This window comes from Arthrobacter sp. GQ119 (assembly GCF_059759125.1).
In genome coordinates this window covers 1-46,022 of the sequence record NZ_JCAXEA010000033.1, presented here as the reverse complement: position 1 = coordinate 46,022, position 46,022 = coordinate 1, and the positions used below count along the sequence as shown (strand labels likewise).

Annotated in this window: 43 protein-coding genes and 2 pseudogenes; 12 read left to right on the top strand and 33 right to left on the bottom strand. The window is 64.7% G+C overall.

All coding sequences use genetic code 11. The features are described 5' to 3' along the window. From AC6CH3_RS22025 to AC6CH3_RS22010, 4 genes and pseudogenes are all read left to right on the top strand, one after another. Positions 1 to 205, top strand: a pseudogene (locus AC6CH3_RS22025) (FAD-dependent oxidoreductase); the annotation flags it as partial. A gap of 84 nt (positions 206 to 289) precedes the next feature. Then, positions 290 to 1,846: an aldehyde dehydrogenase family protein gene (locus AC6CH3_RS22020; RefSeq protein ID WP_498134452.1), complete on the top strand. Its 1,557-nt coding sequence runs from the start codon at positions 290 to 292 to the stop codon at positions 1,844 to 1,846. Continuing rightward, on the top strand, positions 1,843 to 2,844 hold the full coding sequence (locus AC6CH3_RS22015) for a D-2-hydroxyacid dehydrogenase (RefSeq protein WP_498134451.1): 1,002 nt from the start codon (positions 1,843 to 1,845) through the stop codon (positions 2,842 to 2,844). The genes AC6CH3_RS22020 and AC6CH3_RS22015 overlap by 4 nt, the downstream gene beginning before the upstream one ends. Before the next feature lie 12 nt (positions 2,845 to 2,856). Further along, a complete protein-coding gene (locus tag AC6CH3_RS22010; RefSeq protein WP_498134454.1) occupies positions 2,857 to 4,368 on the top strand; it encodes a CoA-acylating methylmalonate-semialdehyde dehydrogenase in 1,512 nt (503 codons plus the stop codon). Between the two features lie 76 nt (positions 4,369 to 4,444). Here the strand turns inward: AC6CH3_RS22010 and AC6CH3_RS22005 are convergent, their stop codons facing one another. The 11 genes from AC6CH3_RS22005 to AC6CH3_RS21955 all read right to left on the bottom strand — a co-directional run bounded on the left by AC6CH3_RS22005 (position 4,445) and on the right by AC6CH3_RS21955 (position 17,394). Next, positions 4,445 to 5,803 (bottom strand): glycoside hydrolase family 32 protein, encoded by a 1,359-nt coding sequence (locus AC6CH3_RS22005; protein ID WP_498134450.1) that lies wholly within the window; start codon positions 5,801 to 5,803, stop codon positions 4,445 to 4,447. Between the two features lie 34 nt (positions 5,804 to 5,837). Next, entirely contained in the window at positions 5,838 to 7,202 is a 1,365-nt protein-coding gene (locus tag AC6CH3_RS22000) for a glycoside hydrolase family 172 protein (protein ID WP_498134449.1), read from the bottom strand. Between the two features lie 32 nt (positions 7,203 to 7,234). Beyond that, the gene (locus tag AC6CH3_RS21995; RefSeq protein ID WP_498134448.1) at positions 7,235 to 8,122 is read right to left on the bottom strand and encodes a carbohydrate ABC transporter permease; all 888 of its coding nucleotides are present in this window, start codon (positions 8,120 to 8,122) and stop codon (positions 7,235 to 7,237) included. Then, positions 8,115 to 9,071 carry a carbohydrate ABC transporter permease gene (locus AC6CH3_RS21990; RefSeq protein ID WP_498134447.1) on the bottom strand — a complete coding sequence of 319 codons (957 nt, stop codon included), beginning with the start codon at positions 9,069 to 9,071 and terminating at the stop codon, positions 8,115 to 8,117. Before AC6CH3_RS21990 ends, AC6CH3_RS21995 begins: the two co-directional genes overlap by 8 nt. After that, the gene (locus tag AC6CH3_RS21985) at positions 9,068 to 10,372 is read right to left on the bottom strand and encodes an ABC transporter substrate-binding protein (RefSeq protein ID WP_498134446.1); all 1,305 of its coding nucleotides are present in this window, start codon (positions 10,370 to 10,372) and stop codon (positions 9,068 to 9,070) included. Before AC6CH3_RS21985 ends, AC6CH3_RS21990 begins: the two co-directional genes overlap by 4 nt. A gap of 63 nt (positions 10,373 to 10,435) precedes the next feature. Beyond that, entirely contained in the window at positions 10,436 to 11,446 is a 1,011-nt protein-coding gene (locus tag AC6CH3_RS21980) for a LacI family DNA-binding transcriptional regulator (RefSeq protein ID WP_498134445.1), read from the bottom strand. Between the two features lie 185 nt (positions 11,447 to 11,631). Next, the gene (locus AC6CH3_RS21975; protein ID WP_498134444.1) at positions 11,632 to 12,711 is read right to left on the bottom strand and encodes a LacI family DNA-binding transcriptional regulator; all 1,080 of its coding nucleotides are present in this window, start codon (positions 12,709 to 12,711) and stop codon (positions 11,632 to 11,634) included. Positions 12,712 to 12,749: 38 nt separating this feature from the next. Next, positions 12,750 to 13,655, bottom strand: coding sequence for a carbohydrate ABC transporter permease (locus AC6CH3_RS21970; RefSeq protein WP_498134443.1), 906 nt, complete (start codon positions 13,653 to 13,655; stop codon positions 12,750 to 12,752). Next, positions 13,652 to 14,533, bottom strand: a complete 882-nt coding sequence (locus AC6CH3_RS21965; RefSeq protein ID WP_498134442.1) for a carbohydrate ABC transporter permease — start codon at positions 14,531 to 14,533, stop codon at positions 13,652 to 13,654. Before AC6CH3_RS21965 ends, AC6CH3_RS21970 begins: the two co-directional genes overlap by 4 nt. Before the next feature lie 43 nt (positions 14,534 to 14,576). Beyond that, positions 14,577 to 15,911 (bottom strand): ABC transporter substrate-binding protein, encoded by a 1,335-nt coding sequence (locus AC6CH3_RS21960; protein ID WP_498134441.1) that lies wholly within the window; start codon positions 15,909 to 15,911, stop codon positions 14,577 to 14,579. A gap of 46 nt (positions 15,912 to 15,957) precedes the next feature. Further along, a complete protein-coding gene (locus tag AC6CH3_RS21955; RefSeq protein WP_498134440.1) occupies positions 15,958 to 17,394 on the bottom strand; it encodes a glycoside hydrolase in 1,437 nt (478 codons plus the stop codon). A 53-nt stretch (positions 17,395 to 17,447) separates the two neighbouring features. Between AC6CH3_RS21955 and AC6CH3_RS21950 the strand changes: the two genes are divergently transcribed. Together AC6CH3_RS21950 and AC6CH3_RS21945 are read left to right on the top strand one after the other, a co-directional pair. Next, on the top strand, positions 17,448 to 17,606 hold the full coding sequence (locus AC6CH3_RS21950) for a hypothetical protein (RefSeq protein WP_498134439.1): 159 nt from the start codon (positions 17,448 to 17,450) through the stop codon (positions 17,604 to 17,606). 190 nt (positions 17,607 to 17,796) lie between these two features. After that, positions 17,797 to 19,353 (top strand): glycoside hydrolase family 32 protein, encoded by a 1,557-nt coding sequence (locus AC6CH3_RS21945; protein WP_498134438.1) that lies wholly within the window; start codon positions 17,797 to 17,799, stop codon positions 19,351 to 19,353. Positions 19,354 to 19,376: 23 nt separating this feature from the next. Here the strand turns inward: AC6CH3_RS21945 and AC6CH3_RS21940 are convergent, their stop codons facing one another. Together AC6CH3_RS21940 and AC6CH3_RS21935 are read right to left on the bottom strand one after the other, a co-directional pair. Next, positions 19,377 to 20,381 (bottom strand): LacI family DNA-binding transcriptional regulator, encoded by a 1,005-nt coding sequence (locus AC6CH3_RS21940; RefSeq protein ID WP_498134437.1) that lies wholly within the window; start codon positions 20,379 to 20,381, stop codon positions 19,377 to 19,379. 293 nt (positions 20,382 to 20,674) lie between these two features. Beyond that, entirely contained in the window at positions 20,675 to 20,878 is a 204-nt protein-coding gene (locus AC6CH3_RS21935; RefSeq protein WP_498134436.1) for a hypothetical protein, read from the bottom strand. A 229-nt stretch (positions 20,879 to 21,107) separates the two neighbouring features. On the opposite strand from AC6CH3_RS21935, the gene AC6CH3_RS21930 reads away from it, so the two are divergent. After that, positions 21,108 to 22,760, top strand: a complete 1,653-nt coding sequence (locus AC6CH3_RS21930) for an SLC13 family permease (RefSeq protein ID WP_498134435.1) — start codon at positions 21,108 to 21,110, stop codon at positions 22,758 to 22,760. Between the two features lie 118 nt (positions 22,761 to 22,878). Further along, positions 22,879 to 24,243 (top strand): MFS transporter, encoded by a 1,365-nt coding sequence (locus AC6CH3_RS21925; protein WP_498134434.1) that lies wholly within the window; start codon positions 22,879 to 22,881, stop codon positions 24,241 to 24,243. Positions 24,244 to 24,343: 100 nt separating this feature from the next. Here AC6CH3_RS21925 and AC6CH3_RS21920 read toward each other — a convergent pair whose 3' ends face one another. From AC6CH3_RS21920 to AC6CH3_RS21900, 5 genes are all read right to left on the bottom strand, one after another. Next, on the bottom strand, positions 24,344 to 25,645 hold the full coding sequence (locus tag AC6CH3_RS21920; protein WP_498134433.1) for a hemolysin family protein: 1,302 nt from the start codon (positions 25,643 to 25,645) through the stop codon (positions 24,344 to 24,346). Positions 25,646 to 25,820: 175 nt separating this feature from the next. Then, entirely contained in the window at positions 25,821 to 26,318 is a 498-nt protein-coding gene (locus tag AC6CH3_RS21915; protein ID WP_498134432.1) for an ester cyclase, read from the bottom strand. Between the two features lie 276 nt (positions 26,319 to 26,594). Further along, a complete protein-coding gene (locus tag AC6CH3_RS21910) occupies positions 26,595 to 27,005 on the bottom strand; it encodes a nuclear transport factor 2 family protein (protein WP_498134431.1) in 411 nt (136 codons plus the stop codon). A 365-nt stretch (positions 27,006 to 27,370) separates the two neighbouring features. Beyond that, the gene (locus AC6CH3_RS21905) at positions 27,371 to 28,003 is read right to left on the bottom strand and encodes a class F sortase (protein ID WP_498134430.1); all 633 of its coding nucleotides are present in this window, start codon (positions 28,001 to 28,003) and stop codon (positions 27,371 to 27,373) included. Between the two features lie 27 nt (positions 28,004 to 28,030). Beyond that, positions 28,031 to 28,444: an excalibur calcium-binding domain-containing protein gene (locus tag AC6CH3_RS21900; protein ID WP_498134429.1), complete on the bottom strand. Its 414-nt coding sequence runs from the start codon at positions 28,442 to 28,444 to the stop codon at positions 28,031 to 28,033. Between the two features lie 230 nt (positions 28,445 to 28,674). On the opposite strand from AC6CH3_RS21900, the pseudogene AC6CH3_RS21895 reads away from it, so the two are divergent. Beyond that, positions 28,675 to 29,074: pseudogene (locus tag AC6CH3_RS21895) on the top strand (MFS transporter); the annotation flags it as partial. Positions 29,075 to 29,468: 394 nt separating this feature from the next. Beyond that, positions 29,469 to 30,299, top strand: coding sequence for a hypothetical protein (locus AC6CH3_RS21890; RefSeq protein ID WP_498134428.1), 831 nt, complete (start codon positions 29,469 to 29,471; stop codon positions 30,297 to 30,299). Positions 30,300 to 30,562: 263 nt separating this feature from the next. Here the strand turns inward: AC6CH3_RS21890 and AC6CH3_RS21885 are convergent, their stop codons facing one another. From AC6CH3_RS21885 to AC6CH3_RS21825, 13 genes are all read right to left on the bottom strand, one after another. After that, positions 30,563 to 30,886 carry a hypothetical protein gene (locus AC6CH3_RS21885; protein WP_498134427.1) on the bottom strand — a complete coding sequence of 108 codons (324 nt, stop codon included), beginning with the start codon at positions 30,884 to 30,886 and terminating at the stop codon, positions 30,563 to 30,565. A gap of 7 nt (positions 30,887 to 30,893) precedes the next feature. Beyond that, the gene (locus tag AC6CH3_RS21880; protein WP_498134426.1) at positions 30,894 to 31,259 is read right to left on the bottom strand and encodes a VOC family protein; all 366 of its coding nucleotides are present in this window, start codon (positions 31,257 to 31,259) and stop codon (positions 30,894 to 30,896) included. A 62-nt stretch (positions 31,260 to 31,321) separates the two neighbouring features. Then, positions 31,322 to 32,095 carry a hypothetical protein gene (locus AC6CH3_RS21875; protein WP_498134425.1) on the bottom strand — a complete coding sequence of 258 codons (774 nt, stop codon included), beginning with the start codon at positions 32,093 to 32,095 and terminating at the stop codon, positions 31,322 to 31,324. Next, a complete protein-coding gene (locus tag AC6CH3_RS21870) occupies positions 32,085 to 32,642 on the bottom strand; it encodes an RNA polymerase sigma factor (protein WP_498134424.1) in 558 nt (185 codons plus the stop codon). The genes AC6CH3_RS21875 and AC6CH3_RS21870 overlap by 11 nt, the downstream gene beginning before the upstream one ends. A 101-nt stretch (positions 32,643 to 32,743) precedes the next feature. Beyond that, positions 32,744 to 33,484, bottom strand: a complete 741-nt coding sequence (locus tag AC6CH3_RS21865) for a hypothetical protein (protein ID WP_498134423.1) — start codon at positions 33,482 to 33,484, stop codon at positions 32,744 to 32,746. A gap of 168 nt (positions 33,485 to 33,652) precedes the next feature. After that, the gene (locus tag AC6CH3_RS21860; RefSeq protein WP_498134422.1) at positions 33,653 to 35,344 is read right to left on the bottom strand and encodes an alpha-amylase family glycosyl hydrolase; all 1,692 of its coding nucleotides are present in this window, start codon (positions 35,342 to 35,344) and stop codon (positions 33,653 to 33,655) included. Continuing rightward, positions 35,341 to 36,201 (bottom strand): carbohydrate ABC transporter permease, encoded by an 861-nt coding sequence (locus tag AC6CH3_RS21855; RefSeq protein ID WP_498134421.1) that lies wholly within the window; start codon positions 36,199 to 36,201, stop codon positions 35,341 to 35,343. Before AC6CH3_RS21855 ends, AC6CH3_RS21860 begins: the two co-directional genes overlap by 4 nt. Then, positions 36,198 to 37,223, bottom strand: coding sequence for a carbohydrate ABC transporter permease (locus AC6CH3_RS21850; protein WP_498134420.1), 1,026 nt, complete (start codon positions 37,221 to 37,223; stop codon positions 36,198 to 36,200). Before AC6CH3_RS21850 ends, AC6CH3_RS21855 begins: the two co-directional genes overlap by 4 nt. Further along, entirely contained in the window at positions 37,220 to 38,539 is a 1,320-nt protein-coding gene (locus AC6CH3_RS21845; protein ID WP_498134419.1) for an ABC transporter substrate-binding protein, read from the bottom strand. The genes AC6CH3_RS21850 and AC6CH3_RS21845 overlap by 4 nt, the downstream gene beginning before the upstream one ends. Before the next feature lie 163 nt (positions 38,540 to 38,702). Next, positions 38,703 to 39,683, bottom strand: a complete 981-nt coding sequence (locus AC6CH3_RS21840; RefSeq protein WP_498134418.1) for a LacI family DNA-binding transcriptional regulator — start codon at positions 39,681 to 39,683, stop codon at positions 38,703 to 38,705. A gap of 188 nt (positions 39,684 to 39,871) precedes the next feature. Next, positions 39,872 to 40,441 carry a hypothetical protein gene (locus AC6CH3_RS21835; RefSeq protein WP_498134417.1) on the bottom strand — a complete coding sequence of 190 codons (570 nt, stop codon included), beginning with the start codon at positions 40,439 to 40,441 and terminating at the stop codon, positions 39,872 to 39,874. Between the two features lie 121 nt (positions 40,442 to 40,562). Then, positions 40,563 to 41,837, bottom strand: coding sequence for an MFS transporter (locus AC6CH3_RS21830; RefSeq protein WP_498134416.1), 1,275 nt, complete (start codon positions 41,835 to 41,837; stop codon positions 40,563 to 40,565). After that, positions 41,834 to 42,211 (bottom strand): MarR family winged helix-turn-helix transcriptional regulator, encoded by a 378-nt coding sequence (locus AC6CH3_RS21825; RefSeq protein ID WP_498134453.1) that lies wholly within the window; start codon positions 42,209 to 42,211, stop codon positions 41,834 to 41,836. The genes AC6CH3_RS21830 and AC6CH3_RS21825 overlap by 4 nt, the downstream gene beginning before the upstream one ends. Positions 42,212 to 42,586: 375 nt before the next feature. On the opposite strand from AC6CH3_RS21825, the gene AC6CH3_RS21820 reads away from it, so the two are divergent. Both AC6CH3_RS21820 and AC6CH3_RS21815 read left to right on the top strand, forming a co-directional pair. After that, entirely contained in the window at positions 42,587 to 44,161 is a 1,575-nt protein-coding gene (locus AC6CH3_RS21820; protein ID WP_498134415.1) for a sodium-dependent transporter, read from the top strand. Further along, complete coding sequence (locus AC6CH3_RS21815; RefSeq protein WP_498134414.1) at positions 44,158 to 44,295, top strand: methionine/alanine import family NSS transporter small subunit; 138 nt, start codon at positions 44,158 to 44,160, stop codon at positions 44,293 to 44,295. Before AC6CH3_RS21820 ends, AC6CH3_RS21815 begins: the two co-directional genes overlap by 4 nt. A 377-nt stretch (positions 44,296 to 44,672) precedes the next feature. On the opposite strand, the gene AC6CH3_RS21810 is transcribed toward AC6CH3_RS21815, so the two are convergent. Together AC6CH3_RS21810 and AC6CH3_RS21805 are read right to left on the bottom strand one after the other, a co-directional pair. Continuing rightward, on the bottom strand, positions 44,673 to 45,701 hold the full coding sequence (locus AC6CH3_RS21810) for a helix-turn-helix domain-containing protein (RefSeq protein WP_498134413.1): 1,029 nt from the start codon (positions 45,699 to 45,701) through the stop codon (positions 44,673 to 44,675). Positions 45,702 to 45,823: 122 nt separating this feature from the next. Further along, positions 45,824 to 46,022 (bottom strand): hypothetical protein (locus tag AC6CH3_RS21805; RefSeq protein ID WP_498134412.1); only part of this gene is annotated, 199 nt, incomplete at its 5' end.

Sequence of the window (46,022 nt, the reverse complement as noted above, 5' to 3'; positions counted from 1 at the left end):
CCTCTTCTACTCCCTGTGCTACAGCGGACACGGCGTCCAGATGGCAGCCCACATGGGCAAGCGCATGACCCACTACATGGCCGGCGACAAGACCGCCAACGTATGGGAAGACCTCAAAAACCCGCCCGTCCCCGGCCACTTCGGCCCGCCCTGGTTCCTGCCCTTCATCGGCGCAGCCGCCAAGATCATCGACCGAGTCAAGTAACACCACCCTGAAAAGCCGGGCAGCCGATTCAATCGACTGCCCGGCTTCAGATTACCCAGATACATCACCTAGGCAAGGGATCACATGCTGCCATTTATACGCCTCGATGACGCGCGCCCGGAAACCGGGGACAGCCGGTCAGTAGTTGCCAATCTCCCCGGAGGTGCCTTCTTTGAAGGGCAGTGGCAGAGCGATGAGATGACGCTGGAAGTCCGGGACCCCCAGGACGGTTTCCTGGTGGGGCGGGTCTGCACCTCCACGGCCGGGGACGTGGAGCGTGCCATCGCGCATATCCACCGTCACCTGCAGGTAGAGGACTGGCCTGTGCGGTCCCGCCGCCAGGCCCTGGAGAGAGCTGTGCTGCTTCTGGGCGAGCAGTCCGCCCGCTTTGCCGGCATTATCGCCGCTGAGAGCAGCAAGACCATCTCCGAAGCCGAGCGCGAGGTGAACCGCTGCATTGAAACCCTTCGGCTGTCCGCCGCGGCGTCCGAGGAACTGGCGGGGGAGACCCTGGGGTTCGAGGACAGCCTGGCCGGCGGCGGCAAGATCGGCTGGTACAGCCGGAAGCCGGTTGGGATCATCGCGGCCATCACGCCGTTCAATGATCCGCTGAACCTGGTGGCACACAAGCTGGGCCCGGCGCTGATCGGGGGCAACGGCGTCGTGCTTAAGCCTTCCGGACGCACGCCGCTGAGCGGGCTGGCGCTGGTGGAGCTGCTGCTGGAAGCGGGTGTCCCGTCGGGACGCATTGCTGCGATCGTCTCCGGACCGGGTGTCTCTGAAGCAATTGTCACCGATGAGCGGGTGGACCTGATCTCCTTCACGGGCGGCCCCGCCACGGCCGACCGTATCGCCGCCGCGGCGGGGGCGAAGAAGATCCTGTCCGAGCTGGGCGGGAACAACGCCACGATTGTCTGCGCGGACGCGGACCCCGAGGCAGCGGCGACGGCGATCGTGGCCGGAGCCTTTGGTGTGGCAGGCCAGAACTGCCTCTCGGTGCAGCGCGTGTACGTTCACGCCTCGCTCTTCGAACAGGTAGTGGAGCAGGTCGCCCGCGAGACCAAGGCGCTCACGACAGGACCCAAGCTTGACCGGAGCACCGATATTGGGCCGCTGATTTCCGAGGCAGAGGCCCGTCGGGTCGAGGAATGGGTACAGGAAGCCACAGCGGCCGGTGCCACCCTGCACGCCGGCGGCCAGCGGCGGGGGGCATACTACGAGCCCACCGTACTGACGGACGTGCCCTCGGAATGCCGGGTCATCCGCGACGAGGTGTTCGGGCCCGTGGTCAGCATCCTGCCGTTCGACGATGTCCAGGATGCCATCGTCGCGGCGAACAACACCGAGTACGGACTGCAGGCCGGCGTCTTCACCCAGTCCATCGACCAGGCGCTGGCCATCGCGGACAAGCTGCACGTGGGCGCCGTGGTCATCAACGAGACCAGCGACGTCCGCATCGACTCCATGCCCTTCGGCGGGTTCAAGAAGTCCGGGGTAGGCCGCGAGGGCGTCCGGCATGCCGTCCGGGAGATGACCGAACCGAAAAACACCATCATCAACGTTGGAGAGCCGGCACCTAGGCAGAAGATCGTTGGGCTGGGGGAGAACACACAAACACCCACATCCGGGATTTCTGCATGAGCGATGCAGTGCACGGCCGGCGGCCGGTTGTCGCGGCTCTGTATCGGGAGGCTTTGCCGCCGCGCCTGGCAGAGGTTGAGGAGCTCGCGGAGGTCCGGCTGACCAAGGCCGATGGCCTGGCGAAGGCCATGAACGGCGCGGACGTGCTGTATCAGTGGGACTCGTTCTCTCCGGCGCTCAGGGAGAACTGGGACGCTGCCTCTACCCTGAAATGGGTCCATGTTACGGCGGCCGGTGTAAGCCAGCTGCTGTTCGACGAACTGGTCCAAAGCGACGTTGTCTATACAAATTCCCGCGGGGTGCTCAGCCGCGGCATCGCGGAGTTCACGCTGGGCTTTGTGCTGGACATGGCCAAGGACGCGCAGGGTTCCTTCCGGCTGCAGCAGCAACAGCGCTGGCAGCACCGTGTCACGCGCAAGATCCAGGGCCAGAGCGCCCTGGTCGTCGGCACCGGTTCGATCGGGCGGGAAATCGCACGCCTCTTCCGGGCCGTCGGGATGGATGTGGACGGCGCCGGCCGGACCAGCCGGCCGGGGGATGCCGACTTTGGCCGGATGCACTCCTCCCGGGAACTCGCCGGAATCGTCCATGACTACGACTACGTCGTCCTGGCAGCACCGCTGACCTCAGATACCAGAGGACTGGTTGATGCGGAAGTGCTCGCCGCCATGAGGCCGTCAGCCCGGCTGATAAACGTAGGGCGCGGGGAACTCGTCCACACAGATGCCCTCATCGAGGCGCTGGCGTCGGGCTCCATCGCAGGTGCCGCCCTTGACGTCGTGCACCCGGAGCCGCTGCCGGAGGGGCATGCGCTGTGGGGGACGGAGAACGTCATCATCACCCCGCACATGAGCGGTGACACCGAGGACTATCTCGATGATCTCGCCAAGCTCTTCGTGGACAACCTGAAGCGGTACTGCAACGGCGAACCACTGGAAAACGTCGTGGACAAGTCCCTGGGCTTTGTACCGACTGCTGAGCCCTCCCTCACTTTCTAAGGAACTGCCGTGATCCTGTCAACAGCGACACTGACCCTGATCAACCACTTCATCAACGGACGTGAGTCCGCCGGTACGGGTGACAGTACGCGACCGGTGTACAACCCGGCCACCGGCCAGGTGTCGGGCGAGCTCCGCATTGCCAACCAGGCAGACCTGGACACGGCCGTCGCCGCGGCGAAGAAGGCCGCGGAGACGTGGGGCGACATTTCCCTGGCGAAGCGCACGGCGGTGTTGTTCAAGTTCCGCGAACTGGTGGCATTGCATGTTGACGAACTCGCTGAGCTGATCACGGCCGAGCACGGCAAGGTCCTTTCCGATGCGAAGGGCGAGATCGCCCGGGGCCTGGAGGTGGTCGAGTTCGCCTGCGGTATCCCGCAGCTGCTCAAGGGCGACTTTTCGGACCAGGTTTCCACGGGTATCGACGTGTTCTCCTTCCGGGAGCCGCTGGGGGTGGTGGCGGGTATTACACCGTTCAACTTCCCCGTCATGGTGCCGTTGTGGATGGCGCCGATGGCGATCGCCACCGGTAATGCCTTCATCCTTAAGCCCTCCGAGCGCGACCCCTCCGCCTCCATGCTGCTGGCCAGGCTGTGGAAGACCGCGGGCCTGCCCGACGGCGTGTTCCAGGTCCTGCACGGCGGCAAGGAAACCGTCGACGGACTGCTGACCCACCCGGACGTGGACGGCATCTCCTTCGTCGGCTCCACCCCGATCGCCAAGTACGTCCAGGAAACCGCCACGAAGCACGGCAAGCGCGTCCAGGCCCTGGGCGGGGCGAAGAACCACGCCATCGTGCTGCCCGACGCCGACCTGGACAACGCCGCGGACCACCTCGCCGCCGCCGCCTTCGGCTCCGCCGGCGAACGCTGCATGGCCATCTCCGTCGCCGTCGCCGTCGGGGACGCCGCCGAGCTGCTGGTCAAGAAAGTCCAGGAGCGTGCCCAGGCCGTGAAGGTCGACAACGGCACCGCCCCCGGCGCCGAAATGGGACCGGTCATCACCCCGGCCTCCAGGGAACGCATCGTCAAGATCGTCAGCGAAGCCGAAGCCGCCGGCGCCGCGATGGTGGTGGACGGCCGCGACCTCGTGGTCCCCGGCCACGAAGACGGCTTCTGGGTCGGCCCCACCGTGATCGACCACGTCAAGACCGAGATGACCGCCTACACCGAGGAGATTTTCGGACCCGTCCTCGTCGTCGTCCGTGTGGACGACCTGGACGAGGGCATCAGGCTGATCAACTCCAACCCCTACGGCAACGGAACGGCGATCTTCACCTCCTCCGGCGCCTCCGCGCGGAAGTTCCAGCGCTCCGTCACCGTCGGAATGATCGGCATCAACGTCCCGCTGCCCGTCCCGGTGGCCTACCACTCCTTCGGCGGCTGGAAGGCCTCCCTCTTCGGCGACAAGCACATCTACGGCCCCGAAGGCGTCTCCTTCTACACCCGCGGCAAGGTCGTCACCTCCCGCTGGCCCGAACCCGCCCAGGCCTCCGGCGCCTCCTACAACTTCCCCTCCAACTAGCCGCAGCTGGTTGAGCTTGTTCCGCTGCTGCCCGCAGCCTCCATGAAGGGAGGTTCACGGCGGCAGGGGTTCGGGGCTATCCGCGGAGGTACGGCAGGGACGTGGCAGCAAGATGCAGGTCCGCCGCCCGAGGCGCCGGCCTCGTCACCGTGCGCAGCAGGGGCGTGCCGGAGGCACCGCTCACGGTCAGCGTCACCGGCGAGTGCATGACGGGCAGCGGGACCGCCATGATTCCTTGCCGGCCGGAGAGTTCCAGCACCCCGGCGTCGATGATCACCCGGAGTTCGGCCCCCGCGTCCGCCGGCAGAAACGCGTCGGCGAAATCGGTGTTTCCGGGGGCCGTCACGCGGATGCCTTCCCCGTCGTGCCGCACGGTGGCCAGGGGGCCGTCCAGGGTGGCGAGGCGGAGGGCCGTCCCGGCGGCGACGGTGCACCGCAGGTCCGCACCGCCGTCGAGCACGGTCTCGCAAACCGTGGCGCCCATCTGCTCCAGGTGCCCCGGCTGGGAGTACCGCGCGAGGTCGGCGTGCGGGGTGGCCACCAGGGTGTCGCCGTCGAGGGTCAGGGTGTGCGGAATGCTCAGGGCACTGGCCCACCGCCCCTCGCGGCTGATCACGCCGCGGATCCAGAAAATCAGCGACGGGGTGCCGTCCTTGTCCCGGAAGAACGACGGCGCGTAGTAGCTCTTGCCGAAGCTGAGCTGGCCCCAGGAACGCGCGGTGAACTTCCCGTCGGAGTAGGTTCCCACGCCGTAGGCCACATAGTGCAGCACGTCGTCCTCCCAGACGGAGGTGACCAGGACGTGGGAGCCGCCGATCTCAAACAGCTGGGGGCACTCCCACATGGTGCCGGTCCAAACAGGCTCCGTCTCCGTGCCGGTGCGCTGCGCGGCGATGCCGTCCAGTGTCCACCGCGAAAGGTCCGGGGAGCTGTAGGAAATGGCGGCGGCGGTGCCGCCCTCCAGCCCGGCGCCCACGAACATCCGCCAGTGCACGCCGTCGCGGAAAACGAACGGGTCGCGGTAGGCCACCACGCCAAGATCCGGCGCGGTCATCAGCTTCGCACCCTTGGTCCACGTGGTCCAGGAGGCGTCGTCCGGAGTTGCAGTGCGGACGGTGCCGACGCCGATGTCCGGTTCGGTGACCGACGTGTAGAACATGGTCGCGGCACGATCCTCACCGGTGACAATGGAACCCGACCAGACGCCATCGTCCCCGTCCCCGGGAGCCACGGCGACGCCCTGCTCGGTCCAGGCGATCATGTCCGGGGACGTGGCGTGGCCCCAGTGGCAGTTGGAGGCCCACGTGGTGCGGTCCGGAACGTACTGGTAGAAGAGGTGGTACTGGCCGTCCTTCCAGGTCACTCCAAGGGGATCGTTGATCCACCCTTCGGCGGCTGTGAAGTGGAAGGCGGGCCGCGGTTCCTGCGTGTTCATGCTGATCCTTTTCTGCTTTTCGGTGATTGTGGGGTCACTGGGCCAGGACGCTGTTGGCAGCCAGGAAGCGTTGCCGGACTTCCCGCGCCTGCTCGGCGTTGGCCTTCTCCCATGCGTCAATTTCTGCCCTGCGCCCGTTCCGGACTGCGTCCCGCGTTTCGGTGAACTGCTTCATCCGTGCAGCGGAGGCGTCGCGGGCGGCCTGCTGGGCCGGCGTCAGGTCCGGGAGCGGGACTTCCTCCACCTGCTCACGCGGCCGCAGCGGCAGGCGCTCCTCCGCGGGGCCGATGTCCAGGACGGGGGAGGGGAGGGTCTGGTACCAGTAGGCAGTGGAGGACCAGTCATCGGAGAGGTGGTTGGCATGGCCGTGCTCGAACGTGACCTTGATGCGCTTCTGGAACCGGATGGGATCCGTCATGTGGAAGCGGTAGCTGTGGTGGAAGCCCGGCACGTTTTCCTCGTGGACCATGGTGCCGTTCATGAGGAAGGCGTTGTGCTGCATGCCCCAGGCGTGGCCGAAGTAATCCTCCATGCCGGTGCCGTGCAGGCTGGGCGGCCATGTATCGTCGTCGATGAAGATCATGTCGTCACCCTCGCCCCACCAGGAGCCCTGGAAGTGGCGGACGGCCAGGTTGCACCCCACGTAGTGCCCCTGGCCCTCGGTTTCCAGGACCACGTAATTGTCCTCGCCGGTGAGGTTGGGGATGGCCACCTCGATGCTGTTGGTCTGCAGGTCCGGGCCCCATCCGGCATTGGGCTTCTGCCTGCGCCAGTGGGCGTGGAAGTAGGCGGTGTCCTCGGGCAGGGGCTCGGTGTAGAGCTCGTAGTCGATGTAGAAGTACTGCAGGTAGGGGATGTCGTTCTGGTTTTCGACGACGATCCTCGCCCGCGAGTTGAAGGGCATCTCGAAGTAGCTGTTGAAGGCCGCGCTGCCGCCGAAGGTGTTCACTTCACCCTCCTTGGCCGAGACGGAAAGCGGGAGGGAATCGTAGGAGCCGGACAGCGAGTTCAGCAGGCCGAAAAAGTCACCCAGGGGCGCGATGACGCTCGGCGTCTCCTGGTCATCCCAGTACATTTTGAGGACGATCTTGCGGTAGTAGTCCGGGTCCACCACTTCCCAGCTGACGCCCAGGGCGTTGTGGATTTCGAGCATGGGTACGCCCACGAGTTCCGGGGAGATCTGGCCGGGGCCGGGCTGGATCCGGCAGGACTGGGTCATCCAGATGTGGGTGATGGCGCCCGGCCCCTCGATGTCCGCCAGGACGCGTTCCTCGCCGGGCATGACGATCCAGTTGTCGCGGTTGCGGCCGGTCTGGTCCCAGCTGGAGGCACGGGCCGTGCGGGCGGTGGAGAGCTTGGTCAGGCTTGAGAGCAGGCCGGAGCGGGGCGATGAGGCCATGGAGGTGGTGCCTTTCGTAAGAGAGGTGGTGGTTAGCCCTTGACGGCTGATTGGGTGAGGCTGGCGATGATCCACCGCTGGGCCACGAGGAAGACGATGAGCGCCGGGGCGATGGCGATGGTGGTTGCGGCCATCACCTGGGCCACGTTCCCGGCACCATAGGGGCCGAGCATCAGGACCAGGCCCAGCGGCAGGGTGGCGGTGTCCGTGCTGTTGAGGAAGATCGACGGCGCGAAGTATGCGTTCCAGCTGCCCAGGAAGGTGATGACGCCCAGGGTGCTCACGGCGTTCTTGGCCAGCGGCAGCGCGATCAGCCGGTACGTCTGCCAGGCGGTGGCGCCGTCCATGCGGGCGGCGTCGATGATTTCCTGCGGCAGCCCCAGGAAGAACTGCCGCAGCAGGAAGACGCCCAGTGCTCCGGTGATGCCGGGCAGGATCAGGCTGAGGGGGTTATCCAGCAGGCCGAACGTCCGCATCAGCAGGAACAGCGGAATGATGGTCACCTGCGCCGGAACCATCAGCGAGGACAGCAGGCCCACAAAGATCGAGTTGCGGCCGGGAAATTCCAGCTTGGCGAAGGCGTAGCCGGCCATCGGCGCCGTGATGATCATGCCGATGCTGACGGCGATGGCGATGAGGGCGCTGTTGAGCATGTTCCGCAGGATGGGCACCGGCCCGTTGACCGCCGCGGCGTAGTTGGACCAGTCCCATTCGGTGGGCAGCCACTGCGGCGGCAGGTCGTAGGCGTGGCTGGCGTCGCGGAGCGACGTGGTGAACATCCAGAGGAAGGGTGCGATCATTCCCACCGCCCCGATGACCAGCAGCGCAACTGAAATGGACTTCCCGACGCCGGGCCGCCGTCGTACGGCTTTTCCGTTGCTTTTGCGGGAGGGGAGGACCGGGACGTTGAGGTTACTCATTGTTCACCCATGACTTCCTGAGGCGGAACTGCACCAGCGTCACCAGCATGATGATGAGGAACAGGGTGACCGCGATGGCTGAGGCGTAGCCCATATCGAACTTGTTGAAGGCCACTTCGGCGATGTACATCACCACGCTGCGGCTGGCGTCACCCGGGCCTCCCCGGGTGAGCACGATGATCGATTCGTAGATCTGGAAGGCGCCGATGATGGTGATGGTGATGTTGAAGAAGGTGGCTTGGCTGATCATCGGCAGGACGATCCGGCGGAAGACCTGCCACTCGTTGGCACCGTCCATGCGGGCAGCCTCCACCATGTCCTTGGGGACTTCCTGCAGCGCCGCCACGAAGATCAGCATCGCGAACCCCACGTTCCGCCAGGTATCCACGATGATCACGGATGCTTTGGAGAACTCCGAGCTGTTGAGCCAGTCGATCCGTTCCCCGCCCATCGCGGTGAGGTAGTAGTTCAGGATGCCGGTGTCCTTTTGGAACAGTGCCTGCCAGATGATGGACACGTAGACCAGGGCCACCAGGTACGGAAAGAAGTACGCCGAGCGGAAGACATACGTCAGGGGCCGAGGGAGCCGCTGGTTGATCAGGACTGCGAACAGGAGCGCGAAACCGTTGATGAGGACGACGGCGGCGCCTACGTAGAGGACCGTGTTGCCGTACGTTGTGGCCAGGCGTTCGTCCCGGAACATGCGGATGTAGTTGTCGAGGCCGACGAACTTGGGTGCCGTGAGGATGTTGTATTTGGTGAGGCTCAGGTAGAGGGCCGCCAGCAGGGGTCCCAGGACGAAAACCAGGAACCCGATGACGGTGGGTGCCGTGAACGCGTATCCCGTGAGGGCTTCCCGACGGCGGGCCGCGCTGCGGTGCCCGGGGCGGCCCCCGCGCGCCGTTGGGGGCGCAGCGGGCAGCTGGGTTGTGGGGGCGGTCAATGTCATTGCTGCAGTGCCTCCTCAACGTCCTTTTGGGCCTTCTCCAGTGAGGAGCCGATGTCCTGGCCGGACATGATCTCGTCCATGGCCCGCATGAACGCCGGATCCAGCACGTTGTAGGCCCGGGGGGCGGCTACGGGCTTGGCGTAGGAGAGGGAGTTGTAGAACTCTGCCGCGTGCTTGGGGGAGGCCAGGAACTCCGGTGATGAAGCGGCAGTCTTGGTGGACGGAACGGCGGCGCCGGCGTCGGCCCATTTTTTCTGCGTCTGCTGGTCGGTGAGCATCTTGATGAATTCCCAGGACAGTTCCGGGTTCTTGGAGGTCTTGGAGACGGCGAACGCTCCGGCGCCGAAGACCGTGGACTTGGTGGTTCCCTTCGGCCACGGGAGGATGTCGTAGTCTTCGAAGCCTGCCTTTTCGAAGCCGCCGGTGACGAAGTGCCCGGCGCCGGTCATGGCTGCCTTGCCGGCGGGGAAGAGCTGGTACGGGTCAGATCCCTTGGGCTGCGGCGACACTCCGTGCTCGGTGACAAGGTCGCGTACCCAGCCCACCGTTTCCTTGACCTTCCCGTCTGTCAGTTGGGCGGTTTGGAGGTCCTCGCTCATCATCGACGTGCCGTTGGAGTACAGCCACGGGGTGATGCCGAAGGAGTAGTACGGCATGGCGAAGCCGTAGACCTTGTTGGCGCCTGAACCGGTGGTCAGCTTCTTGGCGATCGCCAGGAAGTCGTCCCAGGTCCAGTCATCGCTGGGCCGCTCGATGCCTGCCGCCTCGAACATCTTGGTGTTGTAGTAAATCACCATGGTGTTGAACGTGTTGGGCATCAGGTAGGTGGAGCCGTCCTTGCTGAACCCTTCGAGCAGCTTCGGATCGATGTCCTTGCGCAGGGACGCCGCTTCGGGGTCGTTCTTGAGGAAGCCGTCCAGGGGAGTGAACAGCTCGTTGGCCAGGCCCAGCTCCACGCCTTCGGTGGCGATGTTGATGACGTCCGGGGCCTGCCCGGCGGCGGCCTGCGTGACGAGCTTGTTGACGTATTCGGTCCAGGTGGTGATGGGTGTGAAGTTGTTGTTCACCGTCACGTTCGGGTACTTCTCCTTGAAGCGTTCGGCGACGCCGTCATACACGGCTTTGTCTCCCGGGTCGCCCCAGTTCGAAACGGAGATGGTGGCGGTGATGTCCTTCGCGGGGGCGGAGTAGGGTCCGTCTGCCGCCGGTGCCGCGGAATCCGTGGCGCTTCCGCAGGCGGTAAGGGCCAGCAGGGCCGCGGCTGCCGCCGAGGCGATGGTGGTCCGGACTGCTTTTCTCATGTGATGCTCCTTTGCATGCGGCGCGGGGTGCGCTGATGGAATGCGATGGGGTATGTAGAGCAGTTACTGGTGGAGGTGTTGTTCGGTGGAGCGGCGGAACTCGATCTCGGATTCGAGCCGCAGGATCCTGGTGGGGGCGGAGGGGTCCTCGAGGCGCCGCATGAGTAAACCCACGGCGTTCTCACCGAGCTGGAATGCCGGTTGGCGTACGGTGGTGATCTGGGGTTGGAACAGGTCCGGGTAGGTAAATCCGTCGAACGTGGCGAAGGCCATGGTCCCGGGCACCTGCAGCCCTTGGTGCTGGACTGCACGGAGGGCTCCCGCCGCCAACACGGTGCTGCAGGCCAGGATCGCCGTCGGACCCGCGCCGGAGCCGACAAGCAGCGGCCGGACCCGGTCGAACGTCGCCGCCGCTGTCACCGTGCCTTCGCACAGCAGGCTGGCCGGTACCTCCAGGCCCCGCTTCGACATGGCGGCACGGAAACCGTCATGGCGCTCGCGGAGCGATGAGACCCGCAGATCGCCCGAGATGAGCATGATCCGTTCGTGGCCGCGGTCCGTGAGGTGGTCAACCAGGGCTGCCATGGCGGCCTGGTTGTTCACCCCCACCTGGTCCACGTCCAGGTCCGAGAGCCGGTCCAGCAGCACCAGGGGCTTCTTTTCGTTCCGGATCCGCTCAAGCAGCCCGGCCTGTGAGCCGGCTGCCCGCGCGATGATCAGGCCGTCCACGCGGCGGTCCAGAAGTGCCTCCACGGCGGCGCGCTCCCTGGCGGGATCTTCCGCCGAGTTCGCCAGCAGCAGGGACAGGCCGAGTTGTGCGGCGGCCTCCTCCACGCCGTGCACCATGTCCGCAAAGGCCGGCTCCCCGGCGTCCGAGACAACGAGGCCGATGGAGTCTGTCCTGGCGCGGCGCATGGAACGGGCCAGCACGTCCCGCCGATAGCCCGTGGCCTGCACCGCGCTCATGACGCGGGCCTTGGTATCGGGTTTAACGTGCCGGGTTTCGTTGAGGACGTGCGACACGGTCGACGTCGAAACGCCGGCAAGCGATGCGACGTCCACAATGGTTGCCATTGCGCCTCCTTCCAGAAAAACGTTTGCGCGAACGTTTCGATAGTAGGGGCAAACGTTTCGATGTGCAATGGGTCACAGAAGGAGACGTGAGATTTTTCAGCTCAGGGTGGTTTGCGGCTGACCCCGGACGCGAAGCGGCGCGCCCCCACTCAGGGGGACGCGCCGCCGTCGGGCGTGCTTAGAACCTATGCGGATGAGTGAACTGCAACAGAAGCGCGCTCGATTGCGGGGCATGCGATCTTCACGGCGGAGTCATTCGGTGCGCCGTCCAGGCCCAGCAGCATGCGCACTCCTGCCGCACCGAGTTCGTAGTGGGGCAGGGAAACCGTGGACAGCGGCGGGCGAAGGTGAGCGGCGATGACTTCCTGGTTGTCGAAACCCACGACGGCAATGTCGTTCGGGATGGAGAGCCCATTTTCCCGCAGGCCGTCGTAAAGTCCCATGGCCATACGGTCGTTGTAGCAGTACACGGCTGTGACGCGGCGCTTGAGCAGTTCGTCGGTAGCCCCGTATCCGCCTTCCTGATCCGGATAGGCTTCCATCACCAGGTCGGAGTCGAATGGAATTCCGGCAGCCTCCAGGGCATCTTTGTAGCCCTGTAGCCGTCCGTCCTTGGCAGGCGCGGGGATGGTGGCATTGATGAAAGCGATCCGCCGGTGGCCGCCGCGAAGCAGGATTTCCGTGGCGGAGTGCCCACCCTGTACTTCGTCGGGTACGACAGCGCGGGCCGCCCCGGGCTTGGGAGAGAAGCAGTTGACGAGGACAAAGTCCGCTTCGCGCAAGGTGTCCGGGATGTCGGTTGGCCGATGGAACCAGGTGGAATAGAGGATTCCGCGCACCTTGTATTCGAGCATCATGGCGATGGCGTCCTTTTCAAGCTCGCGGTTGCCTTCGGTGTTGGCGATAAGAAGGGCGTACCCGTGTTTCCAGGCTTCGTCCTGGGCGCCGTGGATGATCTGGCCGGCGAAGGGGGTGGTGGCGACGCCGTCTGCGACCAGCCCGATGAACCGTGAGGTGCCGCTGACCAGGGTCTTGGCCAATGCGTTGGGGCGGTAACCGAGCTGCCGGATCGCGTCGTTGACTCGTTGCCGCGTCTCATCCGCAATGCGGGCATTCTTCTTCTTGTTGATGACCAGCGAGACCGTGGCGGTGGACACGCCGGCTGCTTCAGCAACCTCGCGGAGGGTGACTGGATGTGCGGGGCCCGTTCTGACAGGAACGTCGGGGGTGGCCGCTTTGCCTGAATTTTTCTCCTGCGAAATCATGTGCCCTCCATCAGGAGTATATCCGTCTGCCGTGGCCGTCATCCCTTCGTCGCCCCGCTTTCCAGGCCTTGGATCATTGCTTTGTTCAGCACGAGGAACACCAGCAGCAGGGGCGTGATGGTGACGCAGACGGCCGCGAACGTGGCTGTCCAGTCTGTCTTGCCCATCGCGCCGATATAGTTCTGCAGGCCCAGCGGAATGGTCTTCAGTTCCTCGGAGAGGACGAAGGTGTTGGCGAAAATGAAGTCGTTCCAGATGAAGATGCTGTTGACCAGCACGACTGTCACGACGGTATTCACCGAAAGAGGGAGGGTGATAAGTCCGAAGATGCGGTACGGACCTGCTCCATCAAGAGAGGCGGCCTCGTACGTTTCCCGCGGGATGTACTCAAAGAACGAGGAGAAAAGGTAGATCGACATCGGAAGGGCGAAGCCGGCCAGAGGGATGATCATCGATGGGTACGTGTCGAGCAGGTTGATGGTCGAGTAGTCGATGAAGAGCGGCACAAGCGCGATCTGCACGGGCACGATGATGCCGATCAGGAAAAGGCTGCGGACGAATTTGCTGAAGCGGAAGCCGAGGACCTGCAGGGCGTAGGCGGCCATCATGCCCAGGAGCACAATCAGGAGGTTGGCGCCCATCGTGACGATGAAGCTGTTGAGGATGTTCAGTCCGAGGTTGCCCGTTTCGAAGGCGCGGGCGTAGTTATCGAACGTGATCGCCTTGGGGAGCGCGAAAGGGTCGCCGGTCGCGAAGTCATGTTCGGTGCGCAGGCTCGTGATGAAGAGCCAGGCCAGAGGGTAGACCTGCACGATGACGATGAGGGCGATGATCACCTTTGACAGCGTGCTGTGGAGGCTGGGCGCCCGCCGCCTGCGGAGTGGCGGCGGGCTGTCTGGTGGGGCCGCAAGGGGCCTTGTAACAGGAGCTGCTTGCGCGGTCATGCGTCCGCCTTTCGTTTGAGCATGAAGAGGATGAGTCCGACGGCGACCAGGCACTCGACGACGATGAAGACGGCGATGGTGCTGGCGTATCCGAAGTCGGTGCTCGTGAAGGCCGTCTTGTACATGTAGGTGGTCAGGAGCTCCGAGGACTGTCCGGGCCCGCCGTTCGTCATGAGGTACGGGATGTCGAATCCGCGCAGGCCGTAAGTGGTTGCCATGATCGTGGTGGTGATCCAGACGGGCATGATGTGGGGGAAACGGATCTTGGTGAACAGTTGCCACCGCGAGGCGCCGTCGAGGCGGGCGGCTTCCTCAAGTTCCTGCGGGACGGACAGCAGCGCCGCGTAGATGATGAGCATGTAAAGGCCGGTGAACCGCCAGCCTTCCGGGGCCGATACTGCGGCGAGGACGCTGTTGATGTCCGAGAGCCAGGGGCGTTCAAGTGCGCCGAGGCCGATCCAGTGCAGGAGCTGGTTGAGAAGGCCCACCGGTTCGATCGAGTAGATGCGCACGAAGAGGAACGCGATAGCCACGGTGGAGATCACCGCCGGCAGGAGGTAGAGGGTTTTGATGAGCTCGCGGCCGCGTCGCATTGAGGTGAGGAGGCTGGCGACGAGCAGGGCGCCGCCGAGCTGCAGTACCAGGCAGATGGCGAGATATCCGAGGGCGTTGAAGAAGGAGCGCCAGAAGATGTCGTCTGCCGTGAGCATCCGCACGTAGTTGGCGAGCCCCACGAACTCCATGTCGCTGATGCCGTTCCAGGAAAAGAAGCTAAGAAACAGCGACTGCATGATGGGGAACAGCACTGCGACGCCGTACAGCAGCAGGGGTGGGAGCAGGAAGACCAGGACAGAGAGTCGTGACCTGTTGGGGAGCATGGCTGGGCCTTTCGGGTGGGGGCCGTAGCCCCCACCGCTGTGATTACTTGAAGAACTTCGGGGCGTTCTGTCCGATGGTGCTGTCCATCGTGCGGGTGAACTGTTCGGGCGTGATGTTGCCCTGGACCAGGAGCACGAGCTCCTGCTGCAGCCTGCCGTTGGTGGTCGGGTCGAGCTGCGTGTCCCACGGCATGGCCTGCTTGTCCCCGAGGTCGTTGGCCTTCTCCAGGGCCTTCTTGTACAAGGGCGTGGCGTTGGCCGGTACGGCCGTCTCGACGTTGGTGGTCGGCGACAGGGCACCGGTGGCCGCGTATTCGGACGGATACTTCGTCAGGGCGAACTTCAGGAAGTCACTCACGAGCGGGTCGTAGGCCTTGGAGTTGACGGCCATGCCGATCCCGGACGGGGAGACGAACTCATTGGCCGCCGTGACGGATCCTGCAGTCGTGGGAAGGGTGAAGAAGTCGATGTCCCCACGCACTTCAGGATTCAGCTTGTCCGTCGCCAGGCTTGGCAGTTCCCAGGTACCGATGTTGTACATCGCTGCCTGTCCGGAGGTGAACTGGTTCTGGGCATCGGAGTAGCCCTGGGATGAGAAGCCGTCCTGGAAGCACTTCGCCTTGCCGAGCGACGCCAGCCATTCGACTGCCTTCTGCCCTGCAGGGTCAGAGAACTTCGCTTCGCCCTTCTTGAGCTTCTGAATGAAGTCCGGCCCGGCTTCACGGAAGGGCTGGTAGGCGATATACCGCTCCAGGGGCCATTGGTCCTGGCCGTCGATGGCAATAGGTGTGATGCCGACAGCGCGCAGGGCGGTGCACATGGCGGGGATGTCATCGAGGGACTTCGGCACGGAGACCCCGGCCTTCTGCAGCAGGGCCTTGTTGTACCAGACGAACTCCAGCTCGAACTGGAACGGAATCATATTCAGGGACCCGTCGTCGAACCGTTGATAGTCCAGCGCGCTGGGCCGGTAGTCGTCGTAGACGTCCAGGGACTTCAGCAGCTTTTCGACGTCGACCATTTTCCCTTGTTTGGCCAGCTGTTGGGCGAAAGGCGTGGCATCGGTGTCGAAGAGCTCGGGGAGTTTGTTGGCTGCGGCCAGCGTCTCAAGCTTTTGGATGTATGAGGGCCGGTCGGGGGTGGTGATGAGGTTCAGCGCGAAGCCCGGGTGGTCTTTGGCGTACTCGTCGGCGAGCTTCTTCATGATGTTGATGACGGCCCCGTCAGCCGGCCGGGAAAGCAGCCACGAGATTTCACGGGCTTTGATCTCCCCGGTGGGGCTGACGTTGGAAGGGTCGCTGGACCCTCCGCCGCCGCAGGCTGTCAATGCCAAGGCTGCGACGGCGGCGACGGCGGCAGCACGGATCAGTTTTTTCATTACGGCAATCTCCCTTGATTGGAACAGAGGTTGGGGTGGGCGATATTCAGGTGTCGGTGCGCTTACGTATCTCAAGTTCGGTGACGGTGGCGGATCCTTCGCCGGTGAAAAGGCCGATCCGTCCCGCGGGCAGGTCGTAGACCCGGGTGCTGAGAGCCACCTGCCGGTCGACGACGGCGACGCACAGGTCGCCGTCGACGATGACCTCCAGGGTGTGCTCGCCCGGAGCGAGGTGGCACGGGCGCTCCAGCTCGATGTCGAACGGAACGTCCCCGGACACGTGCCATTGAGCCTCTCCTGTGATGGCCCGCGGCCAGCGGTCGAAGACGAGCCGGCCACGTTTCGGTTCCAAGCGCAGAATGTAGGACTGGTCCCCGTCCTGGCTGGAGCGCAGCAACAGCCCGCATTCGCTGGTGTGAGGGGCGATGTCCAGCACTGCCTTGGCGTAGAACTGGCTGGGCAGTTCTTCGTCGGATATGACAGCGGCATACCCGTCCGGTACGTCCAGCCGTGTCGGCAGGTCGCTGGTCAGGGATATCGGGATGTCTTCCCAGAAGCTGCCCACAAGCTCATCGGCGAAAGAAAATCCCAGAGTTCCGTCCGGATTTTGGCGGGCTTCCAGAACGGCCATCGTGCCGGCCCACTGCCAAGGTCCCTGATCGGTGTCGTCTTCCTTGCTGGCGATCCAGCCGAAGAAGAAGCGGCGCCCCTCGCGCTCTGCTGTCTTGGAGGCGTAGAACGCGCGGCCGTCGATGCTGTCCAGGTTCGGCACGATCCACGGCCCGTCGGGGCTCTTGGCCATGCGGTACCGGGTAGTGAACGATTCCGAGAACTCGGAGTACACCATGTACCACCAGTCGCCCCAAGCGAACACGTCGGGGCATTCATGCGTAATGTAGCGGCGCGGATCCCAGAAGGGTTCGGCGTGCTGCCAGGTCATCAGGTCACCGGACACGCACTGGGCGATGACACCCCGGCGCCGTTCCGGCCCGTCGGAATGCCGTGCCGCCAACAGCATCCGCCACTGGTCCTTGCTTTCATCCCGGAACACGAAGGGATCCCGCCAGTCCCCGGACTCATACCCCTCCGGAGCGCCAAACGTGAGTTCCGGGTGCTTCACCCACGTCTGCATGCCATCAGTGCTCGAGGCGTGCATGACCAGCTGCAGGGGCAGACCGTCAGGGCCGAGATTCCGGGGGTTCTGGCCTGTGTAGAACAGGTGGTGAATGCCGGTATCGTCGACGACGATACTGCCCGTGTAGGCATTAAAGTCGAGATCGGTTTCGCTGCCGTGATGCAAGGAAACGCCGTGGTCCTCAAACTGCGTGAGGTCCTTGGTGGTGACGAGGTTCCATGAGGTCCCGGGTTTCGGATCCGAGCGGTCTTCGTGAAGGTAGAAGAGCCAGAACTCTCCATCCTTCTCGAAGGGGATAAGGTCCCCAACCCATCCGTCGTTGGGCTGGAAGAAGACTGAGCGTTTCATCTGCGCTGATGTCCATTCTGCTAAAGCGTTTGATCACTAGGAAGGTAGCGTTAATGCGCTGGGTGATCAAGCGTTTTAGCAAATTTTCTCTTTTGCTTCCGGTGCTCTCAGCTCGGCAAGACCGTGAGTGCACCGTGCCGTTCCGGGAAAGTGAAAAACTGGTGATTAAACGCTTGACCACGGCCTCCGAATCCGACTATCGTCCTGCGTAACCGGTGAGTCCCACGCCCGACGACACTGAGCGGCGGCATTTTCAGGGACACCCGGCCGACGTTTCTCACCCCCCGAAGAGCGTGCAGTGTTGCTGCCCGGGATCTTCCCGTGTCCCACCCCGATGCGCCTCCGCTACCACCACGTTCAGCTGGCTATGGCGCCCGCCGAACCTTGAGAGGAAACCAATTTATGAGGCACGAAACCTCACGACGCTCTGTCCTGCAGGGTGCAGGCGTCGGGGCCCTTACCCTTTTCGCCAGCAGCGCCGTACCGGCAGCGCACGCCCAGTCATCCCTGCGGGCGGTCTATCATATGACTCCGCCCTCGGGCTGGCTGTGCGACCCGCAGCGCCCCGTACATACCAACGGCGCTTATCAGCTCTACTACCTGCACTCCGGGCAGAATAACGGCCCGGGCGGATGGGATCACGCCACGACCAGTGATGGCGTGTCGTTCACCCACCAGGGCGTGGTGATGCCCTTGCAGCCCGATTTCCCGGTGTGGTCGGGATCGGTCGTCGTCGACGCCGCCAACACCGCTGGCTTCGGGGCCGGGGCGGTGATCGCACTTGCGACACAGCCAACCGACGGGATCCGCAAGTATCAGGAGCAGTACCTCTACTGGTCAACCGACGGCGGCTACACCTTCACCGCCCTCCCCGACCCGGTGATCGCCAACACCGACGGCCGCACCGCCACGACACCAGCCGAGATCGAAAACGCAGAGTGGTTCCGCGATCCCAAAATCCACTGGGACGAGGTACGCAGCGAATGGGTGTGCGTGATCGGACGGGCACGCTACGCGGCCTTTTACACCTCGCCGAACCTGCGGAATTGGCAGTGGAAATCCAACTTCGATTACCCGAACCATGCGCTCGGCGGGATCGAGTGCCCCGATCTGTTCGAGATGACCGCCGGCGACGGCACTCGGCATTGGGTGCTCGGCGCGAGCATGGATGCCTACAGCATCGGCCTGCCGATGACCTATGCGTATTGGACTGGCGCCTGGAACGGCACGGCGTTTATCGCCGACAACCTCACACCGCAGTGGCTCGACTGGGGCTGGGACTGGTACGCAGCTGTCACGTGGCCATCGGTCGAGGCGCCAGAGACAAAACGCCTTGCAATCGCCTGGATGAACAACTGGAAGTACGCGGCCCGGGACGTACCCACCGATGCATCCGACGGGTACAACGGGCAGAACTCGATCGTGCGGGAACTGCGGCTCGAGCACCAGTCGGGCGGCTGGTACAGCTTGCTCAGCGCCCCCGTTGAGGCGCTTTCGGGCTACGTCACCGCGACAACCACGTTCCCTGATCGCACGGTCAACGGCAGTTCCGTGCTGCCGTGGAGTGGGCGCGCCTACGAGCTCGAGCTCGACATCTCTTGGGACGCGGCTACGAACGTTGGGGTCTCGGTCGGCCGCTCCATGGACGGATTGCGTCATACGAATGTTGGCAAGTACGGCGAAGAGCTCTACGTCGACCGTGCGCCCTCGGACCAGAACGGCTACTCGCTCGCGCCTTACTCGCGTGCTGCCGCGCCTATTGACGCCAACGCGAGATCGGTGCACCTGCGCATCTTCGTGGATACACAGAGCGTCGAAGTGTTCGTGAACGCCGGGCACACGGTGCTTTCGCAGCAAGTGCATTTCGCCGACGTCGACACCAGTATCTCGTTTTACGCCGACGGCGGCCCGGCGGACTTCACCGGAATTAGAATCCGCGAGTTCGGCAGCCCCATCTAGCTGCCGAGCCCGGGCCTCAGCCTTTAGGAGGCTGGGCTCGGGCCGGTGGAGGCGCGGTATTCGATGGTCGGCGCCAGCCGGACAACGGAGGTCTCGGCCGACTTGTCGGCGATGCGCTTGGTGAGCAGCTCGGCGGCCGTGGCACCCACCTCGAATGCCGGCTGGCGGACGGTGGTGAGCCGGGGCTGAAACAGATCCGCGTAGGCGAAGCCGTCGAACGTGGCGAAGGCGATGTCGTCGGGCATCCGAAGTCCCCGCTGCTGGATGCGCCGCAGCGCGGCAGCGGCCAGCACGGTGCTGCATGCGATGACTGCGGTGGGCGGCGCGGCTGCTGACAGCGCTGCCTCTATCCCGGCGTCGGCCCCTTCCTGGCCGGCGGCGGTGACGGTGAGCTGGTCCGACGGCGGGATGCCGGCTGCCGTCATGGCGTCCTGGAAGGCGCTGTGCCGTTCCCGCAGCGTGGACACCCGGGTGTCCCCGGCGACCAGCAGAATCCGGTCGTGGCCCTGCGAGGTGAGGTGCTGGACCAGTTCCTTGATCGGCGCGATGTTTTCCACGCCCACCTGGTCGAAGGGGTCCTCGGAGAGCCGGTCCATCAGCACCAGCGGCGTGTCCTGGTTGGCGAACTCGGCCAGGGCCTCCGGGCCGGAGCCGGCGGCGCGGGCCAGGATCAGGCCGTCCACCCTGCGCTCCAGCAGGGCCCGGACGGCGCGGGCCTCGCGTTCCGGGTCCTCGGCGGAATTGGCCAGGAGCAGGGTGATGCCCTGGCTGGCGGTGGTTTCCTCCACGCCTCGGATCATCTCGGCGAAAGCCGGCTCGCCGCCGTCGGAAACGATCAGGCCGATGCTGTCGGTCCGGGAGCGCCGCATGGCGCGGGCCAGGGCGTCCTGGCGGTAGGAGGTTTCCTCGATGGCTTTGAGGACACGCTGCCGGGTCTCGTCGCCGACGTGCCTGGTGCCGTTCAGGACGTGCGAAACGGTGGAGATGGACACGCCGGCCAGCTGCGCCACTTTTACCATCGTCGTCATCGTTGCCGCCCTCGGTGAATCGTTTACGCGAACGTTTCGCGTCGCATTCGCCAGTTTACAGACGGGCCTCCGACGCGGAACTCGCCGGCCCCCAGGAACTGAGGGCGGCAAGGCCCGCGGCAGCCGCAGCGCTGAGCACCACCGCCCCCAGCCAGAGCGAAGCCGGCCAGCGGATCGCATCTGTCACCGCGAAGGCGACGAGCTGGCCCGTCCACAGGAGCGCCGCGATCGCTGCCGTGACCGCGGGCAGCCGCTGGCTGAGCCGGCGATGGCGTACGGCTGCAGGCCAACCATCACGACGGGCAGCCAGGCCGCCGCCCCGTGAAGCCGAGCAGCAGGTGGGTGGGGCTGACCAGGGCATCCAGCGACACTTCGAGGCCCAGCAGCTCGTGCCACAGCAGCCACAGGCCCAGGAGCTCTGTCACCAGGTCGCGGAGCCCGCCGTCCCTTGTGTTGTGTGCAGTATCGCGCATCGGTGCCCACTTCCACGGAGCCATCAGGTGCGGGGATGCTACTGCCCCGGCTGGGCGCTCACAAGGGAAGAACGCTCAGGCTCAGGCAGTGGCGTCGTCCCTGGCTGGGACAATCCGCACCGCGAATGGTTCAAAGGGCTAATGGCCCGAATGCCTGACGGCGGCAACTCTCAAGCGCAGGCGGGTTGTTGACCGGCGGCCCAGCTGTTACGTTTTTTGAACCTAACCACTCAATGGCGTGCGGAGGCCGGAAATGAGTGACCCGTCCAAGAGAATCGTGCCGGAACAGGGTGAGATCGTGCCCGAACAGGGTGAGTTCGATCAGGAACCCGAGGACAAAGGGCCTTCCCGCCCACCAGGTCGCACATGGCTTTTGCGGGGCCTGGGAGTGGCGCTGGCCATAGTTGTTTACTTCCTGCTCGGCACGTCGGACCTTTCAAATGACGCACGGGTGGTGGCGGGCGTCGGGACGCTCATGGCGGTCTGGTGGATGACTGAGGCCGTGCCGTTGTCGGTGACTTCGTTGCTGCCGATCGCGCTAATGCCCGTGATGACACAACGCACCATCGCCGAGACTACGGCTCCTTACGCGAATCCGATTGTTTTCCTGTTCCTGGGTGGTTTCCTCATCGCGATCGCCATGCAGAAATGGAACCTGCACCGCAGGATCGCGCTGCTGACCTTGCGTCGTGTTGGTACTCATCCACGCCGAATCATCCTCGGGCTGATGATCTCCACCGCATTCCTTTCGATGTGGGTGTCCAACACTGCCACCACACTGATGATGCTGCCGATTGCGCTGAGCGTGTTAACCCTCGTGGCGGAGAACAGCGTCAAATCCGGCGCCGCCGTCCCCCACGGCGTTGCCTCAAGGGACCTGGGCGAGGGACTTCGGGCCGGCAGAGCCATCAGTGAAATGGTTGAGGACCGCGAGGTGCGCGTCTTCGGCGTAGCCCTGGTCTTGGCGATCGCGTGGTCCGCCACTATCGGCGGGCTGGGAACGCTGCTGGGCAGCCCTCCCAACGCCATCGTGGCCGGCTACATCAGCGATGAACTTGGAAAGACTGTCGGATTCGCCCAGTGGATGATGCTGGGCGTCCCTATCGTTGCCGTCTTCCTTGGGCTCGCATGGTTGCTCCTCACCAGGCTCATCTTCCGCGTCAAACTGGACGAGGTGCCCGGCGGTGAGCAGTTGATCAATGACGAAATCGCTGCTCTCGGACCGATGAGCCAAGGTGAAAAGATAGTGCGCGCTGTCTTCGCGACTGCCGCATTCTTCTGGATCGTGCCTGGCCTGCTGTCCAATATCGGCGATCTCGGCGAGCAGCTGCCCTGGCTGGACCTTTTCGACGACACCGTGATCGCCATCGGAGCAGGTGCGCTGCTCTTCATCCTCCCCGGTGACAAGAAGGGGCATATGACCCTCAACTGGAAAGACGCCGAGGAGGGTCTACCCTGGGGTGTCCTCCTGCTGTTCGGGGGCGGTCTCTCGCTGGCTGCCGCAGTGGCAGGTACTGGCTTGGACGCCTGGTTCGGCGAGCGGGTCAGCGGTCTCGGAGCGCTGCCGATGATATTGCTGCTGGCCACGGTCGTCCTCATCGTTCTGCTCCTCACCGAGATCACCAGCAACACCGCGACGGCGGCGACCTTCATACCCATTCTGGGCGGAGTGGCCATCGGGATAGGTATCGATCCCATGACTCTGCTCATTCCGGCGGCATTGGCGGCCACCTGTGCCTTCATGCTGCCTGTGGGCACACCTCCCAACGCTATTGTTTTCGCCACCGGGAATGTCAAGATCAGCGAGATGGTTCGCGGCGGTGTGGTGCTCAATATCGTCGGCGTCCTTCTGATCACGATTTTCACGGTGCTGATCGGCCCGTTTGCGCTGGGCTTGGTGCTTTAACTCGCTCTGTTCGGCCAGCAGTACCTGAGGGTCACAGGTGTTCTGGCCGTGCCCCAGGACCAGGCCTGAAGAAGTAGGGGAATTCGCGGAGAAGCACCCGTTGGGGAAGACTGTTGCCGTGAGCAACTCTCCCCGCACCGGCCTGGCCGTGGCCGGCCTCAGCCTGGGCACGTCGCTGAACCCGCTGAATTCGTCGATGATCGCCGTCGCCCTGGTGGTGCTGCGGGAGGACTTCAGGCTCGACGTCGCCACCGTCACCTGGGTGATCACCGCCTTCTACATCACCTCGGCCGCAGGCCAGCCGCTCATGGGCCGGCTCGCTGACAGGTTCGGGCCGCGGCGGCTCTTCATGCTGGGCATGGCCCTGGTGGCGGTGACCTGCGCGCTGGCTTCCTTCTCGCCCAACTTCGTGTTCGTCTGCATCGCCCGCGCGCTCATGGCGCTGGGGACCGCGACGGCGTACCCGAGCGCCGTCGTCATGGTCGGTGAACTGGCCAGGCAGGCGGACGTGTCCACGACGCGGCCGCTGGGCCGCATCCAGATGGCCAACACATCCGGCGCGGCGGTCGGCCCGGTGGTGGGCGGGCTGCTGGTGAGCCTGGTCGGCTGGGAGGCGCTGTTCCTGATCAACGTGCCGCTGGCCCTCGCCGCCCTGCTCCTGGTGCGGAGGTTCGCGCCGGATGACCACGGGCGGGAGCAGGGCAGCCTCGCCAGCCTGCTGCGTGACTCCGACATTCCCGGCATCCTCGCCTTCACAGGCGGCATGGTGCTGCTGCTCATGGGACTGCTGGACGCGCTGCCCGGGTTCCGCTGGTGGCTGCTGGGCGGCGCAATGCTGCTGGCCGTGCTGTTCGCCTGGCGGGAGCTGAGCTTCAAGCGCCCGTTCCTGGATCTGCGGCTGCTGGGCAGGAACCGGCCGCTGCTGCTGGTATACCTGGGCTTCACGGTGTTCAGCGGCGTCTACTATTTCGCCTTCTTCGGGCTGCCCCAGCTGCTGCAGGAAGCCGGGGGCTATGACCCGGGCGTGGTGGGCCTGCTGATGCTGCCGCTGGCGGCGATGTCCGTCGTCGTCACGCCGCTCGCCGCGCGCGCGATCGACCGGTTCGGCGTGCGGCGTGTGCTGATCGCCGCCGTCGTACTGCTTACTGTGGCGGCAGCGGCGCTGTGGCTGCTGACGGCGTCGTTCGCCGTCCTGCTGGTCCTGGCGCTGACCGCCCTCATGGGCGTTCCGTACGGGGCGGTCGCCATCGCCTCCAACCAGGGCCTGTATGTGTCCGCCGCGCCGGGGGACAGGGGAGTGGCCGCCGGGATTTACCAGACCTGCCGGTACGTCGGCGCCATCGGCGCCACCGTGATGATCGGCATCTTCTATGGCACCGGGGTGAACCAGGAGAACTGGGGCCGCATGGTGCTGGTGATGCTGGGCCTCTGCGCGGTCACGTTCGTGGTGTCGCTGCTGTGGCGGGAGCGGAAGGCGGCGTAGCCATCGACGGGACGGACTGGCCGTCCGGTGCTGAACGCCACGTCGAACTGCAAGCGCTGCCCTTAGCCGGGCTGCGCAGCGTGTCATTCTTCAAAAATGCTCAAAGTTCCTCGGGCTGCCCATCCTCGGGGGTAACGCGGATCCGAGCGATCCGCAGTCGGTCCATCGCCGTCACCGTCAGCACGTGGCCTGCCATCTCCACCCGGTCGCCTACATGAGGAAGCCGACCCAATCGGTCGAGGACGAACCCGGCCACTGTTTCGTAGTGACCTTCCGGCAGCGCTATACCGGACGCCGACCTGAATTCCTGCAGGATCAGGCCGCCGTCGACCTCAATCGATCCACCGGTCACGTGGACGCGATCCTCGGGGTCAGCCCCGATGTCGTACTCGTCGTAGATCTCACCGACCAGTTCCTCCGTCAGATCTTCGAAAGTGACGATGCCGTCCGTGCCCCCATACTCGTCGACCACCAGAGCGATGTGCTGGTTCAGCCTGCGCATGCGGGACAGCGAGGGCAGCACCTTGTTCGTTCCCGGCAGCGGGAGAATCTCACGAACGATGTCCTTCACCATCCGGTCGTCATAATGTTCATCCCTGGGCATCAGGTCACGGATATGCATGAATCCCAGGACGTCATCCGGGGTCCTGCCAATCACGGGATAGCGCGAATACGGGGCATCCCTCAGCATGCTGCGAGCGGCCGCAACAGTCATGCCGCTGTCGACGAAGATGACGTCGGTGCGGGGGCGCATGACCTCCCGCAGCGAACGGTTTCCTGCCCGAAAAACGTCATTCAGGATGCTCCGGCTGTGCTCCTCCAGCCGGTCGTTCTGCGTCACCATTTCCCGCAGTTCCTCAGCGCTGATGCCCTCCTGTTTGACCTTGGGATCACCGCCAAAGAGCCTGACAACAGCGTCGGTTGAAACCGACAGCAACCAGACGACGGGCCGCATCAATTCCGAGAGGACGATCAAAGGCGGGGCAAGAACCTTTGTGAAGCCAACGGCACTCTGCATGGCCAGCCTCTTGGGCACCAGCTCACCCAGCACCAGGGAAAGATAGGCCACCAGCAGCGTCATGCCGATAAAAGCAACAGATTCAGCCGCGGGACCGAATCCCACGGCTTCGAGGAGGGGTTCAACATCCGGGGCGATCGTGGAGGCGCCGTAGGCGGCCGAGAAGAAGCCGGACAGCGTCACGCCGATCTGAACAGTTGAGAGAAAGCGGTTGGGATTGCCGGCCAAGGCTGCGATTCTGGCGCCGTGCTTTCCTGCCTTTTCCATCCGGCGCACCTGGCTTTCGCGGAGGGAAACGAGCGCCATTTCCGTGCCGGCGAAGACTCCTCCCAACAGCACAAAAAAGAGGACCAACAGGAAATTGACCAGGGTGCCGCTGTCCATGGAACGACACTACCGAACCAGTGCGCATATCGCTCCGGGGCGGGGCCGCCGGAGAATGACGACGACGGAGAAGGCGACCGTCGAGGCCGTCGCCTCGGGCTGAGGCGCTGGGGTCGGCCACTGGCCTCCAGCCGCCGACTCCAGCGCCTCTGCCCAGCTTTCACTGCTAATGCATCTAGGCCAGCCCGAGTTGCTCCTGCTGACTCGCGACGTCGTAGTAGCGGCGCTCCTCGATGATTTTGCCGGACTCGTCGAGACGGCTGAAGAACGCCATGGGGAACTCCAGCCGTCGGCCCGTTGCCGGGATCTCGTCCGCACCGGGCAGCTGGATGGGCCCGTTGTTGGTTCCGGTGATTTTGCCCTCGCCAGCGACCAAGCGATCCTCGACCAGTATGTTGATCAGAGAGAATTCAAGGTCCGGAAATCCTATGAGGAACGTTGCCGCGTCCTGTTCGATTGCCGCCCGGCCCCGCAGCGGCTCGGGGTACTGGGGGTCAACGACGACGGCGTCATCCGCATAGAAGCTGGCAAAGGCCGAGGCGTCATGCGCGTTAATCGCCTGAGTCTGGGCCTCAAGGGCCTGCCTGCTGTCTGTGGGCATCGCCTGCTCGGAGCCCGCTGTGTCGTAGCTCTGAGTGGTCATGAGGATTGTCATGAATCTGCGAATGAACATGTGCGTGCTTCCTTGCTTGAAGGCCAGTTAAGGTGCCAGCCCCAGCCTGTGGCGTTGAATGCGGGGCAGCCTTGAAAGCCTGCAAGAGCCTTCACGGCAATCCGTGAGCAGGGCCGCACCAGAGGCGGCCAGCCCCATTGTAGGACTGAAGCGGAGCCTGGGGAAGGGTGGGCAGGAGCATCTGGTGCGGAAGACTGTTAACCGTCAAGGTGAATGGGTCACGGACCCCGTCGGCCGGCGTTGGAAGCTAGGGGGAGAGCGAGCACAACTATGGAGCTAGGGAGGTGGCGGGGGCGGGTCTGCAGACCGCTCGGCGCGCCATGGCGTGCGCCACTCCGCAGCGTCCCAGCCATCCATGATGTAGATCCGCTCGTGCGCAACCCGGTCGCCCCGGAACTCCATCAGACTGACGGTGAACATCCATGGCGCGCCGTCATAGCTGATCAGGTTCTCCACAACAACCAGGTCGGCACGGTGAGTGATTCGTCGAGTGTGGAACTTGAGCTTCGCCGGGTACTGCCGCCTCCATTCGCGGAAGTTCTCCACGCCTTCGAACCGTTCGCCAGGCTGAGGGAACTCAAGCACCGCGTCGTCGTGGTAGATCTCGTGGGAGACGTCCTCGTCCTTGCCCGAGTATTCCCAGTGACGCCGCAGAGCCTGCAGGAGGTCGGTCTCGTTGAGCATCATTCACCTCCTGGGCCAGAACCAATGCTTACTTCAGGCTCCTTGCACGACAATGGGCCCTTTCCTGGAAGTGAACGCCTGCTGGGAGCAGGACGCATCGCCGACGCGGTAGGCTAGGTCGCCGGCACACTCCTCGGCGGGGCGGCAGCAACGGCGGCCGGATGTGCGTTGCCGCGGTGCACCACACCAGGATGATCCGTGGTTCCCGGTTGGGAAAGCTAGGCAGAGAGGGCGGTGGTCCGAAAGCAACGCCGTACCACCGCCCTCCATCCATTTCGCCCTGATAAGTGGTGCCCTTCGGGCGCCACTTATCCCCCAATAGGGCTGGACGGTCTGTGCGCTGGGCTCCTACCTGGACCGCGCGTGTTTCAAACGACGAGCTTTGCGTAGACCACGTAGTTGTCGTCGAACTGACCCGTTTCCGGATCATAACCATCACACGTTATGAGCCGCAGTTCGGGGCCTTCGGTATTTCCGTAGACCGTCTGTGTTGGGAACTCGTCCTTGGGGTACTGGTCGCCATGATCGAACGTGAATTCTCTCGTTGTGCCATCCTGCCGGGTAACCCTGATGAGATCGCCCGCCTTGAGATCGCGGAGATTGGCGAAGACTCCTGGTCCTCCGTCGGTTGCATTCACATGGCCAAGAAGAACTGCGGGTCCGGGGTCGCCAGGTGTGGGGGACCCGTTGTACCACGCGGCCGGGGCCCCAGGCCCATCCGGCGGCACTTCCAGGGACCCGTCTTCCCTCAAACCGAGACTCAGGAGCTCGGATTGAGTGCCAACGGAGGGAATGCTGATGGATACCGGGGCGGAGGCGGCCACGACGTCCAGTGATGGGCTGGGCGACGCCGGCACTGAAGCCGCTGCCGTCTCATTGACAGACGCAGGTGTGCCGACGCTTTGCGACAAAGTGCTGGTTCCGCAGCCTGTGAGAAGTAGCAAAGCGACCGCCGCAGACGCCAGCTGGCATCTGCGACGGGCGCTCGTTGAGCTAGTCATACGAAGCTCTGTTCCGATCCCGAGTCTCTACGCCCGGATGGCCGCGCGAAGCCGCACGATCATCGTTCCGCCTGCTGCTGCCACGGCGAGGCCCCCAAGTGCAAGGAAACCCATGGTGCTGCCCGTTTCCTGAGCAACACCGGTGTCAGCGCCACCGACGGGCACCTGGCGCACCTGCGCAGGAGCCTGGGCGACTTCGGCGGGAGCGGGGACGACCTCGGTGGTTCCGCCAGCACCGGGGCTTTCGCAGGCAATGCCATCCTTGTCGCCGTCGAGGTGCGGACCGTAACCGGGTGCCCCCACCGGAATGTCGGAGGCGCCCGCCGCTCTCGCTGTAGCGCAGTTAGGGTAAGCGCCGATTGTTGCACTAGCGGGGGTTGCCGTCAGCGCTGAAAGTCCAACCACGGCCGCTACTGCCAGCACGGATGTGCTCTTTTTCATTTAGTTCCCCATTCATTTTTCTGTGCCAGGTCAGGGCGAGCGGACGACCATCCGGTGAAGGAGGAAGCCTGCGACCGCCCCTGCTGGCGGGTAAAAGTGGCATTTGCCTTGCAAGTTATATCAGCGTCGATGGTTGAAGCATCAATATGACACGCAGCGCATTTGCGGTTTTGAGAATGTGCTTCGTTGGCCCCAGAATCAGTAGGATTCGGTGGGAATGAGGCCACTGCGTCGTCGTCACGCCCCTCGCCGCGCGCGCGATCGACTGGTTCGGCGTGCGGCGGGTGCTGATCGCCGCCGGCAGCGGCGCTGTGGCTGCTGACGGCGTCGTTCGCCGCACTGCTGGTGCTGGCGCTGACCGCCCTCATGGGCGTGCCGTATGGGGAGGTCGCCATCGCCTCCAACCAGGGCCTGTACGTGTCGGCGGCGCCGGGGGACAGGGGAGTGGCCGCGGGGATTTATCAGACCTGCCGGTACGTCGGTGCCATCGGCGCCACGGTGATGATCGGCATCTTCTACGGCACCGGGGTGAACCAGGAGAACTGGGGCCGCATGGTGCTGGTGATGCTGGGCCTCTGCGCGGTGACGTTCGTGGTGTCGCTGCTGTGGCGCGAGCGGAAACAGGGGTAAGGCCAGCGCAAGCCAATTGCTGAGAGCTGAGGGGACAACACAGAGCCGTTTCTCTGGTTATGAAAATGTGTGGGGCCACTTCGCTGAGTCGGGTGCGAAGAATTCAGGCAGCCGTCCCGCCGTTCCCACCTTCCAAGGGCTATACAATTCGTCAGTGCCCAGGATATCCGCATCTTCTCAGTGATATTAATCAGGCCCGCAATTCCTCGGCGCCGGGCATGTTGTATGCGGAAACGAGTTGCTCAGTTTTTGCACAGCTTCTTCGCATTTTCGCCTTCCAAGGGCTAAACGATAGTTACTGTTTTAGTGCAGCGCAGACATTGGGGGTCGGGAAACCGGCAGAACAGTTCTGCCGCGCACATCCCCGAGTCATCGCTACCAGAGAGGCACTAACTTGTCCCACCAATACCCGCAGTCTCCTGCAGGCCCTACGCCTCATCCGCCTGCACCCTCTCACGCACCCTTCCAGCATGGCCCAGCGCCGCAGTACTTCGCTCCAGGGCAACCACCAAAGAGAAAGAAGAAGAAGTGGCCGTGGATTGTCGGGGCTCTCGTAGTTATCGGGGCTATCGGCTCAGCCGCTAGCGGCAGCAACAATGAACCCGCTGATTCGTCTCCCTCCGCAGCGGCAGAAGCGTCAAAGGCCGCGGATGACGCAGCAGCGCAAGAAGCAGAGAAGAAGGCTGAAGCGGAGCGGGTAGCCGCTGAAAAAGCAGCAGCGGACAATGCAGCCGCAGAAAAAGCCGCAGCCGATAAAGCTGAAGCTGCCCGCGTAGCAGCCGCCAAGAAAGAGGCTGCTGCCAAAGCAGCTGCGGAAAAGGCTGCCGCGGAAAAGGCCAAACGGGAAGCCCAAGCTAAGATCGCGAACGCCACAGAGAAGTCCGCTCGAGACTTGTCCCTCGTGGCCAAGAATCCCGACGCTTACTTGGGCCAAACGATGGTCGTCTACGCGAACATCACTCAGTTCGATGCAGCGACTGGAAAATGCACCTTCCGCGCAAACATCGCACACACAAACATGGCTTATTCCTATGAATACGAGCACAACTCAATCTTCACAGGGGGCGACGGGGACAGTGACTGTCCCGCACTCGCCGACTTTGTGACAGACGACGAAGTCCGCATCACCGCGACGTCCATGGGATCGTTCAGCTACGATACGCAAATCGGAGGCAACACCACGGTGCCGATGTTCAAGGTTGAAAGGATCGCCCTCATTCAGTAGTTCCGCTTCTACCGGGAGCTTCTGACAACGGCCCAGGCGCCCTCGCTTTGCCGCGGGGGCGCTTTCTGTTTAGCAAGAAAATTGGGCGTGCTCAGGCCCAAAGCCGATGAGTACCGCACCGAAGGCACGGGAGTCGTGAAACCATGTGCAAAACGGGGGGGCAGCGATTTTCAGTGCGGGCAGGCACCGCTGGGCCGGATGGATTTACATTGTGGCCGCCCCACCAGTCGCCGTAGATCCGGCTGGATTGAGGGCTCGGGCCGCTACTGGGCCAGGCGCCGGTTGCGTGCCTGGCGCGCCAGCCGGCTGAAGGCATAGACGAACACGGCCTCGATCATCACCATCAGTCCGACTAACAGCCACTGCCCCTGGCTGATGAACACGATCACGCCCGCGAGGACCAGCAGGGTTCCGAGGACCAGGGCGTACACGGCGAACCCGAACGCCACCCTTGCACTGCGCACGCCGGTGCGGAAGCCGAAGCCGAGCGGCTGTCCGCCGGGTACCCCCTCGACGCGGTCGGGGACCGCGGGCGGGAGCCTGTCGAACTCTTCCCACGGATCCCGATGCTGATCCTGATCCGTCATGCTTCCATTATCCCGCGCCGCCGGACGGCCAGCCCCGGTTTCGCGCCCAGTTGCGCGCGAGCCCGTACTTTACGCCGTCGTCATCGGGCTTCTTGCGCCGTGCGGGCGGGCAGACAGAAATCGTTGCCCTCGGGATCACTGAGAACAACGATGTGCCGTCGGCGCGGAGGTCGAGATGCAGCCGGTTCTTGACGGACTTGTTCTCTGGCACTGGCACCACGTCGATTGTGGGCCATGAGCCATCTGGTGGCGAGATGCTGATGACGCCGTCGTCCTCGCCGGCCACATGCCATCCGAGGACGTTGCACCAGAAGCCGGCCACCACGCGCGGGTGTACGGCGTCGATCACGATGGCCGCTATCCGACTGGACATGGCACCATGTTATGCGGGCCCCGGACCCCGGGGCTGGCGCTGAAGGAGACACGCCCCGGTACTCAGCGCCGGTCCTCGGCAGGCGCCGCCTCCGACAGGCCGGCGCCCTGCCCTGTCCCGCCGTCGGCAGCCGCCTTGCCCGTGGCCTTCTTCCCATCACGGGGAACGTCCGGCCCGCTCGCCGGGGGCCTGTGCTCCGGTACATCAGTGGCAGGGGACGCGCCCGGCTCGGCCTGTTTTGCTCCTGCCGGCGGCACTGTGGAGGGCGCCTCAGCCTTCGGGGGCCCCTGCGGCGCATGCCCCGGAGGCTTGGCGTTGTCCTGCCGTTCCCTTTCGGAGTGCTCTGCAGCGGGGGCAGGGGCCGGGGCGGCGGGAACAGTCGCCGCCGGCCGCGTCCCGGCAGGGGAAGGAACGACGACGGCGGGCGCCGTCGTCGTCGGTACTGGCGTCTCCGGCACTGGAGGTGAGAACGAACGGACGATGCTGCTGATGGTGCCTTCTGCCTGGCTGCGCAGCGTCTCATTCCCGGCGGCCGCTGCGCCCGCGACGCCGAGCGAAGCCGCCACAGCAAGTGTGGTCAGAAGGGCGCGCTTTTTCCTTGGATGCCTGCGGGACCAGTCGTCCAGTCCAACCACGTCAGCCTTAAAGGGTTCGCTCATCAAGGCGGCCAGCTCGGGCGAGGGCTCCGGGATTTCCGTAGTCCGGAGGTCCCTCAGCTGTAGCAGCACGGCGCGCAGCTCGGCGTCGTCCGGAAAGCCGCCCTCGGCGAGCAGCGTGTCCACGCAACTCTCGTCGGCGGCCCGGCGTTCTTGCTGCCTGTTGTCTTCACCGGTCATGATGCGCGCCTTCTCCCAATGATGGATAAAGTTTCCTTAGCCGGCACAGTGCCCGGCGTTGCAGCTGTTTGATGGCTCCAGGCGTTTTGCCCATGATTTCCGCCGTCGTTTCCAAAGACAGGTCCGCGATGATTCTTAGGGCGATGACTTCCTGCTGGTCCTGCTGGAGTGCCCCCAGCAGCTGCTTCACATCGGCCGAGCCTTCTGCTGCCAGCAGCTGGTCCTCGGCGGAAGCGGTACTGCGTGAGTCTGCTTCGGCGTCGTAACCGGTGGTTTGCGGAGCCTTGACGCGGCGCCGGTACTCGTCCACGTAGCGTGCGTGCGCGATCGAAAAGACAAGATTCTTGATCCCTTTGGAACCGCCGCGCACGCCCCCCAGCTGCGGGTAGAGCGCCAGGAACACCTCCTGTGTGGTGCCTTCTGGATCTTCCACGTTTCGTGCGCGGAGGTAGCTCAATACGGCAGGGGAGAACTGGCGGTATGCAGCGCAAAAGACATCCTCATCGGCCTGACCGGCCGTCTTTGCGTCCTCTTTGACCTTTTGCATCCGCCCCCCTGCGGCAGATGCCCTTTCCGGGCATCTTTCGGAGTGGCGCCGGGCCTGGACGAGCAATTCGTCCCGGCCCGGTCGCCGCTCCTGCTGACAGGTTACCGCTGACCGCGGTCTGATGGCTTGTGCGAGTCACCGGACGCGTGGCCCGCGTTGCCTTGGGCAGCAGCTGCTGCGGCTTGGCCTGCAGCTGCAGCTGCTGCGCCTTGGGCTGCGGCTGCTGCGCCTTGGCTTTCAGGTGCTGCGCCTTGGCGCTGCGGCTGGACCGGCTGCTGCTGGACCTGGGGTTCGACATGCCCCTTGCCGGAGTTCCCGGCCGAGGAGCCCCGTGCTTTATCCGCCGCCCGGTCCCGAGGCGCGGGAACAGACGCGCAGTACGAAGCAATGCTGCCTTCACCGCCGGCCGCCTTCGCAAGCGCGTCATGGGCCACGGAAGTGGAGTTCAGGCCGCCGTGGGTGTAGGCGTTGCAGAGACCAAAGGCAGCGGGGCCGGTGGCGTCAGGGCCCACCGGAGTTGAGGCGTGCGATGAATCCCGCTCCTCGTCCTCCTTCGGGGCCGGTTCCGGAGCAGCGTTTTTGGCGTCTGCCCGAGCGGATCGCCGCTCCTCGTTTTCCCCGTCGCCAGCGGCAGGCTTCAGGGAGTCCCTGTCAGGGACGGTCGGGGTGGGCTTGAGGAAGTCTGTTGCCGGGACTGTTGGCGTTTGTGATTCCGTATCTGAGATCTGCGCCGCCGCCTCGCCGGGCAGGGATACGGCGACCCCCGTCCCGCCTACCACTAAAGCGCCGGCAGCGACCAGCGATGCTGCCAGCCTGTGTCCAGAAAGAGTGAGAAAAGACATAAGACCCTCCGTTGACGAATGTTATGGATTGCGCCCAACTGGGGTTTTCCCCCCGCACTCACTGGATCGTAATCCGGGTCACAAAAGTTACGGGTTTGGCGAAACTTTTTTCACGTGATTGCGGTGAGCCGACTGAGAGCGGCCGAGGGAGGGCTGCGGGGAAGGGACTCAGCCCCGCAGCACCCACGCGGCGTTGTCCGGCTGCAGCCAGCCCTCACGTTCCAGCGGAGCGGCACTGGCCAGCACGGTCCCGCCCGGTAGCCGCACCGGCTCCGTTCCCATCGCGACGGCGACGAGGAACCTTGGGCTGCGCTCGCAGACCAGCAGGTTCCCGGCTTCCACCCGCCAGGTACCGCCGTCGTCCGCGGTGAACAGGCCCTGTTCCCATAACCGGCGGCGGAGTCTGACGGCGGCAGTCACCAGGGTGAGCATGGAGCCGGGGTCCTGCTGCTGGGTTTCGACCGCGTGGCTGCCCCAGCCGTCGGGCTGCGGCAGCCACGGCGGCGCAGGAGAGCCCGATGGCGAGGCGGCCCGCTCACCGGCGGGTCCCAGCGTGAAGCCGTGGTTTCGTGCAGGGTCCTCGGTCCAGGGCAGCGGGACGCGGGCGCCGTCGCGGGTGATCCCGCCGCGGACCCACATCGGGTCCACGCGGGCATCCACCGGAACGTCGACTTCGGGCAGGCCGAGTTCCTGCCCCTGGTACAGGTACGCTGCGCCGGGCAGTCCGAGCAGCGCCAGCACCGCAGCCCGGGCACGCCGGGCGCCGAGAGCCCCGCCCCCAAACCGCGTCACCGAACGGACGATGTCGTGGTTCTCCAGCGCCCAGCTGGGCGCGGCGCCGTGCAGCTGCCGGGCCGCCTCCAGCTCGGCCCCCACAGAAGCCCACGCCGCCGGGTCCCAGCCGAGCTTCACGAAGGCGAAGGCGAACGCCTGGTGCATCTCGTCGGCCCGGGTGTAGCGGGCGGCGCGGGCCGGTTCCAGGTTGACCTCGCCCACCAGCAGGCGGTGCGGCTGGTACTTCTCGGCGAGGGTCCGCCAGCGGCGGTACACCTCGTGGACCTCTTCCTGGTCCGAGACCAGGGGATTGGACCGGAGCCCGTCCACCACGGCGGTGGCAGCCGGCGCGTCCGGCAGGCCGTCCGCCTTGAACAGCGCATGCGCAACGTCGATCCGGATGCCGTCCACGCCCTTGTCGAACCAGAAGCGGAGCACGCCTTCGAAGTAATCCCCGACGGCGGGATTCCGCCAGTTCCAGTCGGGCTGGCCGGACGAGAACAGGTGCAGGTACCACTCCGTGTCGGCCGTCGGGCTGTCGCCTTCCGAATCCGGGTTCGCGCGGCTCCAGGCCCGGCCGCCGAACACGCTTTGCCAGTTGTTGGGCGGCAGGTCGCCGGGGGAGTCCGGACCGGAACTGCGGCCCTGGACGAAGTGGAACAGCTCCCGTTCCGGCGAGCCCGGGCCGGCCGCGAGGGCCTGTTGGAACAGCGGGTGGGCCGAGGAGCAATGGTTCGGGACGACGTCGAGCAGGATCCGCAGGCCCAGCGAGTGGGCGAGGTCCAGCAGCCGGTCGAACTCGGCCATGGTGCCGAAGAGCGGGTCCACGCCGCAGTAGTCGCTCACGTCGTAGCCCTGGTCCGCCTGCGGGGAGGGCTGGAACGGGGTCATCCAGATGCCGTCCACGCCCAGCGAGGCGATGTACGGCAGGCGGGCGGTGAGCCCGGCGAGGTCGCCCACGCCGTCGCCGTTCCCGTCCGCGAAGGAGCGCGGATACACCTGGTAGATGACCGCGGACTGCCACCACCCGACGTCGTGCGCTGCTCCCGTAATAGCGGCGCCGCCGTCGAAATTAGACGCGCTCATTTGCCGGCTCCGGCGGTGAGGCCTTCCACGATCCGGCGCTGGAAGATCAGCACCATGATCACCAGCGGAACGGTGACGATCACGCCGGCGGCCATCTGTTCGCCGAACGGTGCCTGGAACTCGGTGGCGCCGGTGAACTTGGAGATGGCCACGGTAGCGGTCTGGATTTGGGGGTCGTTGATCATCGAGAGGGCGATGATGAACTCGTTCCAGCTGTGGATGAACGTCAGGATGGCCGTGGTGAACACGCCGGGCGCGGCCAGCGGGAGCAGTACCTTCCGGAACGCCTGCCACTTGCTGCAGCCGTCGATCATCGCCGCTTCTTCGAGGTCGAACGGCAGCTGCTTCATGAACGTGGTCAGGTTCCAGACGGCGAGCGGAATGGCGAAGGACAGGTTCGGGATGATCATGGCCTGGTAGGTGTTGATCCAGCCGAGGTCCGTGAAGAACCGCAGGAGGGGTACCACCACCGAGATGCCGGGGAACATCGACGTCGCAATAATAACGCCGAGGATCACGGACTTGAACCGGAAGTTCATGCGCGAGATGGCGTAGGCGGCGAACACGCCCATTACCAGGGCCAGCACCGTGGTGGTGCCGGCCACGATCAGGCTGTTGAGCAGGGCCTGGCCGAACATGGTGGAGCCGTCGAACACCTTCACGTAGTTCTCGAGGGAGAACGGCGCGGGCAGGAGCGTGTTGTCGAAGATGTCCGCGGTGCGGCGGAGGCTGGAGACGAGCATCCAGTAGAACGGCGCCAGGCAGTAGGCGAAGATCAGCACCAGCCCGGCGTACACGGAGTAGGAGCGCCAGGTGCGCTTCTTCGGTGCGCGAGAAGCGAGTTCGGTGATGGTCATCGGGTGGCCTCGGCCTTCTGTGAACGGGTTGCCTTGTGCTTCTTGAGACTGTTCTTGACCGGGCGCAGCCGGTTCGCGCCGGTGATGTCCGCGCCCAGCACCTTCACGAACACGATGGCGACGACGGCGACGTACAGGAAGAGGACCACGGCGAACGCGGAGGCGGAACCGTAGCGGAGCTGGTTGGATTCGTCCCAGGCGAGCATGGAGAGGGTCTCCACGGATTCCTTGCCGGGGCCGATGAGGACGAACGGGAGGTCGAACATCCGCAGGGCGTCGAGCATGCGGAACAGCACGGCCACCAGGAGCGTGGGCTTGACCAGCGGGAGGGTGATGGAGCCGAGCTGGCGCCACCAGCCGGCGCCGTCGATCTTCGCGGCCTCGTACACTTCCCCGGGGATGATCTGCAGGCCGGCCAGGACCAGCAGGCCGATGAACGGTGCGGTCTTCCACACCTCGGCCACGATGATGGCCACCTTCGAGGCGGTGCCTTCGGCGGTCCACAGGATTTCGCTGCCCAGCAGGCTGTTCGCGATGCCGTCCGACTGGAAGATCCAGCGCCACAGCAGGCCGGAGACGGCGGTAGGCACAGCCCACGGCACCAGGATGCTGGCGCGGAGGAAGGACCGGCCGCGGAAGGCCCGGTTCATGGCCAGCGCCAGGCACAGGCCAAGGACAGTTTCCAGCAGCACGGTGGTGACGGTGAAGAACGTGGTGTTGGAGAAGGCATTGAGGAAGCGCTGGCCGGACTCGCCCACGAACAGGTCCGCGTAGTTGGCCAGGCCCACGAAGGCCTCGCCTTCCGTGACGAATCCATCCGCGTCCAGGCCGGACTCGGCCCGGTAGAGGGACTGGTGGATGGCCGAAAGTAGGGGATACACGATCACCAGCGCCAGGACCAGGAGGGTGGGGGAGAGCAGCATGGCAGCCATGCGGCCCTCCCCGGGCGTGCGGTTTTTCGTGGTCCGGGTTGGCGGGTTTTTCCGGTCCTGCGGGGCGGGGGCGGTAACGGTGGCCGTCATTTTGCGGTGATTTCTTCGAGCTTGGCCTGCATGTCCGCGAGGGCGGTGTCCGTGTCCTTCGCGCCGGTGAGGGCGGCGTACGCCTCTTCCTGGATGGCCTTGGTGGTGGCGCCGTACTGGACCACTTTGGGGCGGGGCTGGGCGCTGGTCAGGGATTCGAGCAGGGTGGGGAAGAACGGGCGCTTGGCCACGACGGCCGGGTCTTCGTAGAGCGCGGCGTAGGCGGGGGCGCGGGAGCTGAGGGCCAGGCGCTTCTGGGCCTGTTCCTGGCTGGTGAAGAACTTGATGAACTCCAGGGCCGTGGCCTTGTTCGGGGTGAACGGGGAGACGGCCAGGTTGCGGCCGCCGAGGGTGGAGACGCCGGTGCCCGTGGTCCCCGGGATGGAGCTGATGCCGAACTTGCCGGCCACCGCGCTGGAGCCGTCCGTGGCGCTCAACGATGAGTAGAGGAACGGCCAGTTGCGCAGGAACACCACCTTGCCGTCCTGGAAGGCGCGGCGGCCCTGTTCCTCAAGGTAGGTGATGGCGTCGCTGGGAAAGAGCCCGTCCTTGAAGCCGTCCACCAGCTGGGAGAGGCCCTGCTTGGCTTCGGGGGTGTTGACCGTCGGCTTCCCTTCGGCGTCCACGATGCTGCCGCCGGCGGAGGCCACGGCTTCGGAGAAGTTGACGGTGAGGCCCTCGTTCTTGTCGAACTGGCCGGCGTAGCAGGACATGCCCTTGGCTGCGGGGAGTGCCAGCACCTTCGCGCAGGCGGCCTTCATCTCGTCCCAGGTCTTGGGCGGGGCGGCCACGCCGGCGGCCTTGAGGAGGTCGGTGCGGTAGTAGAACAGTGCGCCGTCGGTGTAGTACGGGGCGCCGTAGAGGGTGTCCCGGTACTTCGCGGCGTTCACGGTGGCGGGGATCATGCGGTCTGTAGGGATCGCGTCCGCAGGGAGCGGGAGCACCCACTTGTTGGCCGCGAATTCGGAGTTCCACACGACGTCCAGGTTGAGCACGCTGAACGTGTCCGACTTGATCTGCGCGTTCTGGACGAGCTGCTGGCGCTGCTGGTCGGCGGAGTCCGGGAGTTCGATGAACGTGACCTTCTCATCCGGGTGCGCGGCGTTCCATTCGTCGATGCTCTTCTGTGCGGCACCGGAAGCGTCGCGGGAGGAGACGTAGTTGATGGGGCCCTTGCCTTCGAACGCCGCGGCGGTGCTGGCACCGGCCTTGGGTTCCGTGGCGGATCCGCCGCAGGCCGTGAGCGAGACGGCTGCGGCCGTCACGAGTGCGGTGGTGGTGAGAAGAGTCTGCCAGGTCCGGCGGCGCTGCCTCATGTGTTGCTCCTTCATGGGGTTCTGTCTGTTGTGGCACTTGGTTTTGGGCATGGGGTTTTTGGGCACTTGGTTTGTGGGCACTTGGTTTTTGGGCATGGGGGAGTACGACGACGGCGGCACGCGTCAGTGCCGGCTGTTGCCGTTGGGATGGGGCTGGGGCGGGTTAGTTGATAGCGGGAGGCGCCGTGGAGCCGCGTTCGATCAGCCGGTGCGGCATGATCTTCGGCCCCAGGTCGCGGGAGCGAAGCAGTTTCTTTACGGCCATCCGGCCCATCTCCTCCAGCGGCTGGGCCATGGTGCTCAGGGGCGGGTGGACGTGCAGGGCGGTGGAGGTGTTGTCGAAGCCGAGGACGGAGACGTCTTCCGGGACACGGCGCCCCCGTTTCTGCAGTTCGTTCACCACGGCTGCGCCCATCTCGTCACTCATCGCGAAGATGGCGGTGAGCTCCGGCTCCTGGGCCAGGAGGTCATCCAGGCCCGGGGCGCCGCTTTCATAGAAGAAGCTGCCGGTGGCGGTGACGGGGGCGCACTTGGCCTCGGCCATGGCGCGGAGGTAGCCGCGTTCCCTGGGCTGGGCCACGTACATCGAGGCGGGGTCGCCGGTGAGCAGGCCGATGCGGCGGTGGCCGAGCTTCAGCAGGTGACGGGTTGCGTCGTAGGCTGCCTGCTCGTCGTCGATGGCCACGCTGGGTGAGCCGGACCTGTCGCTGATGGCAACGGAGATGATGGGGATGTTCGGTCCCAGCAGCTGCCGCGTTTCGGAGGTGATGACGGCGGAGATGAGGATGACGCCGGCCGCCCTGTAGGTGCGGAGTGTGCGCAGGTAACCGGCTATATAGGCCGACTTGGCTCCGGTGCGGCCCAGCATCACGGCGTAGCCGCGCTCCTGGGCCTCGGCTTCGACGCCCTGCATCACCTGGGAGGCGAGGGCGTCCGACACCATGGGTGCCAGCAGCCCGATCACGGAGGTCTGCCGGGTTTTCAGGCCGCGGGCCAGGTAGTCCGTTTCGTAGCTGAGACTGCGGACCGCGTCCTCCACACGCTCGCGGGTTTCGGCGGAGTAGCCCACGAGTCCGTTGACCACCCGCGAGACGGTGGCGGGAGATACGCCGGCGTGCCTGGCGACGTCCCTGATGGTTACCACTGCTTCTCCTCGGCCGGTGCTGGCTGGTTCGTGTGCAAAACACAGTTACGTAAACGGTTTACGTAATCGGTTTCGTGATCTGCTGCACCAACACTAAACGGAGGGGAATGGGATTGCCGTACGTTTCGTAAACGGGGGATTCATCAGCGATGGGGTCAGGTCCACCGGACGTTGAAGGCTCTTCGGCGTCAGTCCGGGCGGCGATCAGTGTCTTCGTCCTCCGCAGGGAGTGCCGTATCGGCCGAATTCCCTGACGAGATCTGCCGCTTGACCTGCTCAAGCTCATCTTTGAGCAGGTCAACGGTGGCACGGTATTCGTCGAACTCCGCCGTCCGGCGACGAGCCACGGAGTAACTGATGCCGGCGGCGAGAATGGCAAGCGGGAACGACGCCAGCAGGGCCCAGCCGGACGCGGCAAGGAAGTCCAGGGCTACGGGAAGTGCCTGCTTGAATGCCAGGAACTCGTTCACCCCGCCGACCACCCCGTTCAGAGCGGAGTCGAGGGGGCCCAGAAACTGCCCCACGATGGGCGTGTCGGAAAGCGGCGGAGCGCTCAGCGGCGGATCGCCCCCTGCGGACCAGCGCGGATCAGTGAAATGGTTCAGGACGTAGACCGCGGCACCCGCGTTGAGGGCCGCGAAGAGCAGGACGGAACCAAGCAGAGTCCAATGGAGCCGGCGCGGACGCCAGACGCCGGCCACCAGCGCGAAGACGGTGGCGGCAACCCAAGGAAAGATGCGGAGTTCGTCGCGGCTCATGCCGCCCAGTAGATCCAAGGAATTCCCCGCCCCTTACAGTTGGAGCCCATGCCTGTCCCGTCCCCAGTGAGCCTATCCGAGTCACCCCGGGCATGCCGCGGCAGTTGCGCGAGGCACCGGGCTAGGCGTCGGAGACCCTGATGTCCCGGGCGCGTTTTCCGGGGAACGCGGTCCGGAGCTGTGCTCGGAACGTCAGGGGGCTGCGACGGCTGACCGCGATGACGGAGAGCAGGCCGGTCAGCAGCACAACGGCGCCTCCGGCGGCCACCGACCAGCGTGCGCCGAACTCCGTGCCGATCCACCCCATGAGCGGCGCCCCCACGGCGGTGCCGCCCTGCAGGACGCCCAGGTAAAGCGCCAGTACACGCCCCCGGAACTGCGGCTCCACGGAGAGTTGGATGCTGGTGTTGCAGCTGTTCAGGAAGGTTATCGAGGCCAGACCCACCGGGATCAGCACGGCGGCGTAGAGCCAGAACGACGGCGACACGCTGCCCACCAGCGTGAAGAACCCGAGCCCGAGCGCCCCGCCGAGCAGGAAACGGAGCCGGGGGCCGGCCCTGCGGGCCGCCAGCAGGGCACCGGCCAGGGTCCCGACGGCCATGATGGAGCCCAGCAGCCCGAATTCACCCGGCCCCACCCCGAACTCAGCGGTGGACATCAGCGCGTTGGTGATGGGGAAATTCATGCCGAAGGCACCAAGGACCCCCACCATGACCAGGATGAGTGTCAGGTCCGGCCTGCCCCGCACGTAGCGCAGGCCCTCGGCCACCTGGTGCTTGCCGCGGACTGCCAGCGTGGCCGGTGCCAGCTCGGAGGTGCGGATCCGGAACAGCGAGATAATGACGGCGGCGAAGCTGGCTGCGTTGAGCAGGAAGACCGGCCCCGTGCCCACCCAGGCGATCAGCACACCGGCGATGGCCGGGCCGGTGAGCCTGGCGGTGTTGAAGGACGCGGAGTTCAGCGCCACCGCATTGGCCACCTTGTCCTGCCCCACCAGTTCGGAGACGAAGATCTGGCGGGCCGGGGCGTCAATGGCGCTGGCCAGTCCGAGGCACAGGGCGGCCAGGTAGGCATGCCACAGCTGGGCGGTGCCCGTGACCACCAGGAGTCCAACGGCCAGCCCGCACAGGCCCATCGCCAGCTGCGTCCACAGCAGGATCAGGCGTTTGCGGTGCCGGTCCGCGAGGACGCCGCCGTAGGGGCCGAGCAGCAGCATCGGCAGGAACTGGAGGCCCGTGGTGATGCCGACGGCGGTGCCGGAGTGGTCGGTGAGGACGGTCAGTACCAGCCAGTCCTGCGCGATCCGCTGCATCCAGGTGCCGATATTGGAGACGAGCGCCCCGCCCGCCCAGATGCGGTAGTTGGGGTTCTCCAGTGCCCGGAACATGGCGCTCATTTGGCGCTCAATTGCTGCATGATGGCGGCGGCGCGGCTGAGGGTCTGGCGGTCCTCGTCGCTGAGTCCGGCCACGCGCTGGGCCAGCCAGGCTGTCCGCTGTTCGCGGGCTTCTGCCAGGACGTCCATCCCGGCCGGGGTGATTCCTACCTGGACCTGGCGGCCGTCTGCGGGGTGGGCTGTCCGTGTGACAAAGCCCTGCTCCGTGAGGGCGTTGACGATCCGGGTCATGGAGGGCGCCTGCACGTGCTCGCGTTCGGCCAGTGCCCGGAGGGTCTGCGGTCCGTTGACGTGCAGCTGGGCCAGGACCGTGTACTGGCCGGGAGTGATGATGTCCCCGGTTGCCTCCACGCGGAGCCTGCGGGACGTGCGCATCACCGCTGTCCGAAGGTCGATGGCCAGAATGTCCGGCGTGATGCTATCCCTGGGTTCCCGGTCCGTTTCCGTCACTGTGCGTGCGCCTCCTGAGAATTTACTTAGCAATGCTAATTAGCCCTGCTAACCATTATGCTCCTGCAGGGTAAAGGCGGCAAGTGGGGGTGTGGGCGGACTTCGATGCTTGGTGCGGCATTCTCTGATTGCTGGGCCGGGGCTTCCATGAAACGAAAGGTAAAAGTAAAGTCGCGGCATATAGCCAGTGAATTGGACTTCCACCTTCATCCGAGAGCGAGCCCACATGGACCGGCCAGAAAAGCGCGGTGTCCAGCGCTGCAGCATAAACCTGACAACCGTTGTGCAGGGCGTGACGGGATGAGCAGCCCGTCGTCTTCCCGCTCCGCCCCACCAGTGAAGCGCGAGACATTCTCCACGCGCAGGATGTTCATCCTTTCGGCCATCGGTTCAGCCGTGGGGCTGGGCAACATCTGGCGCTTTCCGTACATCGCCTATGACAACGGCGGCGGCGCCTTCCTGATCCCGTACCTCGTGGCGTTGCTGACGGCGGGCATCCCACTGCTGTTCCTGGACTATGCCGTGGGGCACAAATTCCGCGGCTCCCCGCCGCTTGCTTACCGCCGGCTACACCGGGCGGCCGAGCCGCTGGGGTGGTGGCAGGTGCTGGTCTGCTTCGTCATCGCAGCCTACTATGCGGTGATTATCGCGTGGTCCCTGATGTACACCATCTTTTCCTTCACCGAGGCCTGGGGGGACGACGCCGAGGGCTACTTCTTCGCTACCTTCCTCAACGTGGCCGAGGCGCCGGGCGTGGGCTTCAATTACGTGCCGTCCGTCTTCTTTCCGCTGCTGCTGATCTGGATCGCAGTCATCATCATCATGGTGGCCGGAATCCGTAAAGGCATTTCACGCGCCAACTCGGTCCTGCTCCCGCTGCTGGTGGTGATGTTCGTACTGCTGGTGATCCAATCCCTGTTCCTCCCAGGCGCAGCAGAAGGGCTCAACGCCTTCTTTACCCCCGACTGGTCCGCCCTGGCTGACCCGTCCGTCTGGGCTGCTGCCTACGGCCATATCTTCTTCTCGCTCTCTGTGGGCTACGGCATCATGGTCACCTACTCCTCCTATCTGAAGCGCAGGACCGATCTGACCGGTTCAGGCATGGTGGTCGCGTTCTCTAATTCGGGATTCGAGATCCTGGCCGGCATTGGCGTGTTCGCCGCGCTTGGGTTCATGGCCCAGGCCGCCGGAACAGGCGTCAACGATGTTGTCACCCAGGGCATCGGCCTGGCATTCGTGGCGTTCCCCACCATCGTTTCCCAGGCGCCGTTCGGGGCGCTCATGGGGGTGCTGTTCTTTGGATCCCTGGTTTTCGCGGGGGTTACATCGCTGATCTCGGTCCTGGAGGTCATCGTGGCGGCGGTGCAGGACAAGCTCGGCTGGGGGCGGGTCAAGGCTTCAGTAGTGGTCAGCGGGCTGGTCGCGGCCGTGTCGCTGGCACTCTTCCCGACGGCAACGGGCCTGTACCTCCTGGACACCTCGGATGCTTTCGTCAACAGCTTTGGCATAACGCTCGGGGCGCTGGTGACCGTGGTGGTGCTGGCATGGTTCCTGCGCAAGCTTCCACTGCTGTCAGCCCACCTCAACCGCATTTCGACGATCAAGATGCGCCGGGCGTGGATGGTGCTGGTGGCCGGTGTGGTTCCGCTTGCGCTGATCTACATGGTGTCCAACGAATTCATCAGCAAGATCTCCACCACCTATGAGGGCTATCCCGAGTGGTTTGTGGGCCTGTTCGGCTGGGGCATGGCCGGCGGGCTCGTGGTGCTGGCGCTGGTATTGACGTTCATCCCCTGGAGCCGCAAATCCAAGGCCCACCATGACCCGGAGTATCAATCCATGGTGGACGAGGAAGAAGAGGAGACGGCACGATGACACCCATCGCAATCACCATGATGATCATTGCCATCCTCACAGTGTGGGGCGGCCTGGCGCTTGCGTTGCTCAACCTCAAGCGTCACCCCGAGGATGAGGGCGCGCTGCCCGACGAGCACGCACCGGAGCTTTGACCGGCGGATCATCAGAGCGACACCAAGCGATCTCGGAACGCCGCCAAAGAGCGATCACATCCACAGTTGTGGGCGGCAGCCGGTTCGCGCTACGAGTCAGCCGTAGGATCTGCTCGCGCAGGATGTCCGCATGTCCGCAGTGCTGGGCGTGTTCTTGACTCTGGCTCCGATAGCGTCGGTCCCAGCGTCTCTCAGGCCGCTCCGGACCCGCTCACCGCCTAGTGTCCTGCTGCCTTGTCGCTCAAGCGGCTGTTGCTATTACTGTCATCAAGCAGTGCTGCGACACGGGTCAAAAACTTGCACATGACCTAACTGATAGGTCGAACGCGGGTCTAGGCGAAGGCTTGGGATGTGGTCTATTGACGCCGCCAGCACGGTTACATGTTGGGGTTCAGTGACTCCCGCAGTTTTTGCAATGCGTCACGAACGACGGGCTCGGATCGATGGATCTCCCTCACATTCATCCCGGTAAACTCTTTCACTGCACGGCGCATGCTTTGCACATTGGTGAATCCGGACGATGTCGCTATTTCTGAGTAGGTGATCCTTTGGGCGCCGGCCTGAAGGAGGAGCTCGAGGGCTTTGCGCGTTCTCAAGGCGCGTATACGCTCACCCAAGTGGAGTTCTTCATTCTCGAAAAAGTAGAACAGAGAGCGACGGGAGAGGTTGAACCTCTCGGCGATCATTGCCACGTCCAGATCGGGGTTTTCATAGCTGGCATCAAGGTATTTCTTCACAGCCCGACCTAGGGCCGGTTTCTGCGCCCCATCGTCGATCGGGGTTTCGAGCAGGGAGCCCACCAGGGTGGCCATCACGGATCGGAGGATGTCTGCGGTTCCCGATGCGTCCCGGTCGATGCCCGGCCGCTTCCAGCTCATCAGCGCGGGGATTACGAAAGTGCCCACAATTGGGTGCTTTGCGAGGTCAGGCAGGCGAAGCAGGGAGCCTAGCGCGGAATCGCTCACATTCAGGCTGCTGCGGTCGATGTTGAGCTGCAAGGCATGGAAGCCTTCGGGCGCATCGAAACTGCCGGCCAGCGAGGTATCGATGAACCTGACAGACCCCTGTGATACTGGCTCAGGCACGCCGTTGAGAGCGAGGGTTAGGGTCGGCGCTTTGCGGAAGTAGGCCAGGCGCAGATCCTTGGTGTCGGGATTCGGCGCCCACGAGCCCAATGCGGGACCGTTGAACATTTCTATGAGGCTGAAGCCCGGCCCGGCAAGATTAATGGCTGAGGGATTGAAGGACACAGGAGTCTCGCGTGCCGACTTTTCCAGCCGCATTGGGGTCTCGACGGCACTGCCATACCACGCGCGCCAATGTTCGAACCTTCGTTCGGGATTGAGCCCCTCCGGCACTGTATATCGTCGCAGGCGGCCGCTGTTCCCGCTAGCGGATTGAGGCATACCATCCTCCTTTCCCCAGCTGAACCTTTATGGCGGCAATCGGAGTGGCGGCTACGTCTTGAGGAAGCGCTTGCGGTGGCTCACAAGGCTGGCCAGAAAGGACCTCAGCTCTTATGCCTATTTTACCTGTACTCATCTTTGATCAGGGCGTTGATGGCCTTAGTGCCCACACCCCCCACGACGGTATGGCCGCCGTTGGTTTGGGTGGGCATGCGGTGGATAGCCACATGTTCCGCTTTCTGCAGATCGTCGGTCTTTTCGTGTCCGCCGAAATGCAGCATGGTTGCGAGGTCATTGACTCGGTGAGGGGCGAGGGCATAT

Bases quoted from the DNA above. Each gene is read 5' to 3' on its own strand.
- AC6CH3_RS21845 (WP_498134419.1), bottom strand. From the start codon at position 38,539: ATGAGGCAGCGCCGCCGGACCTGGCAGACTCTTCTCACCACCACCGCA.
- AC6CH3_RS21835 (WP_498134417.1), bottom strand. From the start codon at position 40,441: ATGAGCCGCGACGAACTCCGCATCTTTCCTTGGGTTGCCGCCACCGTC.
- AC6CH3_RS21885 (WP_498134427.1), bottom strand. From the start codon at position 30,886: ATGACGGATCAGGATCAGCATCGGGATCCGTGGGAAGAGTTCGACAGG.
- AC6CH3_RS21830 (WP_498134416.1), bottom strand. From the start codon at position 41,837: ATGAGCGCCATGTTCCGGGCACTGGAGAACCCCAACTACCGCATCTGG.
- AC6CH3_RS21955 (WP_498134440.1), bottom strand. From the start codon at position 17,394: ATGAAACGCTCAGTCTTCTTCCAGCCCAACGACGGATGGGTTGGGGAC.
- AC6CH3_RS21950 (WP_498134439.1), top strand. From the start codon at position 17,448: ATGCGCTGGGTGATCAAGCGTTTTAGCAAATTTTCTCTTTTGCTTCCG.
- AC6CH3_RS21930 (WP_498134435.1), top strand. From the start codon at position 21,108: ATGAGTGACCCGTCCAAGAGAATCGTGCCGGAACAGGGTGAGATCGTG.
- AC6CH3_RS21815 (WP_498134414.1), top strand. From the start codon at position 44,158: ATGACACCCATCGCAATCACCATGATGATCATTGCCATCCTCACAGTG.
- AC6CH3_RS21980 (WP_498134445.1), bottom strand. From the start codon at position 11,446: ATGGCAACCATTGTGGACGTCGCATCGCTTGCCGGCGTTTCGACGTCG.
- AC6CH3_RS21915 (WP_498134432.1), bottom strand. From the start codon at position 26,318: ATGTTCATTCGCAGATTCATGACAATCCTCATGACCACTCAGAGCTAC.
- AC6CH3_RS21960 (WP_498134441.1), bottom strand. From the start codon at position 15,911: ATGAAAAAACTGATCCGTGCTGCCGCCGTCGCCGCCGTCGCAGCCTTG.
- AC6CH3_RS21905 (WP_498134430.1), bottom strand. From the start codon at position 28,003: ATGACTAGCTCAACGAGCGCCCGTCGCAGATGCCAGCTGGCGTCTGCG.
- AC6CH3_RS21970 (WP_498134443.1), bottom strand. From the start codon at position 13,655: ATGACCGCGCAAGCAGCTCCTGTTACAAGGCCCCTTGCGGCCCCACCA.
- AC6CH3_RS21870 (WP_498134424.1), bottom strand. From the start codon at position 32,642: ATGCAAAAGGTCAAAGAGGACGCAAAGACGGCCGGTCAGGCCGATGAG.
- AC6CH3_RS21990 (WP_498134447.1), bottom strand. From the start codon at position 9,071: ATGACATTGACCGCCCCCACAACCCAGCTGCCCGCTGCGCCCCCAACG.
- AC6CH3_RS21850 (WP_498134420.1), bottom strand. From the start codon at position 37,223: ATGACGGCCACCGTTACCGCCCCCGCCCCGCAGGACCGGAAAAACCCG.
- AC6CH3_RS22000 (WP_498134449.1), bottom strand. From the start codon at position 7,202: ATGGCCTCATCGCCCCGCTCCGGCCTGCTCTCAAGCCTGACCAAGCTC.
- AC6CH3_RS21965 (WP_498134442.1), bottom strand. From the start codon at position 14,533: ATGCTCCCCAACAGGTCACGACTCTCTGTCCTGGTCTTCCTGCTCCCA.
- AC6CH3_RS21975 (WP_498134444.1), bottom strand. From the start codon at position 12,711: ATGATTTCGCAGGAGAAAAATTCAGGCAAAGCGGCCACCCCCGACGTT.
- AC6CH3_RS21985 (WP_498134446.1), bottom strand. From the start codon at position 10,372: ATGAGAAAAGCAGTCCGGACCACCATCGCCTCGGCGGCAGCCGCGGCC.
- AC6CH3_RS21860 (WP_498134422.1), bottom strand. From the start codon at position 35,344: ATGAGCGCGTCTAATTTCGACGGCGGCGCCGCTATTACGGGAGCAGCG.
- AC6CH3_RS21995 (WP_498134448.1), bottom strand. From the start codon at position 8,122: ATGAGTAACCTCAACGTCCCGGTCCTCCCCTCCCGCAAAAGCAACGGA.
- AC6CH3_RS22020 (WP_498134452.1), top strand. From the start codon at position 290: ATGCTGCCATTTATACGCCTCGATGACGCGCGCCCGGAAACCGGGGAC.
- AC6CH3_RS21855 (WP_498134421.1), bottom strand. From the start codon at position 36,201: ATGACCATCACCGAACTCGCTTCTCGCGCACCGAAGAAGCGCACCTGG.
- AC6CH3_RS21910 (WP_498134431.1), bottom strand. From the start codon at position 27,005: ATGATGCTCAACGAGACCGACCTCCTGCAGGCTCTGCGGCGTCACTGG.
- AC6CH3_RS21940 (WP_498134437.1), bottom strand. From the start codon at position 20,381: ATGACGACGATGGTAAAAGTGGCGCAGCTGGCCGGCGTGTCCATCTCC.
- AC6CH3_RS22015 (WP_498134451.1), top strand. From the start codon at position 1,843: ATGAGCGATGCAGTGCACGGCCGGCGGCCGGTTGTCGCGGCTCTGTAT.
- AC6CH3_RS21920 (WP_498134433.1), bottom strand. From the start codon at position 25,645: ATGGACAGCGGCACCCTGGTCAATTTCCTGTTGGTCCTCTTTTTTGTG.
- AC6CH3_RS21820 (WP_498134415.1), top strand. From the start codon at position 42,587: ATGAGCAGCCCGTCGTCTTCCCGCTCCGCCCCACCAGTGAAGCGCGAG.
- AC6CH3_RS22005 (WP_498134450.1), bottom strand. From the start codon at position 5,803: ATGAACACGCAGGAACCGCGGCCCGCCTTCCACTTCACAGCCGCCGAA.
- AC6CH3_RS21875 (WP_498134425.1), bottom strand. From the start codon at position 32,095: ATGACCGGTGAAGACAACAGGCAGCAAGAACGCCGGGCCGCCGACGAG.
- AC6CH3_RS21825 (WP_498134453.1), bottom strand. From the start codon at position 42,211: ATGCGCACGTCCCGCAGGCTCCGCGTGGAGGCAACCGGGGACATCATC.
- AC6CH3_RS21810 (WP_498134413.1), bottom strand. From the start codon at position 45,701: ATGCCTCAATCCGCTAGCGGGAACAGCGGCCGCCTGCGACGATATACA.
- AC6CH3_RS21865 (WP_498134423.1), bottom strand. From the start codon at position 33,484: ATGTCTTTTCTCACTCTTTCTGGACACAGGCTGGCAGCATCGCTGGTC.
- AC6CH3_RS21900 (WP_498134429.1), bottom strand. From the start codon at position 28,444: ATGAAAAAGAGCACATCCGTGCTGGCAGTAGCGGCCGTGGTTGGACTT.
- AC6CH3_RS21935 (WP_498134436.1), bottom strand. From the start codon at position 20,878: ATGGCTCCGTGGAAGTGGGCACCGATGCGCGATACTGCACACAACACA.
- AC6CH3_RS21880 (WP_498134426.1), bottom strand. From the start codon at position 31,259: ATGTCCAGTCGGATAGCGGCCATCGTGATCGACGCCGTACACCCGCGC.
- AC6CH3_RS21945 (WP_498134438.1), top strand. From the start codon at position 17,797: ATGAGGCACGAAACCTCACGACGCTCTGTCCTGCAGGGTGCAGGCGTC.